The organism is Micromonospora sp. ABR4_055 (assembly GCF_056160425.1).
In genome coordinates this window covers 1-56,745 of record NZ_JBSWXD010000019.1, presented here as the reverse complement: position 1 = coordinate 56,745, position 56,745 = coordinate 1, and the positions used below count along the sequence as shown (strand labels likewise).

Below are 56,745 nucleotides of genomic sequence, written 5' to 3'. Positions count from 1 at the left end.
GCTTGACCACCACCGGGCAGCCGGCGGCCAGCGCCGGGGCGATCTTGAAACAGCCGGTCATGATCGGAAAGTTCCACGGCAGGATCAGCGCCGCCACACCGACCGGCTCCAGCACCGTGTAGACGTGGTGGCCGCCGCCGTCGATCGGCACGACGGTGCCGGTCAGCCTGCTGGTCGCCCCGGCGAAGTGCCGGAACGCCCGGGCCGCCGCGCCGGTGTCGGCCCGGGAACGTTCGATCGGCTTGCCGTTGTCCCGGGTCTCCAGCACCGCCAACTCCTCGAGGTGCGCCTCGATCAGGTCGGCGAGCCGGTGCAGCACCCGGGTGCGCTCCAGCGGAGCCAGACCGCTCCACCGCCGGTCGGCGTACGCCCGGGTGGCGGCGGCCACCGCCGCGTCCACGTCCTCGGCGGTGGCCTGGGCGACCCGGCTGATCACCGCGCCGGTGGACGGGTCACGCACCTCGATCAGCGCGCGCCCACCGGGGGCGATCCACCCGCCGTCGACGTGGAACGGCTCCAGGTCGGCCAGCGGGGCGACAGACGACGTCATCGGGCTACTCCCTCAGATCAGATCGAAGTACTCGCGCTGCTCCCAGTCGGAGACGTGCGCGAGGTAGCGGGCGAACTCGCGGCGCTTGAGCGTCGCGTACCAGGAGATCACCGGGGCGCCGAGCGCGGCGGTGAACGCCGGATCGGCCTCCAGCGCGGTCAGCGCCTCGGCCAGCGAGGCCGGCAGCCGGGGCGCGTCGGCGGCGTACGGATCCTGCACCGCCGGCGGCGGGGCGAGCCGCCGGTCGATCCCGTCCAGGCCACTGACCAGCTGCGACGCGATATACAGGTACGGATTGGCGGCCGGCTCGCCGCACCGGTTCTCCAGCCGTACGCCGGTGTCGGAGCCGGCACCGACGGCCCGGACCATAGCCCCCTTGTTGTCGACCCCCCAGGCCACCCGGTCCGGCGCGAGGGAAAACGGCAGGTAGCGCTTGTAGCCGTTGACCGTCGGGGTGGCGAAGGCGGCTGCCGCACCGGCGTGCTCCAGCAGACCGGCGAGGTAGTGCCCGGCGACCGGGGAGAGCGCCTCCCCCGGCGTGACCGGGTCGAACGCCGCCGTGCCGGTGGCCAGCTCGCGCAGCGACTGGTGCAGGTGCCACCCGGTGGAGGCGGTCTGGGCACCGGCCGGGCGGGACATGAACGTGGCGTGGTAGCCGTGCCGGCGGCAGAGCTGGCGGATCGCCGAGCGGGCCAGCAGCACCTGGTCGGCGGCGACCGCCGCGTCCCCGGCGGTCATGGTGATCTCGAACTGGCTCGGCCCGAACTCCAGCTCCAGGGAGCGCAGCGGCAGGTCGAGCCGGGTCAGCCCGTGGTGCAGCAGTTGGACGACCTCGTCGGCGCGGTCCAGCCCGTCCTCGTGCAGCAGTTGCGCGCCCCGGCTCAGCGGCCGGGCGCCGCTGGCCCGGCCGGGCGCACCCGGCCGGCCGACCTGGTCGTCGTCGAGCCCGCCGTCGGTGGGACCGTCGGTGGCGAAGACGTGGAACTCCAGCTCGGCGCCGACGGTCATCGCGTACCCGGCGGCGGCCAACCGGTCGAGCTGCGTGCGCAGCAGGCCACGGGTGCAGAACGGCACCGCGGCACCGTCGGGGAACCGCAGGTCGCACAGCAACCAGCCGGTCCGTGGCGCCCACGGCAGCACCCGGAACGTGGTCGGGTCGGGCACCAGCACGATGTCCCCGGCACCGGCGAACCCGCTCACCCCGACGCCGGTGTCGGCGGCGAAGACCGGGAAGACCGACGCGCCGGACGGGTCCTTGAGCAGCAGCGACGACGGCGCGGTCACGCCGGACCGCAGTGCCGTGGCGGCGGCTTCCCGGGTCAGCGTCTTGCCACGCAGCACGCCGTGCTGGTCGGCGAAAGAGAACCGGATCAGCTCGATACCGAGCTCGTCGACGACCCGGCGCAGCTGGCCGGCGGCGGCGTACTGGGTGTCGGTCCACAGCTGGTGACGGTCGATGAAGCCGCCCCGGTCGGCGGCGAGCATCGGCACCACGCGGCGGCCGTCCCCGCCGTCGGCGACGGGCCGTTCGTCGAGGCTACGCATCGCCGGCCGCCGACCGCGTCGGAGCGCCGACCGCCGACCGCGACGGGGTGCCGGCCCACGGGGAGCCGGCCCGCCGCTGCGCCTCACGTTCGCGCCAGGTCTGCTCCCAGCCGTCGGTCGGGGCCACGGTGTCGACGGCGAGCGGGCCGGTCAGCTCGGCGGCCGCAGCCTCGTCGGCCGGGCGGGCCGGGACCGGGTTGCCGGCCTCGAAGGCGTCAATGGCGCGCAGCAGCAGCCGGCGGTTCGCGGTCACCGCCCGGTCGGAGACACCGAGTCGCTCCACGGTGCGGTCCTGGATCGGGCCCATGCTCTCCACCGCCCACTGGTCGTGGACGTTGATGTCCAGCCCCATTCCGGTGTAGGTCAGGTCCCGCTGCTCGGCCGGGTCGAAGCCCCAGTTGTTGGCCCGGTTGCGCAGCGGCCGGTAGTCCGGCAGGGAGACCTCGTCGAGCCGCTGGGCGAGCAGGGTCTGCTTGTCGGTCGGCTCGGCGAAGTCGTAAAAGATCATGTACCAGTAGTGGTGGTAGTCGTCGATCGGCACGTGCCACTGGCAGAAAACCTTGTCGTTGCCGAACGGGACCACGAACGCGTTGGGGAAGACCAGGTTCGTGATGCGTACGTGGCGGATCTCGTCGGTGAGCTGGCGCAGCGCGTACACCCGCAGGCCGTGCTCGGCCTGCTCGACCTCGATGTCCGGCCGGTAGGCGTCGCCGACCAGCTTGGACAGCTTCTGCCCGGTGCCGGCGACCTCCTCGCTGAACTGCTGGCCGTAGACGTCGCGCGGATCCTCGTCGATGAACCGGTGCAGGAACGAGACGTGGCTGGGGTCGATGCCGCCCTCGACGCCCTGCAGCCAGTTGCACTCCCACAGCCCTTTGAAGGCGAAGGTGTACTCGTCGGGTGCCTGGAAGCAGTCGTAGTGCGGCATCGGCGGCGGGTCGCCCTCGCCGAGGTAGGCGAAGACGATGCCGTTGCGCTCGACGCACGGGTAGCTGGGGATGCGCACCTTGCTGGCGAAGGTGCTGTGCGGCGGCTCGGCCGGCTGCTCCAGGCAGCGCCCGTCCGGCCCGTACAGCCAACCGTGGTAGAGGCAGCGCAGCCCGCCGTCCTCGTGCCGGCCGTACGCCAGGTCGACGCCCCGGTGCGCGCAGAACCGCCCGACCAGCGACCAGCCGCCGTCGGCCTGCTTGAACAGCACCAGGTCCTCGCCGAGCAGCCGGACCGGTTTGACCGGCCGCTGCGGGTCCATCTCCGACACCAGCGCCGCCGGCTGCCAGTACGCGCGCATCAGCCGGCCGAGCGGTGTGCCCGGCCCGGAGCGGGTGATCCGCTCGTTCTCCTCGCGCCGCAGCATGGCACCCCTCTCAGCTAGGCATCCGATCCAGCATGCATTGGATCCAATCCTGGCATAGATGTGGGCGGCGCGATAGTTGCAGCATCCCGCTATCTGCGGAATCGCGGACGGTCACTCCAGCGTCACCGCCGGTCCGCTCGATCTGCTGGCGCTCGCCCGCACCACGAACCGGTCAGCGCCGACCCACGCCCGGACCAGCGCCGACACCAGCACGTCGGCCAGCCGCAACCGGCGGGCCAGGCGGAACAACCCGGACGACCGACCGGCGAACAGCGGCCACGTCAAAGCCCTGGAGTCGAGGCACATCCGGGTGGTGGCCCGGATCCCGTGACGGGCCGCCAGGACATGCTGGTCCGAGAACGGAAAAGGGAAGACGGTACGGCGACCGACCCCGGGCAACTCGACCCGCGTCCGACGCGGCCAGCACCGGCCGTGCGCACCGACGCGGTCGCGGCCTGCTCGACGATCCACCGCACCGAGTCACGACCGTGCGGGTCGCCGGTGCCGAGCATCAGCGCCAACACCACCCTCGTACCGGCGGCGATCAGCCGGTTCCGCGCCCGGCACCCGGACGTCTTCGGCCGATCCTGCTGGTGTCGCACCCGCTGCTGTCGCGCCCGCCGTCGGCGACGGGGTCGACCTGACGGACGAGGAGCTGCTGGTCGCCCTCCCCGCCGGGCACAGGCTGGCCGGCGTCGACCGGGTACGGCTGACCGACCTGGCCGGCGAGACGTGGATCGACTGCGCGTACCCGGGCTGTCTGGGGCCGCTGACCGCACTGGCCGACGCCCTCGGCGGCCCGCCCCGGATCGCCTTCCACTGCGTTGACTTCCTCCCCGCCCTGAAGGGACGGGGATTCCCTGGGTCGCCCCAGGGGGTTCCTGCTTCACCGACGACCGCCCCGTCCGAGAGGAGGACTCCCGGTGAGGTCTCACACCGCCTCCACAGGCAGTCACGGAGAGCCCCTCCGCGAGAATGTTCCGGGCCGCGTTCACGTCCCGGTCATGGGCCTGCCCGCACCGGCAGGTCCACGACCGGACCGCCAACGGCAGGTGTTCAGCCAGTACGCCACAGCCCGAGCACAGTCGGGTCGACGGGAACCAGCGGTCCACGACCACCAGATCCCGGCCGTACCAGTCCGCTCTGTACCCCAGCATGCTGCGGAACTGCCGCCAGCCCGCGTCCGAGACGGCGCGGGCCAGACTGTGACTGGCCATCATGTTGCGGACGGCCAGGTCCTCGATCACGATCGTCTGGGTTTCACGAACGAGCCGGGTGGTCAACTTGTGCAGGTGGTCGCGGCGGCGGTCGGCGATCCGGGCATGAACCCGGGCCACCGCCAGCCGGGCCTTGGCCCGGTTCGCCGAGCCTCTGGCCTTGCGTGCGAGGTTCCGCTGGGCCCGGGCCAGCCGCCGCCGGTCACGGCGTTCATGTCTCGGGTTGGGGATCTTCTCCCCGGTGGACAGGGTGAACAGGCTGTCGAGGCCGGCGTCGACCCCCACCACGGCGTGTGATGACTGGCACGGCAAGCAGGCTCTGGTTGCTGCCGGCACCGGCATCATGCTGGTGCCCGCGCTCGCCTGGGGCACGGCCCATCCAGGCCGTCACCGTCATGCTCGCCATGCTCCGCGAGCTGATCGCTGCGGCGCGGTGACGTCACCGCCCAGATCGCCGCCGAGCTGTCGCTCACCCGCATCGCCGAGGCGCTGCGGCTGGCCGAGTCCGGCACCGTCGCCGGCAAGGTCGTCCTGACCCCCTGACCGATTCCGGCGAACGCCTGTACCGCCGCTAGCCGCCGGGCCGAGGCACCCACCAGTCGCCGAGCACAATGTGCAGCACCATGGTCAGCAGACTGATCCCGAGGGCCGCGAGCAACCCGAACGCGAAGCCGAGCAGGCCGGTGTACCGACGCTGGTTGACGCCGACCACACCAGGCAACGCCGCCGCCCTGCCCGACCACGGAAGCTCCAGACCCAGCCACCACAGCAGACCGAGCCCGAACGGGGCCAGGAAGACCAGCCAGAACCAGTACCACCGGGTGCCCAGCGCCGGAGCCGGCCCACCGACCAGCACCACCAGGAAGGTCACCAGCAGCACGAAACCGATCTGGGTACCGACCCGCACGGCGGACTGCACGCCGCCGACCCGCTGTTCCAGGCCGGCGGCGCGCAGGTCCCGGGCCAGGGCGGCCGCGCCCGGTCCTGCGTAGCTGCCGCCGCCGTCGGCAGCAGCAGCGGTCACCGCGCCGAAGGTCGCGGTGTTGGTCCAGCGCACTCGGCCGTCGGCGGTACGCCACCCGAACAGCGGGCCGAGTTGACCCGACGACCGCAGCTCGGCGACGTCGAACCATCCGCGTCGACTCCGGTCCCAACTGTCACCCCACTGGTACGCCACCACCCGACCCGCTGCCACGTCCGCCCTTGCCTGGTCGTAGTCGTGCTGCCGGGGGGCCGTCCACCAGGCGGTCGCCGCCGCGACCAGCCACAGCAGGACGATCACCAGCCGCAGCACCGTCCACCATGCAACGGCAGGTACGACCGCCAGCCCGCGTGAACCGTCACTCATGGACGCATTGTCGCAACACCTGACCAGCCGCGGCCGACCTCGTCAACCACCGCGCGGGCGTACCGTCAGGTTGCCAAGACGGCGGAGACCAGTGCCGCTGCGCTGGGCGGCAACCCGATGCGCCTTCGATGACCCTGATGTCAGTTGGTCGGCACCGGTGACAGGTGGGCGCGTTCGCCCTGGGCGCCGAAGAGGGTGAGTGTCTCCGCCGGTTGGGCGTCGGCACTGCCGATCCAGTGCGGCGTACGGGTGTCGAACTCGGCGGCCTCACCCGGGTCGAGCTGGAACTCCTGGTCGCCGAGGACGAACCGGACCCGCCCGTTGAGCACGTAGAACCATTCGTACCCGTCGTGGGTCTGCTGTTTCATGGTGGGTGACCGGCCGGCCGGCGGGTAGACCACCTTGTATGCCTGGACGCCGCCGGCCCGCCGGGTCAGCGGCACGATGGTCAGCCCGGAGCGTCGGATCGGCCGCAGGTGGATCCGCGGGTCGCCGGTGGGTGGGGCGGCGACCAGGTCGTCGAGCGGTACGCCGTGGGCCCGCGCCAGCGGCAGCAGCTGCTCCAACGTCGGGCGGAGTTTGCCGTTCTCCAAGCGGGACAGCGTGCTCGTGGTCAGACCGGTCTCTTCGGCCAGGCCGGCCAGGGTGACGCCGCGTGCCCGGCGCAGGGCACGCAGCCGAGGGCCGACCCCGGCGAGGACGTCCGCTGCGGTGACGTTCATGGCACCCATGATGCGGATCGGCAACTCTTCTTGCAATTGCCGTGCAGTGGTCCGGATGCTGTCCCCGAAGGAGGCAACCGATGAATGGATGGCAGGGCCCGCAGCTGGGTGCCGATCCCGAGTCGTTCTGGGAGGGGCTGCACCGCAGCCTGACCGCCTCGGACCGACCGACCAACTCACAGCTCGTCGAGACCGCCGGGGCGCTGACGCCGGGCGCCGCCCTGGATCTGGGCTGTGGTGGCGGCGGCGACAGCATCTGGCTGGCCCGACAAGGCTGGCAGGTCACGGCCGTGGACATCTCCGCTACGGCCGTTGCCCGCGTCGTGGCAAAGGCCGACGAGCTCGGCCTCGGCGACCGGGTCACCGGTGAACGGCACGATCTGGCGGACAGCTTCCCGGCCGGGACGTTCGACCTGATCAACGCGCAGTACTTCCACACGCCGTTCGCGCTGGACCGGGGCCGGGTGCTGCGTACCGCCGCGTTGGCCCTGCGGCCCGGCGGCCGGCTGCTGGTCGTCGACCACGGATCCACCGCCCCCTGGTCGTGGAATCAGGACCCGGACGCCCACTTCCCCACCCCGGACGAGGTGGCCACCGGCCTCGATCTCGATCCGCGGCAGTGGCAGGTGCTGCGGGCGGACATGCCGCAGCGGCGGGCCACCGGGCCGGCCGGTCAGACCGCGATGGTCACCGACAACGTGCTGCTCATCCGGCGCGACGGAGAGATCGGCTGATGCCACCCGCACCGCGACCATCAGCAGGGCCACCGGCCGCCGGGGCGCGGCCATGCACGGGATCGATCGGGTTTGCCCGCTGTCGCGTCGGGCTGCTTACCGCCGCGAAACACGCCAGAAGCACGACGTCCCTACGTCCCGTCCATGGATCCGGCGTTGGATAAAGGACTGGACGCACCTCCGCGAGCACAGGCCGGTGAGCACGCCTACACCGAGCTGAAGCGGCGGCTGCTGGTCGGCGACTTCCCGCTCAGGATCCGGCTCGGCGAGGAGCGGCCGGCCACCTTGCTGTCGGTGTCGCGTACCCCGGTTCGTTAGGCCCTGACCCGGTTGCACTCCGAGCGGCTCGTCGAACGCCTGCCGGACGGCGGCTACGTGCCGACGGCGTCCAATCTGGTCGAGGTCCGGCAGTTGTACGAGGTCCGCCGAGCGTTGGAGCTGGCGACGCTGCACCGGCCGGTCGAGACCGGTGAACCACACGATCCGGCCGTCGTCGAGCCCCTGCGTGACGACTGGCTGGTGCTGCGCCGCGACACTCCGGAGCCGGATCCCGGCTTCGTGCTGCCCGACTCCGCTCCGCCGAGCGGATCGACCGGACGACCACGCAGCACCTCGGCATCCTGGAGGCCGTCCTCGGTGGCGACCTCGACACCGCCCACCGGGAATTCACGATGCATCTGGGGGAATCCGTCGCCGTCGTCGAGCAACGGGCCGCGCAGGCCCTGACCCGGATGATGGCCGTCGAGACAAGGCCGCTGCCCTGACCGCCGTGGCGACGCCGGCGGACAGCACCACCGCACTGCTGTCGGGCCGCCCTCGCCGGCCTGCCGAACCCGCCGGCGGTCAGGTTAACCGGCGCAGGATCTCCTTGACCAGCGGGCCGAGCCGGGCGGCGGCCCCGTGGCCCGGATCCCAGGTGCAGGCGACGCCGACGGCGGCCACCCGCCCGGTGTCAAGCACGGCGGTCACCGCCCGGCGCGTCGTCGGCGACGCCGACCCGCAGGCGGGCGCCGCGGCCATCGACCGACGAGCCGTCCACCGGACGGTCACCCCGGCGGCCACGACTGTCACGAGACTGCGACGACTCATGATCACGCAGTCTCACCAACCGCCGGCGGCCGGAACAACCACCCCCGGGCCGGCTTGTCCCGCCGACCGGCCAGCTCGGCGGGACTATCGTCACCGCGCGACGCTCATCCGGGTCGCCCGGTCAGCCCTTGGTGGCACCGGCGGTGAGCCCGCCGATCAGCTGACGTTCGGCGATCGAGTAGAAGGCCAGCGCCGGGACCATCGCCAGCACGACGTACGCCAGCACCTTGGCGCTGTCGTCGGCGTACTGGCCCTGGAACTCCTGCACGCCCACCGGGATGGTCCACCAGTTCGGGTCGTTGAACACCACCAGCGGAAGCATGAAGTTGTTCCAGCTGGCCACGATGGCGAGCACCGACACGGTGGCGATCGCCGGCCGGGCCATCGGCAGCAGGATCCGCCAGAAGAAGCCGAACGGCGTACAGCCGTCGAGGATCGCCGACTCCTCCAGCTCCCCCGGTATGGCCCGGAAGAACGACCGCAGGATGATGATCGTCACCGGCAGGCCGAACGCGGCCTGCGGCAGGATCACCCCGAGCGGGTTGTCCAGCAGACCCATGGTGCGCAGCAGGATGAACAGCGGCAGGATGGCGACCGCGAACGGGAACATCAGCCCGATCGTGAAGAACAGGAACAGCAGTTCCCGCCCCCGGAACGCGTACCGGGCGAAGACGAACGACGCCAGTGCCGCCACCCCGACCACGATCACCGCGGTGGCCAGCGCGATCAGCGTGCTGTTGAACAGCTGCCGCCAGAACGATCCGGAGCCGAGAATCTCGAGGTAGTTCTCCGGTATCCACGGCGACGGCAGACCGAACGGGCTGTTGGACAGCTGGCGGTTGTCCTTGAACCCGCCGAGCAGCGCGAAGGCGATCGGTACCACGATGATCAGCCCGACGATGATCGAGACGGTGTGCAACGACAGGGACCGGGCCGGGCCGGGCAGCCGCGACACCCGGTCGCCACCCCGGTCGGCCCGCTGCGGCCGGGGCCGTGCGGTACGAGTCGGGGCGCTCATCGCTGGTCCCCCATGGTGGTCATCGCTCCTTCGAGGTCGCGGCGCAGGATGAAGCGTTGATACAGCACGGCGAAGGCCAGGCTGATCAGGAACATCGCGATGCTGATCGCGCTGGCGTAACCCACCTCGAAGCGCCGGAACCCGTACTGGAACATGGTCACCGCCATGGTCTCCGACGCGTTCAGCGGACCACCGCCGGTGAGCACCCAGACCAGGTCGAACAGCTGGATGCTGCCGATCACGGCCAGGAACATCGAGATCCGGATAGTCGGGGCCAGCAGCGGCAGCGTGACGTGCCGGAAGATCTGCCAGCCGCCGGCTCCGTCGGTCGCCGCCGCCTCGTGCAGTTCCCGGGGGATGTTCTGTCTGCCGGCGAGCAGCAGGACCATGTGGAAGCCGAAGTACTTCCAGGTCATCACCAGGAACACCGAGTACAGCACGGTCGACGGGTCGGACAGCCAGGTCGAGCTCAGGCTCTCCAGGCCGACCAGGCCCAGCACGTGGTTGGCCAGGCCCCGGTTCGGGCTGAAGACCATGGTGAACAGGACCGCGGTGATGACCTCGGACAGCACGTACGGGGCGAAGAACAGCACCCGGTAGACCGCCCGGCCGCGCAGCTTCTGGTTCAGCAGCAGGGCCAGCCCCAATGCGAGCGGCAGCTGGACGGTGACCGACAGCACCACCAGCAGGGCCCCGCGTCGCAGGTCGCCGATGAAGACCGGGTCGTCGAGCAGCCGGACGAAGTTGTCCAGGCCGATGAAGTCGGTCGGTAGGCCGCCGAACCCGTTCCAGCGGAACAGACTGGTGTACGCCGCGACCAGGATCGGGACGACGACCAGCACGCCGAACAGCACCAGCGCCGGCAGCAGGAACAGGCCGATGGTGATCCGGTCGCTGATCCGGCGACGTCTCAGGTTGCGGTCCATCGTCGCCGGTCAGCGCTGAGCGACGACGGTGACGGCCTCGGCGACCTGCTCCGGGGTCATCTGCCCAGCGATCAGTTCGGCGACCCGGTCGTTGACCTCCTGGCCGACCGCCGGTGCGTACGCCTGGTCCAGGTAGAGCTGGAAGTTGCTGGCGTCGGCCAGGGTCTCGGCGACGGCGGCGAGGTTGGGGTCCTCGATCGCGGCCTCGGCGCCGATGGTGACCGGCAGGAACGCGCCGGTTGCGGCGGCCCGGCGCTGCTTGTCCACCTGGCTGATGAACTCCAGGAACCGGATCGCGTCCGGCGAGGCGTCGCGGCCGATGGCGAACCCGCCGCCGCCGCCGAACGCGTCGGAGGCCGATCCCTGACCGCCGTCGACCACCGGGAACGGGAAGAAGCCGAGGTCGGTGCCGATCCCGCCCTCGACGCCGGACGCCTCCTCCTGGACGGCCGGGGCCCACTGGCCCATCAGCTCCATCGCCGCGTCGCCGTTGCCCATCGCCGCGGCCTGGCCGTCGGGTTCACCGTACGACGCGCCGAGGAAGCCCTCCTGGAATGGTTCGAGGGCGACCAGCTCGGCGAGCCGTTCGCCGGCGCCGATGAACGCCGAGGTGGTGAAGTTGTTGTCCTCGCCGGCCTGGCTCAGCGCCTCGACGCCGCCGATGCGCATCGCGAGGTAGGCCCAGTAGTAGTGGCCGGGCCACTTCTCGCCGCCGGCCAGCGCGATCGGTGTGATCCCGGCTGACCTGAGTCGGCCGACGACCTCGAGGTACTCGGCCCAGGTCTGCGGCGGTGCGGTGATGCCGGCGTCGGCGAACAGCGCCTTGTTGTACCAGAAGCCGACCATACCGATGTCGAACGGGACGCCGTAAAGTCGTCCGTCGATCTCGTACGGCAACGTCGAGGCCGGCTGCAGGATGTCCCGCCAGGGGGCGACCGCGTCGGTGATGTCCTGGCACAGCCCGGCCTCGACCTGCTGCCGGAGAACGCCACCGCCCCAGGTGTGGTAGATGTCCGGCGGGTCGCCGGCCTGGGTGACCGTTGTCAGCCTGGCCTTGAACGCCTCGTTCTCCAGCGGGGTGATGGTGATGCCGACGCCTTCGTTCTGCGCTTGGAACTCCTCGGCGAACGCCGCCCAGACAGGCAGCATCGGGTCGGTGTTCTGGATGTGCCACCACTCGATGCCCGCACTGTCGCTTCCGGAGTCGCCGCACGCGCCGAGCGCGACCGCGCCGGCTCCGAGGCCGGCAAGGCTCAGCAGCGTACGGCGGGAGAAGTGGATCGGTGTCGCCATGTGCCGTCCCCTCAGGTAAGCGGCGAGCGTGGTCCCACCCACCGCTGAATGCCGAGCAATCGACCGGTGTCACCGAAAATTTCACCTGCGGAACGCCATGAATTGGTGACGTTGCGCACGCTACGACGGCGTTGCCGCTCGGTCAAGACCCGGTTTCCACACAACGACCGTCGTCAACGGGCCGCAGAAGCCTCCTCGAGTGGCATACTTTCCGGAAAACTGCCGAAGATCTCGCCAGCCGAGCCCGGAGGACCACCGATGCCGACCGACACGACCGACGTGGCCACCTCGGCCCGGGTCATCACCAACCCCGTGCTGCGCGGGTTCTACCCCGACCCGTCGGTGCTGCGCGTCGGCGACGACTACTACCTGGCCACGTCGACCTTCGAGTGGTACCCGGGCGTGACCCTGCACCACTCACGCGACCTGGTGCACTGGCGCCCGCTCGACGGGATACTCACCGAACGACGACTGCTGGACCTGACCGGTGCCGGGGACTCGTGCGGGGTGTGGGCACCCGATCTGACGTACGCCCACGGCTTGTTCCACCTGGTCTACAGCGACGTCGCCAGCTTCGCCAGCGGCTACTGGGATCCGCAGAACTACCTCATCACCGCCCCGTCGATCGACGGACCGTGGTCCGACCCGGTGCCGCTGCACGCCCACGGCTTCGACGCGTCGCTGTTCCACGACGACGACGGCAGCACCTGGCTGCTGGCGATGACGGCCGACTGGCGGCCGGGCCACGACCGGTTCGGTGGCATCGAGATCCAGCGCTACGACCGCGACGCCCGGCGCCTGGTCGGCGACCCGGTCACCATTTTCACCGGCACGCCGACCGGGCTCACCGAAGGACCGCACATCTACCGGCACGACGGGTGGTACTACCTGGTCACCGCCGAGGGCGGCACCAGCTGGGAGCACCAGGTGACCGTCGCCCGGTCCCGCGCCCTGCTCGGGCCGTACGAGGCCGACCCGGCCGGGCCGATGCTCACCTCCGCCGGCCGCCCCGAACTGACCCTGCAGAAGGCCGGGCACGGCAGCCTGGTGCGGACCCAGCGCGGCGAGTGGTACCTCGCCCACCTGGTCGGTCGCCCCTACACCCCGCTGGGGCGGTGCGTCCTCGGCCGGGAAACCGCGATCCAGCGGGTCGACTGGTCCGCCGACGGCTGGCCGCGGGTCGCCGGTCAGGTCCCGGCCGAACAGGTGCCCGCCCCCGACCTGCCGGCGCACCCCTGGCCCGCCGAGCCGTCCACCGACCACTTCGACGCCGCGACCCTCGGCCCGCGCTGGTCGACCCTGCGCCGACCGGCCGGGCCGGACTGGACCGACCTGACCAGCCGCCCGTCACACCTGCGGATCGTCGGCGGCCAGTCCCCGGTCGGACGGCAACGCCCCAGCCTGGTCGCCCGCCGGGTGACCGCACCGAACTGCGTCTTCGAGACGCTCGTCGAGTTCCGCGCGGCCACCCCCCGCCAGCTTGCCGGGGTGACCGGCTACTACAACACCGAGAACTGGCACTACGCCTATCTGACCCGCACCGACGACGGTCGCCAGGAGCTGCAGCTGCTCAGCTGCGACAGCGGCCGCCGACAGTCCCACCCGCAGGCCAGCGTCGACGTCACCGACGTCGCACGGCTCGGGCTGCAGGTGGTGTTCGACGGCCCGGTGCTGAGGTTCGGCTACCACCGGGGCGACCACTGGCGCGAGCTGCCGGTCGAGCTGGACGCCACCATCCTGTCCGACGAGTACGCCGCCCGGATGACCGACGGCGAGCCGGAGGCCTGGGGCTTCACCGGCGCGTTCGTCGGGCTCTGGGTGCAGGACATCGGCAACGACGGCGGGTACGCCGACTTCGACCACGCCACCTACCGGGAGCTGTGAGCGACGGGCCGGGTTACCGGGCACCACCGTTGACGTACAGCGTCTGCCCGCTGACGTAGGACGCGTCCTCGCTGGCCAGGAAGGCGATCACCGAGGCGATCTCAGCCGGCTGGCCGACCCGGCGCAGCGGCGTCTGCTCCGCGACCTGCCGGCGGTGCTCGTCCGGGTCGACCCCGATCCGGGCGGCCACCGCCGCGGTCATCGACGTCGCCACATAGCCGGGTGCGACCGCGTTCACGTTGATGCCGTACGGCCCCAGCTCGATCGCCAGGGTGGCGGTGAGCCCCTGCACGCCGGCTTTGGCTGCGGCGTAGTTGACCTGGCCACGGTTGCCCAGCGCCGACCGGCTGCTCAGGTTGACGATCCTGCCGTAGCGGGCCGGCACCATGTGCCGCTGCGCCGCCCGGCAGCAGTGGAACATGCTGGACAGGTTGGTGCGCAGCACCGCGTCCCAGTCGTCGGCCGGCATTCGGAACAGCAGGTTGTCCCGGGTGATCCCGGCGTTGTTGACCAGGATGTCGAGCCGCCCGTGCGCGGCGACCGTCTGGTCGACCATCGCGTCGACGGCGACCGGGTCGGTCACGTCACAGCCGACCGCGACCGCGCTGCCGCCGGCCGCGACGATCTCGTCGACCACCGGACCGGCCCGCTCGGCGGTCAGGTCGACCACCGCCACCGTGGCGCCCTCGGCGGCCAACCGCCGGGCGGTGGCTGCCCCGATACCCTGCGCGGCTCCGGTGACCAGGGCGACCCGGTCGGCGAATCTGTCCATCGAAGCGGCTCCTTCGGCGCTGGGGTGAACCGGCGGGGGTGTTCGCCGGTGCGGACCCTCGGGTCGGCGCAGACCATTGTGCCCGGTGCCGGACGGTCGTTCACGGAGTGGGATCGCGGGCGTCGTAGTGGGCGAACGTCGGCTGGTGGCGGGCCAGCGCCGCCAGCACCACCAGGCAGGCCAGGCCACCGGCGACCGCCGCGACCGCCTCACCGGTCAGCTGCGCGGTGACGCCGAGCACCAACTGGCCCAGCTGCGGGCCACCGGCGACCACCACGATGAACACCCCCTGCAGCCGACCGCGCAGCGCGTCCGGCGTCGCCGCCTGCAGGATCGTCATCCGGAACACCGAGCTGACCGCGTCTGCCGCGCCGGCCAGCAGCAGCACCGCCACCGCCGCCCACAGCAGCGGATGCGCACCACCGCCCGGTGCCGGCCCCGGCGCCGCCACGACGATCAGCCCGAACACGGTGATCGCCACCGCCCAGCCGGCCACCGACACCAGCACCGCCAGGCCCTGCCGGCGCACCGCACCCAGCGGCCCGGAGAGCAGGCTCGCCGCCAGGGTGCCGCCGGCGATGCCGGCAGTGAGCAGCCCCACCGTGGTGGCCCCGCCGCCGAGCGCGGTCGCGCCGATCGCCGGGAACAGCACCCGGGGCATGGCCAGCACCATCGCCGCCAGGTCGACCAGGAACGTCATCCGCACGTTCGGCCGGGTGCCGAGGAACCGCAGGCCTTCCCAGACCGAGGCGAGCCCGGCCCGGCGGACCTCGCCTTCCGGTGGGATCGACGGCAACGCCACCAGGGTGGCCAGGGCCACCGCCACCAACGCCACCTCGATCAGGTAGGTCCCGGGGTAGCCCCACCAGCCGACCAGCACCCCGGCCAGCAACGACCCGGCCGTGTAGGCCACACCCATGGACAGGTTGGACAGGGCGTTCGCCGCCGGCAGCAGGCCGATCGGCAGCAGCCTCGGCACGATCGCGGTACGGGCCGGATTGTTGATCGCGAACAGCCCGTTCTGCGCCGCGACCAGGCCGTACAGCAGCCCGACGCTGCCGACGTCGAACAGCGCCTGCCCGGTGAAACCCATCCCGACCAGCAACAGGCCGGTGGAGGTGGCAACCACCACCCGCCGCCGGTCGTACGCGTCGACCAACGCACCGCCGTACAGGCCCAGCGCCACCAGCGGCACCAGCGCGAAGAACCCGACCAGGCCGACGTTGAATGTGGAACCGGTGAGGTCGTAGACCTGCAGACCAACCGCCACCGTGGTCAGGCTGGTGCCGATGCCGGACAGCGAGGCGCCGAGCCACATCCGGCGGTACGGCGCGCTGGCCCGCAACGGGCCGAGGTCGATCAGGAGACTGGGCACCAGTGGATCATGCCTCGCGCCGCCGCCCGCAATGACGTGTGCCGAGTCACCCGCCAGCGACCGACGGGACCACCTGCACCTGGGCACCGGCCGGGACCGGGGTGTCCAGACCGCCGCTGTGCCGGTGGTCGGCACCGTCGACGTAGACGTTCACGTACCGCCGGATCTGGCCCTGCTCGTCGCGGATCCGGCGGGCGAGTCGCGGCCAGCGGCGGGTCACCTCGTCGAGGACCGCCCGCAGCGTGCCGTCGGCGTCGACGGTGAGCCGGGCCTGCCCACCGCTGTCCGCCCGCAGCGCGCCCGGCACCAGCAGCGTCACCACCTCACACCACCGCGGCCCGGACACAGAGCACGTCCGGCAGGCCGGTGGCGACCGGTTGCCAGGAATCGCCCTCGTCACGGCTGGCGAACACGTCCCCGCTGCGGGTGCCGAAGTAGACCCCGGCGGTCGACGCGTCGTCGGTGGTCAGCGCGTCACGCAGCACCGCCGGATAGTACGGGTGCTGCGGCAGCCCGGCGGTCAGCGGCTGCCAGGTGGCACCGGCGTCGGCGGACCGGAACACCCGGCACCGGTCGTCGACCGGGAACCGCCGCGAGTCGGCGACCAGCGGGAACGTGTAGATCACCCCGGACCGGTGCGGGTGGGTGGCGATCGGGAAGCCGAAGTCGCTGGGCAGGCCGTCGGCGATCGACGACCAGGTGGCGCCGGCGTCGTCGGAGCGGTAGACGCCGTGGTGGTTCTGCGCGTACAGCCGGTCCGGGTCGACGGCGTCCCGGGCCACCTTGTGCACACACTGGCCGAACTCGGGCCACTCGTCGGGCAGGAAGTACGCGCGGATGCCGGTGTTGCCGGGTGCCCAGCTCGCCCCGGCGTCGGCGGACCGGTAGACGCCGCCGGTGGACATGGCGACCAGCAGCGCGGCCGGGTCGCGCGGGTCGGGCAGGACGGTGTGGATCGCCTGGCCGCCGAAGCCGGCCTCCCACTGCGGCCGGTGCGGGTGCTCCCACAACGGCCGGACCAGCTCGAAGCTGGCCCCGCCGTCGGTCGACCGGAACAACGCCGAGGGTTGGCTGCCGGCGTACACCACGTCGGGCTCGGCGGCCGACGCCGGCGTGAGCTGCCAGACCCGCTCCAGGGCGGCCCCGGTGTCGCCCGGGAAGGCGACCGGCGGCTGCTCCGGCTCGGACCAGGTGCGCCCGAGGTCGTCGCTGGTCGCGACGCTTGGCCCGTAGTGCGAACTGGCCACCGAGGCGAGCAGCCGGGGCACCGCCCGGCGTTTGTCGATCGCCACCGCGTACACCGCGGTCATCGCAAAGTGCGGGCCGCTGACCTGCCAGCCGCGCCGGTCGTCGGTGCTGGTCGCGAGGAACAGACCTTTCTCCGTGCCGATCGCGAGCAGCGCCCCGGCATTCGGTGTCCCCATCGATTCCCCTCCTGGTCACCTCTGGTCACCGGCCGGCGACGTCGCCGGCCCGAACCGGAGTATGCCGAGACGGACCGACAGTTCAGGTCAGGTCAGCGGGGGTGGCGAGCTGGGCGTCAGTCGGGATCGGCCGTGCGGGCGAAGCCGTACCGCTCGGCGTGGTCGGGGTCGGCCGGGTCGATCTGGCGCAGCCCTTCGTCGGCCAACCGCTTGTTGATCTCGTCAAGGTGGTCGCGGACCAGCCGGGCCTCGTCGTCGGTGGTCTTGCCGCGGTGCGGTTTGCCGGCGTGCTCCAGGGTCGCGTAGTCGACCCGCTCGGCGGCCTTGCGGCTGGCCTTGGCCGGTTTGACCCGCTCGGCGGTACGCAGCAGCTGGGCCATCGGCACGTCGGTGGCGAGCGAGTCGAACTCGCTGGCGGTCAGTACCACCCGACGCGGCTCGCCGTCGCCCTGTCCGTCGTGGATCTCCACGACGGCGACGTCGAGCGCCGCGTCGTCGATGCTCTCCACCTCGTCCGGCCGGGCCTCCAGCCGCACCGGACCGGCGACCAGGTCGGGGTGTTCGAGGACGACGATCCGCACCAGCTCGTCCGCCGAGTCCAGCACGGCACCACTGAAATCGGAGACGTACACCGTCTTCCTGCCCATGTCGAAACATCTCCCGTCGGTCCGGATCGCTGCCGGCGTCCGCTGGCGGCGGAGCCGGTCACCGAAGCTACCCGACAGGTGTGCGAAGACCGCAACAGCCGGGTCACTGGTGTGTCCGACCGGGCCGGCTAGAATCAGCCGGGTGCCCGGACCGGGCCACGGGTAGGATCACCACGAGGTCGAGAGGCGCTGCGACGGGCCGCGAGAAGCCCGCCACGCTCGGCCACGATCACGGCCCCTGATCGGGCGTGATCACCAGACAAGGGCGCCTCCGAGCTACCAGCGGAGGTGTCAGATGAGTCATGTGTCACGTGCCGGCGACAGCGAGCGGGCGCTGCGGGAGCTGCTGAGTCAGCGGATCGCGGTGCTCGACGGCGCCTGGGGCACCATGCTGCAGGGCGCCGGTCTCACCCCGGCCGACTATCGCGGCGACCGGTTCGTCGACCACCCCCGGGACGTCACCGGCGACCCGGACCTGCTCAACCTGACCCGCCCGGACGTCATCCTCGACGTACATCGGCAGTATCTCGCCGCTGGCGCGGACATCACCACCACCAACACGTTCACCGCGACCAGCATCGCCCAGGCCGACTACGGGCTGGAGGCGTACGTGCCGGAAATGAACCTGCGCGGCGCGCAGCTGGCCCGGCAGGCGGCCGACGAGTTCGGCGGCCGGTTCGTGGCCGGCTCGGTCGGCCCGCTCAACGTCACGCTGTCGCTGTCGCCCCGGGTGGAGGATCCGGCCTACCGCGCGGTCACCTTCGACCGGGTCAAGGCGACGTACGCCGAACAGCTGACGGCGCTCGCCGAGGGCGGCGTCGACCTGCTGCTCATCGAGACGATCTTCGACACGTTGAACGCGAAGGCGGCAATCGCGGCGGCCCGCGAAGTCGTGCCGCAGCTGCCGCTGTGGATCTCGGTGACCATCGTCGACCTGTCCGGACGAACCCTGTCCGGGCAGACCGTCGAGGCGTTCTGGCGCTCCGTCGAGCACGCCCGGCCGCTGGTCGTCGGAGTGAACTGCTCGCTCGGCGCGACCGAGATGCGCCCGCACGTGGCCGAGTTGGCCCGCATCTCGGACAGCTATGTCGCCTCCCACCCGAACGCCGGCCTGCCGAACGCGTTCGGCGGCTACGACCAGACCCCCGACGAGACGGGCGCGCTGGTCGGCGAGTTTGTCGACAGTGGGATGGTCAACCTGGTCGGCGGGTGCTGCGGCACCACACCGGCGCATATCACCCGGATCGCCGAGGCGGTCGCCGGGAAGGCACCGCGGCAGCTGCCGCAGCCGGTGCGGACCAGCCGGTTCAGCGGCCTGGAGCCGTTCGAGATCGGCCCGGACACCGGGTTCGTGATGATCGGCGAGCGGACCAACGTGACCGGTTCGGCGAAGTTCCGGCGGCTGATCGAGGCAGGCGACTTCCAGGCCGCCGTCGACGTGGCGCTGGACCAGGTCCGAGGCGGGGCGAACCTGCTCGACGTCAACATGGACGCCGACCTGCTCGACAGCGAGCAGGCGATGGTGACCTTCCTCAACCTGATCGCCACCGAGCCCGAGGTGGCCCGGATTCCGATCATGATCGACAGCTCGCGGTGGAGCGTGCTGGAGGCCGGCCTCAAGTGCGTACAGGGCAAGGCCGTGGTCAACTCGATCAGCCTCAAGGAGGGCGAGGAGGTCTTCCTCGACCAGGCCCGCAAGATCCGGGCGTACGGGGCCGGCGTGGTGGTGATGGCCTTCGACGAGCAGGGCCAGGCCGACACCACCGAACGCAAGGTCGACATCTGCGCCCGCGCGTACGACCTGCTCACCGGGAAGGCCGGCTTCGACCCGACCGACATCATCTTCGACCCGAACGTGCTGGCCGTCGCCACCGGCATCAGCGAACACAACGGGTACGCCAAGGCGTTCATCGACGCGCTGCCGCTGATCAAGCAGCGCTGCCCGGGTGCCCGCACCAGCGGTGGCATCTCCAACCTGTCGTTCTCGTTCCGCGGCAACGACGTGGTCCGCGAGGCGATGCACTCGGCGTTCCTACTGCACGCCGTACGGGCCGGGCTGGACATGGGCATCGTCAACGCCGGGCAGCTCGCCGTCTACCAGGACATCCCGGCCGACCTGCTGGAGCTGGTCGAGGACGTACTGTTCGACCGCCGTCCGGACGCCACCGACCGGCTGGTGACGTTCGCCGGCACCGTCTCCGGCTCCGGCACGAAGCGCGCCGTCGACCTGTCCTGGCGGGACGCCCCGGTCGCCGACCGGCTGTCGCACGCGCTGGTGCACGGCATCGTCGATTTCATCGAGGCCGACACCGAGGAGGCCCGCCAACTGGCGGCCCGGCCGCTCGAGGTGATCGAGGGGCCGTTGATGGACGGCATGAAGGTCGTCGGTGACCTGTTCGGATCGGGCAAGATGTTCCTGCCTCAGGTGGTCAAGAGCGCCCGGGTGATGAAACGGTCGGTGGCCTACCTGGAGCCGTTCCTGGAGGCGGAGAAGGAACAGGCCCGGCAGGACGCCGCGAACGTACCGGACGGGCAGCAGGAGGCCGCGGCGACCGCCGGCGAGGGCGGGCCGGGCACCGTGGTGCTGGCCACGGTCAAAGGCGACGTGCACGACATCGGCAAGAACATCGTCGGGGTGGTGCTGGGCTGCAACAACTACCGGGTGATCGACCTCGGAGTGATGGTGCCGGCCGCGAAGATCCTGGACACCGCGGTCGCCGAGAACGCCGACGCGGTCGGGCTGTCCGGCCTGATCACCCCGTCGCTGGACGAGATGGTCACGGTCGCCGGGGAGATGCAGCGGCGCGGGCTGAAACTGCCGCTGCTGATCGGCGGGGCCACCACCTCCCGGCAGCACACCGCAGTACGGATCGCACCGGCGTACGACGGCAGCACCGTGCACGTGCTCGACGCGTCCCGGGTGGTCGGGGTGGTCTCCGACCTGCTCAGCGCCGACCGGGTGGAGCGGTTCGACAGCGACAACCGGGCCGAGCAGGACCGGCTGCGCGAGCAGCACACCAACCGGCGGCAGCCGCTGCTCACCCTGGCCCAGGCCCGGGCCAACGCGGAGCCGGTGTCCTTCGACGATCTGCCGGTGCCGGCGTTCACCGGCGTACGGTACGTCGAGCCCCGCCTCGACGAGCTGCGGCCGATGATCGACTGGCAGTTCCTCTTCCTCGCCTGGGAGCTCAAGGGCAAGTACCCGGCGATCCTGGACCAGCCGGTCGCCCGCGAACTGTTCGACGACGCCAACACGATGCTCGACCAGATCATCGCCGACGGTTCGCTGCGGGCCCACGGCGTGTACGGCTTCTGGCCGGCCCATTCCGAGGGCGACGACCTGGTTGTCGCCGCCGGACAGGCCGACCCGCCGGGCGGCGGCACCGACAACGACCGGCCGGTACGGATCCCGATGCTGCGCCAGCAGACCACCAAACCCGCCGGGCGGCCGAACCGCTGCCTCGCCGACTACGTGGCACCGGCCGGGGACCATCTCGGTGGCTTCGCGGTGGCCGTGCACGGCGCGGAGGAGCTGGCCGCCGGATACGAGGCTGCCCAGGACGACTATCGGGCGATCATGGTGAAGGCGCTGGCGGACCGGCTGGCCGAGGCGTTCGCCGAACACCTGCATCTGCGGGCCCGACGGGACTGGTACGAACCGGACGCCGACCCGGATGTGGCCGACCTGCACGCCGAGCGGTTCCGCGGCATCCGGCCGGCGCTGGGCTACCCGGCCAGCCCGGACCACAGCGAAAAGTGGCAGCTGTTCGACCTGCTGGGCGCCGGGCGGGCCGGGATCGAGCTGACCGAGTCCGGGGCGATGACCCCGGCGGCCAGCGTCAGCGGCCTGCTCTTCGCCCACCCGGCGTCGCGGTACTTCACCGTCGGACGGATCGGCCGGGACCAGGCCGAGGACTACGCGGCCCGGCGTGGGATGCCGCTCGCCGAGGTGGAGCGCTGGCTGCGCCCCAACCTCGGCTACGAGACCGACTGAAACCGCGCCGCGCGGGCTGGGGAGGAATCAGCCCGCGGCGGTGAGGTCCGAACAGTCGGTCTCGTCCGGCAGCAGCGGGCGCAGGGTCACCGTCCACCGCTTACCCGCCGACGTCCACGGGGTGGCGGTGGTCGCGTCCGCCGCTGCGGACCGCAGCTCCTCCAGCGCCTCCCCGGTGACCGTCACGCAGCCGAGGTCGAGCGTCTCGGACAGCGATTCGCCGGGCAGTTCCGGGCCGGGCCAGGCCACCTCGGGCTGGCTGGCGTCGACCGGCTCGTCGACCGCCACCCACGGCTCGGCGACCGCGGCGATCGCGTGCGCGACGTACGGCTCGGAGTCCTCCGGTGCCGCGCCGACACCGCCGGACAGCTCGGTGAGCGAGTCGGCGAAGTCCCGCAGCTTGTCCCGGGCGGCGACCTGCTCGTCGGTCAGCCCGGCGTCGCCGGAGGTGTCGTCGGACAACGCGTACACCTCGAGTTGTTCGACGCCGTCCTCGGTCAGCACGGTGAACCGGGTCGATGTCGCGTCGGCCACCGGCGGCCGGCCCAGGTCCTGCTCGGTGCCGACCCCGGCGGCCAGCGCCTGCTTGACCAGCTCGTCGACCTGCTCCGCGCTGATCGTCTGGACCTGCAGGTTCGGCATGGCCGGACCGGGGTAGACCAGGATGGTGGGGCCCTGGGTGATCACTCGGCCGTCGGCGTACACACTGACTACCGGCAGCCGGGTCAGCAACGCCGCCGGCATGGTGAAACCGCCGGTGTGGTCCACCCGTAGGACCAGCGTGTCGGCCGGCAACGACGACCCGCCGGCAGTGCCGTCGGTGGACGAGTCGGTGCCCGGGTTCTGTCCGCACGCGGCGGTGAGCAGCAACAGGGAGGCAGCGGTGGCCGCCGCCCGTACGCCTCGAAGAATCGTCATGTCTGCTGAGACGTCGCTCGATCCCGATCGGTTCCACCCCAACCGGTTTTGTTCCCACCCGCCGGATCCGGGCCGGCGGACGCCGGGGCCGGGGCCGGTACGGCGTAGCCGGCCGTCCCCAGCATCAGGGCCATGGTGACCGCTGCCGTTCCGGCGATCCCCGCCGCGCTGCCCGCGTACGCCACGAACAGCCGCCGACGGCTCAGCGCCTCCAGCGGCAGCCCGGCCACCTGGTCGGTCACCGCCATCGCGGCCCCGGCCGCCGCCAGCAGTCCGACCCCGGCGAGCAGCAGCAGCGCCAGCGACATCGGGTGGTGTTCGCTCGGGCGCAGCCCGTCGTCCGGCGACCGGGCCAGCGTGAGCGCGAGCATCCCGGCCGCCGCCCACCCCCCGACGACCAGCAGCGCCGCCACCGCGTCGCTGGGCCGGTGCCAGCCGGCGGACAGGGTGGCGACCCCGGCGGCCGCCGCGTAGCCGGCACCGGCGAGGGCGCCGATGCCGCGCAGTGCCGCCGGCAGCACCAGGACCAGCGCCACCGCGACCGAGGCGGCAACCGTGGTGTGCCCGCTGGGCAGGCTGTTGGCCGAGTTCGCGTCGACCGGGTCGACCCCGAACGACGGCCGGGCGACGGCGTACTTCACCCACTGGGTGGTCAGGTTGGAGCCGGCGATCACCCCGGTGGCGACCACCGCCAGCAGGACCCGGCCCCGGATCAGCGCGATGAACCCGATCACTCCGGTGGCCAGGGCGAGCGAGGCCACCGAGACCACACCGAGCACCGTGCTCGCCGGCCCGTACGCCTCGTCCTGGCCGATCGAGTTGCCGGTCAGCGCGATGGTGTCCAGCCACTGGCCGCGCCAGGTCCGCACGAAGACCCACCAGACCACGCCGAAGGCCGCAGTCTGGCCGGCGGCCAGCAGAAGGCACCAGACGCCCAGGAGAACCGCGCCGCGACTGCGCATGCCGTCACGGTAGCCGCCCGGCCCGGCTCCCGCGCTCGGTCAGAACGTCCCGCGCCCGGTCACAACGTAGGAGTCCAGGATCTCAGGACGTCAGAACCAGCCAGCGAACCAGTTCCAGACGCTGACCACCCATTCGGTCTGCCGCAGATAGGCGAACCCGACGGCGATCAGGTACGCCCCGGTCACCATGTGCGAGGCACGGGCACCGTGCCGGACCCGACCCAGCTGGCGTTCCAGCACCACCCGGCCGATCACCCGGCACAGCGCGAACAGACCCGCCCCGACCAGCATCGTCAGCACGAAGGTCAGCACCGGGCTGGTCAGGTTCCCCCGGGCGGAGATGGCCCAGACCCCCCAACAGACGAAGGCGAACAGGCCACCCAGCACGCTCCACTCGCCACCGCGACGCAGCTGGGCGAGCTGCTGACTCAGCGGTGGCCGGGGCGGCCGGATCCGGCCGTCCGACCAGCCCGGCCCGACCTCCGACGGCCAGCCCGTACCGGTCGGCTCGTGCGGCGCGGTGAACTCGGCGGTCGGGGGCGGCCCGCCCCGGCCGACCTGCGCCACCCCGCGCCGGAAAAGGCCGGCGACACCCGGTGCCGTCGGCTGGTCCGCGTCGGGTGCCGTCGGCTGGTCCGCGCCCGCTGCACCGGCAGCCGTACGCTGCGGCGGCACCTCCACGGTCCGCTCGGCCCAGGGTGTATGCCGATCTGCCATGTTTCCTCCCCACGGGTGCGGGCGGACCCCCGTACCATTTAGACGCTCACATCCGAGAGTAGCGAGCCGGCAAATGGGTCGCCGACCCCGCCACCGATCGGCTAGACAGAGCAGATGGATGCACCGCTTCCGATCCGGGCCGGCGTGCCGCAGGATTTCAACCCCGTGATGGAGCTGCTGCTGGCGGCCTTCCACCAGAACCCGGACCCGGAGCTGCACGACGTCGAGCAGGGCGTCTTTGAGCCGGACCGGTCACTGGTGGTCACCGACGGTGACCGGGTGGTCGGGCACGCCGGGGCGTACACCAGGGATCTGACCGTGCCCGGCGCGGTGCTGGCCGCCGCCCACGTCACCATGGTCGCGGTCGCCCCGACCCACCGGCGGCGTGGGCTGCTGACCCGGCTGATGCACCGCCAGCTGCGCGAACTACGCGACGGCGGTGAACCGGTCGCGGTGCTGTGGGCCAGCGAGGGCCGCATCTACCCACGGTACGGCTACGGAATGGCCGCGCAGCGGCTGGAACTGGATGTCGACCTGCGGGAGACCCGGGTGCTCGATCCGGCTGACCCGTCCGCTGGCCCTGGCGTCGGGTCGCTGCGCGTCGGCGACCCTGGGCAGCTACGGCCCGACCTGGCAGCGGTGTACGAGCGGCTGCGTCCCGGCCGTCCCGGCTGGTCCGGCCGGGACGGCCGGTGGTGGCGGTACGTGCTGGCCGACAGCCCGGCCCGCCAGTCCGGGCAGACCGCGCTGCGGGTCGTGCTGCACGACGGTCCGACCGGCCCGGACGGCTACGCCCTGTGGCGTACGGTGAGCGACTGGGACGCCCATGGGCCGAAGGGCCGGGTACGGGTGATCGAGGCGGTGGCCGGCAGCGTCGACGGATACCGGGCCCTGTGGCGGTTCCTCACCGGCATCGACCTCAGCCGGGCGCTCTCCTTCCGGTTCGCGGCGCTGGACGAGCCGCTGTTCCAGCTGGTCGACGAGCCCCGGCAACTCGGTGCCGCGCTCGCCGACAGCCTCTGGGTGCGGCTGGTCGACGTCGCGGCGGCGCTGTCCGCCCGCCGGTACGCCACCGGGGTCGACGTGGTCGTCGACGTCACCGATCCGCTGCTGCCGGAGAACTCCGGCCGCTGGCGGCTGACCGGCGACCGGGAACAGGCCCGCTGCGTACCCACCGACGAGCCGGCGGACCTCGCCTGCGGGGTGGCCGACCTGGCGGCGGTGTACCTGGGCGGACCGTCGCTGCGGTCGCTGGCCGACGCCGGTCGGGTACGCGAGCTGCGCCACGGTGCGGTGGCCGAGGCCAACACCGCGTTCGGCTGGGACCGTGCCCCCGCCGGCATCGAGATCTTCTGAGCCGGTCGCGGTACGGTCGGCGGATGGCGGACTTCGAACGGCGCAGGCGACGGCACCGGCACGGCGCCCCCACGGAACGTCCCGACAGCGGACCAGCCAACGCCAGCACCGCCGAGGTACACGACCCGGAGCAGGACGGTACGCCGGAGCCGGACGGCAGGCCCGTACCGGGGCCGCGCCCGCAGTCACCGGGGCCACGTACTCCGGAGCCGTCGCAGCGCGTCCCGGAGCCACCGCCGACGCACCGTCAACGCCGGCAGACGTCGGGCCGTTCAGCCGGTGGCGGGTCCGGCGGCGACGACCGGGACGCCGACCGTGGCCTGCGTGGACTGGTCGGTTCCGGCACCTCACAGGTCAGCATCTCGGCGGCGCTGCGGGCGCGGGACGCGTCCCGCCCCAGCGAGGACGACCTCACCAGGGCCGACGAGACGCTGACCATCGTCCGCCGGCACTGGGTGCCCCGGGAGGAACTGCCCCGCCGGGAGCGGTGAACCGGCCGGTCCCGACGTGACCCACCGGGCACCGAGAGGTGCCGCTGCGGACCAACGGGGTCAGGGCAGCGTTGGCAGCTTGCGGTCGATCTCGTACGCGCCGACCTGGGCGATGCGGCGGGCGTGCCGGTCGTTGCCGGAGAACCCGGTGGCCAGGAACGCCTCCACCAGCGTGGTCGCCTCGTCGAGGGTGTGCTGGCGGGCGCCGATCGCGACGACGTTGGCGTCGTTGTGGGTGCGGGCCAGCTGCGCGGTCTCCAGGTTCCAGGCCAGCGCAGCCCGCACCCCGGGAACCTTGTTGGCGGCGATCTGCTCGCCGTTGCCGGAGCCGCCGATCACCACCCCGAGGCTGCCCGGGTCGGCGACCACCCGGGTTCCCGCGTGCAGGCAGAACGCCGGGTAGTCGTCGTCCGGGTCGAACTCGTGCGGCCCGACGTCGGTCACCTCGTACCCCTGCTTGGCGAGGTGGTTGACCAGATGCACCTTGAGCTCGTAGCCGGCGTGGTCGGCTGCCAGGTAGACGCGCATACCGGCAGTCTCTCAGCGCCGGTCGGTCGGCCGCACAGCCGGGTCAGCCGATCTCACCGGCCGGATCTGCCGGCCCTCGACGGCTCAGCTGATCTCGGCCAGCACCAGACCGCCGCGCGCCTTCGGGGTGAACCAGGTGCTCTTGCGGGGCAGCTTCTGCCGGGCCAGGTTCACCGCGACGAAGTCGTCGACGGTGACCGGGGCGATCAGCACAGCCAGCTCGGCCCGGCCGGCGTCGACCTCGCCGGTCAGCCAACTGGCCGGATAGTCGCCGCCGACGTACGTGATCCGCTTGTCGCCCGGGTCGAGGCCGAGCACACCGCGCAGCAGCACCCGCTCCACCAGGGCGTGGTCGAGGTTGTCCACCCGGTCACCGTCGGTGGTCGGCAGGGTGACCTGGTAGCCGCGTCCGGCCAGGTAGAGCCGCACCGCGCCGCCGGAAGCCGGCACCGTCGGCGCACCGTCGAGCGCGGTCACCGTCGCACCGGCGTCAGTCAGCCCGGCCAGCGTCTCGTCCGGGCTCAGGGTCAGCTCGCTGACCAGCCGGTTGTACGGCTGGATGGCCACCGACGCGGGGGTGGTGACCACGGCCAGGAAGCGGGACAGGCCGCCGGTCTGCGCGGCCAGACTGCGATGGTTGCCGTCCGCGACGACCAGCTCACCGCCGCCGGCCAGCGCGCAGAGCCGCTGCTGCAGCTCTCCCGGACCGACCGGCCAGATCGCGTGGGTTCGGCCGGCCTGGTCCAGATCGGTCGCGGCCGGCGCGCCGGCGGCCTCGGTCGCTGCGGCGAGCGCGGCGTGCAGTTCGTCGCCGCGCCCGGTCTGCAGCAGCAGCACCGGCGACAGCAGATGTCCGACCGCTTCGGCGAGCGCGACCCGCTCCCGGACCTTGGCGATGAACACGTCCTCGTTGCGGATCACCAGACCCGGTTCGTCGGCGCTGGTGGAGATCTGATCGGTGTCGACCATCACGAACAGGCCGTACGCCGCCGCGTCGCTGGCCGGCTCGGTGATCCGGTAGAGCACGGCGACCTGCTCGGCCGGCGTGTAGCTGCCGTCGGCCCGGGCCTCACCGAGCCGCCCGGCGGCCGCCGGCAGGCAGTCGAGGAACGACCGGCCGAGGCTGTCCGGCGCCCGGTGCGGCATCTCCACCGCCAGCGCGCTACGGGGATTCGCCTCGATGATCGCGGTGATCTCGGCGTCGTCGGCGAACTCGTCGTAGTTCTGCGCGCCGGTCTCGCCGGTGGTGATCCAGGCGCGGGAAATCGGGTGAACGACCGTCATGGCGCGGACGCTACCGGCGGGGTCCGCTGTGACGACCGATACATCGGCCGTTTCCACCGGATGGACAACAGCCCGGTCGCCGGACCAGCGTGACGGACAGCGGCCCGGTTGCCCGGGCCGCTGTCGACGGCGGTGGCCGCAGTGACCGGCCGGACCGGATCATCCGACCGGAGTCGGGCGCCGGTGCCGGCCGCCGCCGGTCCGGGCCGCCGGGACCGCGCCGACCGTCGACGCCGGCAGCCCCGACGGTACGGCGACCGGCACCCGCTCCGTGTCGTGGACCGACGGTTCCCGCCGGTGCCGGCTGCCGTCACTCGCCACGCCCCAGACCCGGGCCGCGATCGCCTCGCGCAGCACGGGCAGATCCCAGTAGTCGGAGTCGATGTCGACCAGCATGTTGACCTCCGATGCGTCGGTGTGACCCGGTTTCCTGCCGGGCCGGCGGGGTGAACATCCTGGGCAACGACGTGGCCTGGGACGCGTCACGTGCGCCGCGCAGCGACACGCCGGGCGACATGGAACTCGTCACCGACACCGACGAACTGGTCAGTCGAACGTGGGATCCACCTCGCGGGACCGCTTCAGCTCGTAGAATCCCGGCGTCCCGGCGACCAGCAGCACACCGTCCCAGAGCCGGCCGGCGGCATCCCCGCGCGGTACCGGGGTGATCACCGGGCCGAAGAACGCGACCGGGCCGGCACCCTCCGGGCCCGGGGCGTGGATCACCGGCGTACCGACGTCCATCCCGACCGGGGCCATCCCGGCGGCGTGGCTGGCCCGCAGCGGGCCGTCCCAGGCCGGATCGTCGGCGGCGGCGGCCAGCGCCGGGTCCAGCCCGGCCTCGGTCAACGCGGCGGTGTAGAGCTCGGGTCCGGTCGGCTGCTTCTCCAGGTGGATCCGGTTGCCCAGCGCGGTGTAGAGGGCCCGTACCGCAGCGTCGTCGAGGTCCTGCTGGACCGCGACGGCGACCCGGACCGCCCCCCAGGCGCGGTCGAGGAAGTCGCGGTAGTTCTCCGGCAGGTCACGGCCCTCGTTGAGGACGGCCAGGCTCATCACCCGGAACCGGACGTCGACCGGCCTGACCTGTTCGACCTCCAACAACCAACGCGAGGTGATCCAGGCCCACGGGCACATCGGATCGAAGTACATGTCCACGGTCTGACGGTCGGACATCAGACTCCCCTTCTTCTTTGTCCGGCGGCTGTCCGCCGCCATTGTCCGGGTCACCTCGCCAGACGGCGCCCCAACCCAGCAAGTCCAGGATCTGGGCCGGCCTCGCCAGGCCCCCACGACGTGAAAGACTTGGCCGAACGGGGTCATTCCCAGCTGTCCCCGACGCCGCCGACGTCGACGTCGGCGGTTGAACGATTGGACGGAGGCACACGGTGGCTGGAGTGCGCAATCTGACCCAGGTCGAGGCGGCCGAACGCGCCCGCCTGCTCGACGTGACCGGGTATGACATCCACCTCGACCTGTCCGGCGCCGGCAGCGCCGCGGACAGCCGGGTGTTCCGTTCGACAACAACGGTCACCTTCCGCTGCACCGAGCCTGGAGCAGGCACGTTCATCGAGGTCGCGGCGGACCAACTGCACTCGGCGACGCTGAACGGCCAGCGGCTCGACCCGTCCGGCTGGTCGGCCGAGTCCGGGCTGGCCCTACCGGGCCTGGCCGCGGAGAACACGCTGGTCGTCGAGGCCGAGTTCATCTACTCGGCCAGCGGGCAGGGGCTGCACCGCAGCGTCGACCCGGTCGATGGCGAGACGTACCTGTACAGCCAGTTCGAGACCGCGGACGCGCAGCGGGTGTTCGCCTGCTTCGACCAGCCCGACCTGAAGAGCGTCTACACCTGGCACGCTGTCGTGCCGGCCCACTGGCGGGTCATCTCGAACATGCCGGTGGCCACCGAGGAGCCGGCCGGGCCGGACACCAAGACCGTCCACTTCGCCGAGTCGGCGCGGATGAGCACCTACATCACCGCGCTGTGCGCCGGCCCGTACCACGAGGTGCGACGCAGCCACGACGGCGTCGACCTGGGCTACTTCTGCCGGGCCAGCATGGCCGAGCACCTCGACGTCGACGACCTGCACCTGATCACCGCGCAGGGTTTCGACTTCTTCCAGGCCCAGTTCGGGGTCCGCTACCCGCTGCCCAAGTACGACCAGATCTGGGTGCCGGACTTCAACGCCGGCGCGATGGAGAACTTCGGCGCGGTCACCCACGCCGAGGCGCACTACATCTTCCGTTCCCAGGTGACCGATTTCGAGTACGAGCAGCGGGCCAACACCGTGCTGCACGAGCTTGCCCACATGTGGTTCGGCAACCTGGTGACCATGCGCTGGTGGAACGACCTGTGGTTGAACGAGTCGTTCGCCGAATGGGCCAGCCACTGGTGCAACTCGGAGGCGACCCGGTTCACCGACGCCTGGACCACCTTCCTGTCGGTCCGCAAGAACTGGGGCTACCGGCAGGACCAGCTCTCCTCCACCCATCCGGTCTACTGCGAGATGCCGGACCTGGAGGCGGTCGAGGTCAACTTCGACGGCATCACGTACGCCAAGGGCGCCAGCGTGCTCAAGCAGCTCGTCGCGTACGTCGGTCTGGAGCCCTTCCTCGCCGGTCTGCGCACCTATTTCCAGCGGCACGCCTGGGGCAACGCCACCTTCGACGACCTGCTCTCCGAGCTGGAGGCCGCCTCCGGCCGGGAGCTGCGCAAATTCGCCGCCCAGTGGTTGGAGACCGCCCAGGTCAACACGCTGCGGCCGGAGCTGTCGGTCGGCCCGGACGGCACCTACCAGCAGGTCACGGTGCTTCAGGAGGCACCGGCCGGGCACCCGACGCTGCGTACCCACCGGATCGGGGTCGGCCTCTACGACCTGACCGCCGGCCGGCTGGTCCGCCGGCACCGGGTCGAGGTCGACATCAGCGGTGAGCGCACCGAGCTGACCGGGCTGACCGGGCTGCCCGCCGCCGACGTGCTGCTGCTCAACGACGACGACCTGAGCTACACCAAGCTACGGCTCGACCCGGCGTCGATGGCCAACGTGGTGCAGCACATCAGCGCGTTCGAGTCGTCGCTGGCGCGGGCGCTGTGCTGGGCGGCGGCCTGGGACATGGTCCGGGACGGGGAGCTCGCCGCACGCGACTACGTCGCCCTGGTGCTCACCGGGCTGCCCAACGAGACCGACATCAACCTGGTGACCGCGACCCTGCGGCAGGCCACCAACACCCTGACGTTCTACGCCGAGCCGGGCTGGGCGGCGCAGGGCTGGGCCGACCTGGCCCGTACCGCCCGGACCGCGCTGCAGGCGGCGGAGCCCGGCAGCGGCTTCCAGCTGGCCTGGGCGCGCAGCTACGCCACGGCGGCCCGCTCCGACGGCGACCTGGCGGTGCTGCGTGGCTGGCTCGACGGGGCAGACGTGGTGCCGGGGCTGACCATCGACACCGAGCTGCGCTGGACGGTGCTGCAGTCGCTGGCCGCCAACGGTGCCGCCACCGGCGAGCAGATCGACGCGGAGCTGGCCCGGGACCGGACCGCCAGCGGTGAGCGGGAGGCGGCGCTGGCCCGCGCCCTGCTGCCGGACCCGGCCAACAAGGCCGCCGTCTGGGCCAAGCTGACCGGGCCGGACAGCCTGCCGAACTGGCAGCACCGGGCGTTGCTGCAAGGCTTCCAGCACTCGACGCAGGTGGAGCTGACCGAGCCGTACCGGACGGCGTACTTCGACGTGGTGGGCCGGATCTGGGCCACCCGGGACAGCGAGCCGGCGCAGGAGTTCGTCACGCTCGCATACCCGGCGTACCTGGTCTCCGAGGAGACCGTCGCGGCAACGGACGAATGGCTGGCCGGCGACGGTCACCCGGCTCCGCTGCGCCGGCTGGTCGCTGAGGGCCGCGACGGGGTGGTCCGGGCGTTGACCGCACGGGCCACCGACACGGCCGCCGCCCGCTGAGTGACTCCCGCGCCAGCCGCCATCGAGGTGAGGCTGAGACACCCTAAGACGCAGATTCAAGGTGTCTCAGCCTAACCTCGACGCGGCTCTCCGGTCCCCCGGCTCAGCCGACGCGCAGGGCGGCGGCCATGGGTGGCTGGTCTGGTGGTGCGCCGCCCCGGCGCATCGCCCACAGCGGCGGGCCGCCGGCCGGCAGGTGCGCGACCCGTACGATCCGGTAGCCGTGGCGCAGGTAGAAGGCCTGGGAGCGTGGGCTGCTCGCCTCTACCACCGCCGGCATGCCAGATGGTGGTGCCGGCCAGTCGCTTCCAGGCGGCCGGAGGTGAGCGTGTAGTGCGCGTACGGGCCGTGCCGGTCACCGCAGGCCCGCAATCTGCGCCGCTGATGCTCCGCACCGAGCAGCCGGTCGAACGGGTGCGGATACCAGATCGCCACCGGCGTCGCAGTGGCCGACGACGTCGACGATGCCATGCCGGACGCCGAACTCCACCTCGGCGGAGAAGAACCGGTGCATCGTCAGATACCGCAGCGCGTGATCATTGATCAGCCAGGACACCACCGGATCCAGCACACACGACTGCGCCAACAACTCGGCCAGGGGTTCGACGTCGGCGGCCGTGGCGGCCCGTACGGTCAGCATGGCCGCCACGTCCACACCAGGAACCGGTCGAACAACTCCGTCGCCGTGACGTCGGGCAGGTCGAACGCCGCCCCGGTCATCCGCTCGACCACTTGACAACCGCACCCGCCCAGCTCCCGCAGTTGTTCCATCACCGCGACCACCGGCCCCGGTTGACCCGGGTAGCATCCACCGCCGCCCGACCCACAGCGGCAGCCGAACCGGCACCGACCGCACCAGTCAGACTGGACGGCCCGGTCGGGCTGAACCGCATCGAATGCCGAGGTGCGCACTCCGGACACCGCAAGATCTGCCCGCACCTCGGACACCACCGCTGCTTCAACCGGAACGTGAAGAAGCCGACACACCACCCACCCAGCGCCGCCAACACGACTCCCACCAAGGTCAACACTCCTGGAGGACTTCCCGAAAGGGGTCCGCCGATCCGGAACCGAGCCCTGTCGATGTAACGTGGCGTGCCCGGCCGGACGTGGGCCGGGCTGCATGCAGCGGCGACCAACCAGAAGCGAGGAAGCTTGGACGCAGTGTCACCCCGCCGGGCCGGGAGTACCGGTCGAGCTTGATGCCAGAGATGCATCAAGATGCACCTGCGGCATCACGTCCCCGGAAGGCCATCGGGTCCCCCGAAGCAAGCCCGAGCGCGTCGCTGGCTGCCGGCCGTACCTCCGCGTGCGGCGGCTCAGCCGCAGTGGGTGATCCGGGGCGGTTCGGCGGACGCGAAGCGCGAACCTGGCCGACGCTGAGGGCATGCGTGCCATCCAACTCACCGCGCCCGGCACCCTCGAACTCGTCGACGTGCCGACACCGGAGCCCGGCCCCGGCGAGATCCTGCTGGCCACGGCGGCGGTCGGCGCCTGTCACTCGGACCTGCACATCCTCGACGCGCCCGCCGGGGTCTTCCCGACCCCGATGACAATCGGCCACGAGATCGCCGGCCGGGTCGCCCAGCTCGGTCCGGGGGTCACCGGATGGGCCGAAGGGGACACCGCGGCGGTGTACGGGATCATCGGCTGCGGGCGCTGCCGGGCCTGCCTGCGCGGGCTGGAGAACCAGTGCCGCACCGTAACGGTCGGCGGGGTCGGCATCAGCCGCGACGGCGGGCTCGCCGACCACGTGGTGGTGCCGGCGGACCGGCTGCTGCCGCTGCACGGGCTGGATCCGGTGCAGGCGGCACCACTGACCGACGCTGGGCTCACCCCGTACCACGCGATCTCCCTCAGCCGGGACGCGCTGCGGCCCGGCACCCACGCGGTGGTGATCGGTGTCGGCGGCCTCGGCCACATGGCGGTGCAGATCCTGGCGGTGACCACCGCCGTCACGATCATCGCGGTGGACACCAGCGACGCCGCGCTGCGGCTGGCCAAACGGATGGGCGCACACCACACCGTGCAGGCCGGTCCGGCGGCGGTCGACCAGATCCGTGAGCTCACCGGCCCGGCCCCGGACGGCGCCGACGTGGTGCTCGACTTCGTCTGCGTGGACGCCACCCTGGACACCGCCCGGCAGGTGGTGTCCACCGGCGGTCACCTGACGATGGTCGGCCTGGGCGGCGGCACGCTGCGGATCGCGGCGACCGTCGAAGGCCCGCCGCCGGTGCCGATGGAGACCAGCGCGGTCATCCCGTTCTGGGGCACCCTCGCCGAGCTGTCCGAGGTGATCGCCCTCGGTCGCCAGGGTCTGCTCCGCGCCGAGGTGCAGACCTTCCCGCTGGCCGAGGCGGTGCAGGCGTACCAGCAGTTGCGGGACGGGAAGATCCACGGCCGCGCCGTGCTGGTCCCCTGACCAGGCGACGGTGACTGGGAGATCCGGTAAGGCCGGGTCCGTCAGGCGCGGCCGGCCCGGGACGCCAGCTGGTCGATCCCGCTGACCAGGCCGCCGGCGAGGTCACCGCCGCCGAAAGACGCCACCATGGACAGCGCGGCGAGCTTCGCGTCCCGGTCCGGGATCCGCTTACGGGCCTCGGCGCCGGTAACGACCTCCAGCACCCGCTGATTCGGCGACACGGCGATGAGCACCGCGTCGTCCGGGTCGGTGAGCTGCCGGTGCAGCGTCACCGCGTACTCCCGGGTCGGCTCCTCCAGCTCGCCGACGTAGATGCTGAACGCCAGTCCGGTGGCCGAGTCGGCCAGCCGCAACGCCTCGTCGAGCCGGAGCAGCTGCCGGGTGCCGAACGGCCCCGGCAGGGTAGCGCTCGTCCGGGTGGACTCGCTGGACTGCTCGTGGGCCTGCTCACCAACGGTCACTTGCGCCTCCCGTCGCGCCCGGACGCGGCTGCCCGCCGCCGAGGTTGGTCGACTCGATCGCCGTCGGCTCGGTGCCGGCCGGCAGCGCCGCCGCCGGGGTCCCGGTCGACCGGTCGCCTGACGAGACGTACCAGACCGGGCTGAAGTCGAACTGCCGGCCGGGCCGGTAGCGGCGGTCCGCGCCGCCACGCCCGCCGATCATCGCCAGACCGGCCACCACGAGCACGATGACCGCCGGGATCACGACGAAGAAGAGCACCGTGTTGGTAACAGACAATCTCAACGCCCCCCGGCATCGGTTCAAGGGACTCAGCGGATGTCTGGAGTGGTGGACCTGGCCACACCGCCAGCCCGTTCCGGCTCAGACGCCTTCACGGTAGCGGAGGGCCCGGCCCGCCAGATCTCCGGGTGCCGACCGGGCCAGCCGGTCCGCTCCTCCAGCTGAGCGGCCGCGGCCAGCACGGTGGCGTCCGCGCCACCGCGGCCGGTCAGCAGAACCCCCACCGGCTGCCCGGCCGTACTCTGCGCCACCGGGACGGACACCGACGGTTGCCCAGTGACGTTGAACACCGCACAGTACGGCGAGAAGCGCCGCTGCCGGTCGAAGTCCTCGGCCGGGTCACCCGTTTCGGTGAACCAGCCGACCGGGGCCTGCGGAGCGCTCAACGTCGGGCACAGCAGCAGGTCCAGCCCGACCACCGCGTGCATCGCCCGGCGTACCTGGACCTGCAGCTCGGCCAGGGTGGCGACCAGCGTCGCGGCGCTGATCGCGTTGCCCCGGCGGCGTAGCAGCCGGGTCAACGGCAGCAGCCGCGCCTCTCGTTCCGGTGGCACCGGGGCCAGCGCGAGCACGTACCAGACGGTCTCGAACAGCGGCCACAGGTCCGGGCCGAGCGGCGCCGGGACGTCGACCACCTCGTGGCCGGCGTCGGCGAGCAGCGCGGCCGCCGTGTCCACCGCTGCCAGGCAGTCCGGATGCACCGGTTCGTCGGCGAGCATCGGGGTGGTGAACCGGCCGATCCGCAGCCGGCCGGGGTCCGCGCGACGGGCCGCCGCCAGATAGCCGCCGGGCGGCGGTGGCGGTGCCAGGTACGGCTCACCGGGCACCGGCACCGCGATCGCGTCGAGCATCGCGGCAGCGTCGGCGACGGTCCGGGCGATCGGTCCGTGGCTGGGCAGACCGAACCCGCCGGCACCGAGCGGGCCGCCGGAGACGACCCCCCGGGTGGGCTTGTAGCCGACCAAACCGCAGAGGGCGGCCGGGATTCGGCACGAACCGCCGCCGTCCGAGCCCTGCGCGAACGGCACCAGCCCGGCGGCCACCGCCGCCGCCGCTCCCCCGCTGGAGCCGCCGGCGGTGCATGCCAGGTCCCACGGGTTACGCGCCGGCGGCGCCACCTCCCCTTCGGTGTAGAGCGAACAGCCCAGCTCGGCGGCGGTGGTCTTGCCGAGGCTGACGGTGCCGGCGGCACGCAGCAGGCGGACCACGTCCGCGTCGACGCTCGGCACGTAGTCGGCGAACGCCGCCGAGCCGAAGGTGGTCCGGACCCCGGCCGTGAGGGTGAGGTCCTTGATCGCCACCGGTACGCCGTACAGCGGGCCGGGGTGCTGCCGGGACCGGATGCCGGGCGCGACCCGGCCGAGGGCGAGGGCCTGTTCCCGGGCGTGCTCCGCGGTGACCGTGACGAACGCCCCCACCGTGTCCGAGTGGGCGTCGATCCGGGCCAGGTAGTGCTCGACGATCTCAATGCCACTCAACTCGCCCCGGCGGATCGCGACGGCCTGCTCCAACGCGGTCAGATCATGGATCTGCGACATTGACCGATCCTGGCAGGTCACCCGTTGACGCGTCATCCCGGTGCGGGATCACCCGGAGGTGGGAGGCATAGCCGGCACCGGGACGGGAAGTCGGGCCAGCAGGCTCCGAACGTCGGTGCGGCACACCGGTCGCGCCGACGGTGCCGGCACGGCCGGGCCGGCCGCAGCGGCGACGGGGCAGACACGGCCGGCCGGGGCACAGTCGGGGGGAGATCATGCGCAGAGTGAGCAATCCGGTCCGGACGCTGGCCGGGCTCGCCGCCGCCGTGCTGATCGGCACGGTGGCGGCCGGGGTCGACGCGTCGCCGGCGCATGCGGGCAGCACCTACGTGGAGGCCGATCCGAGCACCGTGCAGGCCGGTGGCCGGGTGACCGTCCGGGCCAGCTGCGGCGACGACAACACCAGCCAGGCGACGGTCGAGTCGGACGCGTTCGGCCGGGTGATCGTGATGCCGGACCAGGACGTGCTGACCGGTCAGGTGACCGTGCCCAGCAGCAAGCGGCCTGGGCGCTACCCGGTCGACCTGCAGTGTCAGAACGGGAACACGGCGACGACCACCCTGACCGTGACCGGCACCGCCCACCCGACCCGGGGGCCGGACGCCGGTGGCGGCGGCACCGCGTCGGCCAGCACCGGTTCCGGCGGCTCGGCCTTGCTGGTCGGCGGCATCGCCGCGATCGGGCTGGGTGCCGGGATCGGGCTGCTCGCGATGCGCCGCCGACGCGCCGACTCCGGCGCGTGACCAGCGGGCAGGCAGGTGGTCCGTCCCACACCGGCCGGCGGCCGTCCGGGGGGCTGGCTGCTCCCGTTCCTGACCCAGGTCACGGCGGCCGGTACCACGGCGCACACGGTGGCACCCCGGGTGTCGACCTACGGTCAGCCGAGGCCGACAGCACCGGATGAGCGGACGGACGGTGCGGCGGATCAGCCGGGCGCGCATCCGGCGATCCCCGGCACCGTCCGAGGGGTGGCCCGTGCCCCGCTGCGCGGGGTGGCGGCGGTGCCGGGTGCCGCCGGACGCGGCGGCGGCTACGGATCCGCCGCCGGCCGTCGTCCACCGCACGGCTCACCCCGGCGGCGGGGCTGGCCCGGATTCGGGTCGCTGCGTCCGGGTCGACGCCGGGTGCCCTCGGCTGCCGACCGGCGGGCCGCGCTGGGCGGCTACCGGGGACGACCGGACGTGCCGTCGCGGTGGAGCCCGGTCGCGCTGGTGCTGATCGTGGCAGGCGTCTTTGTCGCCGGGTTCGGCTTCGAACGGGTGACCGGCACCCCGCTCGGGCAGTGGCTGCCCGGAGCACACCGCGCGACGCCCGAGACGCACCCGCCGCTGGGCGCCAGCGACCCGGTCAGCCTCGCCATCCCGGCACTGAACCTGCAGGCCGCCGTGCACGATGTCGGGCTGGCTGAGGACGGCACGATCGCGGTGCCCGAGCTGAACCGGCACAACGAGGCCGGCTGGTACGTGGCGAGCCCGACGCCGGGCGAGAACGGCTCGGCGGTCATCGTCGGCCACGTCGACACCAGTACCGGGCCGTCGGTGTTCCACCGGGCCGCCACGCTGCACCCGGGCGCGCAGATCCAGGTCCGCCGGATGGACCGGTCAGTGGCGCTGTTCGAGGTCACCTCGGTCGAGCAGTTCGACAAGTCGTCGCTGCCGGCGGACCGGGTGTACGACGACTTCAGCCACCCGGGGCTGCGTCTGATCACCTGCGGTGGTCAGTGGGTCGGCGGCGCCACCGGGTACGCGGACAACGTCGTCGTCTTCGCGTCACTGGTCGGCACCCAGAACGGCTGACCTGCGCAGCCGCCCGTACCGGCCCGCAGCCGCCAACAGCGGCCTGAGCCGGCCCGCACCGGCTCAGGCGACGGCTTCGGACGACAGGTCGAGCCAGTCGGCCCAGCGCGGATCCGGCGCACGGTGCCCGAGCACCCGCCAGGCGGTGCCCTTCGGGGCGGCCGGCGGGGATGGCAGCCGCCACCCCAGCTCGGCCGGGGTCCGGTCGCCCTTGCTGTGGTTGCAGCGGGCGCAGGCGGCGACGACGTTCTCCCAGATGTGCCGGCCACCACGGCTGCGGGGAAAGACATGGTCGATGGTCTCCGCCGGACCCCGGCAGTACGCGCACCGCCAGCCGTCGCGGGCGAAGATGGCCCGGCGGGAAAGTCCGACGTGGGTCCGGTAGGGCACCCGTACGTAGCGGGTGAGCCGTACCACCGACGGCACCGGCAGGCAGTGCCGGGCGCTGTGCAGCATGCCCTCGCCGTCGGCGACGCAGACCGCCTTGGCGGACAGGACCAGGATCGCGGCCCGGCGTACGGATACGACACACAGCGGCTCATACGTCGCGTTGAGCACCAACGAACCGGAGCCCACCGTGGGTCGTATGTCAGGCATCCCGCTCACCCTCTCGGTTGTGTTCCCACCCGCTCCTAGTGCCGACTGCGACTCGACGCGGACCGAAGGTCGGACCGCGACCGGCGCTGGCGAATCGCCAGCGCCCGTGCGCCAATAGTCCCCGATTGATGACCCGAATGCACGTACTATTCGGGCCTGACCCCTCGGGCGTTCGGCCGATGGCCGGTCGCTGTGGTGTTCCACCTGGTCAGGCCGACAGTGCGGGTCGGCCGCCGACCGGGCAGGGCGGTACGGTACGAATTGACGGTGACCGCACGATCGCCCGCCCCCGCTGACCCCGAGCCTCCCGACCCGGCGACCGACCCGCCGTACCAGTGGGCTCAACCGGAGCCGCAGCCCTCGGTGAGCCCGGTGTGCCCCGACGACGACCCGGTCTGCAGTCAGGTGCTCGACTGGACCGGGCTGCCGTGGCTGGCGGAGGGGAGCTTCTGGCTGCTGGTCAAACCCCTGCGGATCGTGCTGATCATCGCGGTCGCGGTGGTACTGCGGTACCTGCTGCACCGGGCCATCCGCCGGCTGGTGACCAGTACCTCGACGGTCGCCGGGCCGACCATCCTGCGGCCGTTGCGGGAACGGACCCCGCCGGCCGGGCCGGTGGTGATGCCGGAACGGCGGCGGCAACGCGCCGAGGCGATCGGCTCGGTGCTGCGCAGCACGGTGAGCGCGACCGTGTTCGGGATCGCCGTACTGCTGGTGCTGGGTGAGCTGAGCTTCAACCTGGCCCCGCTGCTGGCCAGCGCCGGCATCGCCGGCATCGCGCTGGGTTTCGGGGCGCAGACGCTGGTGAAGGACCTGCTCGCCGGGCTGTTCATGCTGCTGGAGGATCAGTACGGCGTCGGCGACATTGTCGACCTTGGCGAGGCGACCGGCGTGGTCGAGGCGGTGGGTCTGCGGATCACCACGGTCCGGGACGCCCGGGGCGTGCTCTGGTACATCCGCAACGGGGAGATCATCCGGGTCGGCAACAAGAGCCAGGGCTGGGCCATGGTGGTGGTCGACATGCCGGTCGGCTTCGCCGACACCGAGCAGGCCGCTGCGGTGCTGCGTACCGCCGCCCTTGGGGTGGCCGCCGATGGGAAGATGGCCGGCCACTTCGTGGAGCCGCCGGACGTGCTCGGCGTCGAGCAGGTCACGGTCGACGGCGCGGTGATCCGTACGGTCGCCAAGACCACCGCCGAGGGGCAGTTCGTGGTGGGCCGCGAGTTGCGCCGTCAACTGGCCGCGGCACTGCACACCTCCGGGATCTCGGCACAGATCGTGGCCGGGCGGATGTTCGTCGCCCGTGGGTCGGGAGGTGGGCAGGAGGAGCCCGGCCAGGGCGGAACGACTTGACCGGTCACCGGGACGACGCGTCCGAGTGCCGGGACGACGCGCCCGCCTCGGCCGACTAGCAGGGGCTATGCACCGTATGGCGAACTGGTTGTCATCCGAATGTTTAGTCGGAGTGACGACAAACTAGCCGTTCACACTAGCCAGATGTCACCCGATCGGGCATGATCCGGGACGAGTGTCATCGGAGTGTCACCACCACTTCGCTCAGCCGTACGTCCGGGACGTTCCCCGGTAGTACCCGCCACGAGCGGGTGCCGCCGAGAACGATGGAGGCGCCGTCCGTGTCCGACGAGGCACAAACCGCCGGGAGTCCGGCGACCTTCCGCGAGGTGTTCGCGGCGGATGAGTTCCGCTTTCTCTTCGTCTCGGTGGCGCTGTCCTGGATCGGCGACTACATCGCGAAGGCAGCGGTCACCGTCCTGGTCTACCGGGAGACGGAGTCGGTGGCCCTGTCGGCCGCCGCCTTCGCGGTCAGCTTCCTGCCCTGGTTGATCGGTGGTCCGCTGCTCACCACGGTCGCCGAGCGGCACCCGTACCACCGGGTGATGATGACCACCGATCTGATCCGGATGGCCCTGATCGCCGTGGTCGCCACCCCCGGCCTGCCGGTCTGGGCGATGATCAGCCTGCTGTTCTGCACCACACTGGCGAATCCGCCGAACCAGGCCGCCCGGTCCGCGCTGATGCCGACCGTGCTGACCGGTGACCGGCTGATCGTGGGGCTGTCGCTGATCGCCAGTACCGGCCAGCTCGCCCAGGTCGGCGGCTACGTCGCCGGCGCGGCGATCGCCTCCGTCAACCCACGGGCTGCGTTGCTGTTGAATGCCACCACCTTCGCCGTCTCGGCCCTGGTGATCCGGCTCGGGGTCCGGGCCCGTCCGGCGGCCACCGCCCCGGACCGCCGCCAGCATCTGCTCCGCGAAACCGCCGAGGGCTTCCAGTTGGTGTGGCGTACCGACGTGCTGCGGGCCATTGCGATCCTGGTCTGGACGGTCCCGCTGTTCGCCATCGTGCCGGAGGGGTTGGCCGCCGCCTGGGCGGCCGAGCCGGGGGTTTCCGACTCCGAGCGGGGTCTCGCCCAGGCGATGATCATGGCGGCGAGCCCGACCGGCTACATCGTCGGCGGCCTGCTGATCGGCCGGCTGGTCCGTCCGGGGCGTCGGCGCAGACTGATCCGACCGTTCGCGGTGATCGCTCCGCTGGCGCTGGTCCCCACCCTGCTCGACCCCTCGCCGCCGGTGGTGGCGATCCTCGCCGGGGTCTGCGGCTTCGCGGTGGCCGGCCTACTGCCGGTGACCAACGGGCTGTTCGTCCAGGCGTTACCGCATGGTTACCGGGCCCGCGCGTTCGGCGTGATCGCTACCGGCATCCAGGTCGGCCAGGGAGCTGCGGTGCTGGTCACCGGTCTGCTCGCCGACCGGTTCGACATCCCGACCGTGGTCGGGTTGTGGAGCCTCACCGGCGCGGTGGTGATCTCCCTGGCGCTGCTGCGGTGGCCGGCCGAGGAGCGCTTCGACGCGGCGATCGCCGCCGTCGCAGCCGCCCCCGGTGCCTCGACCGGCGGTAGACCCGGCACAGCGACCGCTGGCACGCCGGATACTTCCGCCACCGGCCCCGCCGCCAACCCGGCGGCCAGCAACGGCAGCCCCGTACCGCAGGCCCGTGACGCGCAGCAGTCCGACGAGGTCGGCAGCGCCTGAGCGACGCTGGTACACCGCACCGGGCACCGGGCACCGGCCGGTTGCGCACCGGCTGGCAGGATGGAGTGGTGACAGCGTCAGATCCTGCCAACGGCCCGGCCGGCGCGACGCCCGCAGCCGGCGGTCCCACCCCGACCTTCTTCGCCGCCATCGGCGGCGAGCCTGCCTTCCGCCGGCTCGTTGACGAGTTCTACGCCGGTGTCGCCACCGATCCGCTGCTCCGCCCGATGTACCCGGAGCAGGATCTGGGGCCGGCTGCGGAACGACTGACCCTGTTCCTGATGCAGTACTGGGGTGGCCCCGGCACGTACTCCGAGCAGCGTGGGCACCCCCGGCTGCGGATGCGGCACGCACCGTTCCGGATCGGTCCGGCGGAGCGGGACGCCTGGTTGACCCACATGCGGCGGGCGGTCGACCGGCTGGACCTGCATCCGGAGCTCGCCGGGATGCTCTGGGACTACCTGGAGCGGGCCGCCTACTTCATGGTCAACGAGATGGACCCGACCGAACCGCCCCGGCGCGACCTGGCCAGCGGCTGACCGGCCGTCAGAGCAGGGCACCCTCGTCGTGCAGCCAGTCGACGAAACTGGTCGCTACGGCCGCTCCACAGTCCAGCAGCTCGACCAGCAGCGCGTCGTTGGCTCCGGCTGCGAGTGGGACCTGCAGCTCGGCGTAGATGGGCAGCTGACTCCGGTCGGTAGGGTCGCCGACGTACGCCTTGCAGAACCGTCTGGTGTGGTTCCACTCGTTGACCACCCGGTAGGCACGGTCTGCCCAGTCGGGCGGCACGGTGGAGTGCGGTCGGGCGCGGACCACCAGGATCTCGTCCTCCGGCCCTTCGAGGGTGAACAGGACGGCGTGCCGCTCCCACATCGCCAGCAGGCTGCCATCACCGTCCGCGAGATACCGAATGTCCAACATGTCCAATGCGGTGCCGATCCGACGGAGGGTCACCGGCACCACCTGCGGCGAGAGCTCCTTGCCCGCTGCCGGCGACGGCATCGGGCAGGACGGCCCCGCAGGTCTGGTCGGCCCGAGTTCGGTCGACGACCGGGGCGCCTGCTCCGGCGTTCGTGGCGCGGGCGGTCCAAGTCGGACACCGCCGTCCACTCCGGTCCTGCTTCGGGTATCCGGCTCACCGCCATCTGCGTGACCGGAGCGCCACGACCACCATGGCATTATCCGCACCTCACTCCCCAGCGGATCCGGGTGCCTACGTTGCGTCGGATCCGAGGCCCGACGGTACCCGGATAGCCGTTCCTAGACACCCCCCCAACGAACCCCCCGAACCAGAGGGATGAGGTAGCATCATACTTTCGGCTGAGTGATCGTCGGCATGAGCGCAAGATTATTAGCTCTTTGTGTCCAGGCAACCCCGAACGGCGCATCAAGTGCTACCCAATTACCTACTGTCCTGACCCGTACCACCGATTGCGGTTGATCCACGGGGCGGCCCGACAGGTCGGTCCGGTCCTGACAGTCGACCGGCTCCGGCCGACCGACCGGCCCCTCGGTCGTGCCGAGAAAGCCCATCCGGGCCACCGCCTGCACCAGCCCTTGGCGGATCTCGATCCGCTCGCCGGTCGGACCGTCGTCGGTCACCACCACGGCCACGTGGTCGAGCAGGGCGTCCCGTACCGCCCGCTGGCCCACCGCCCGTCCACCGACGCCCTGCGTCTCGGCGGCTCGCAAGGTGCCGGCCGCCGCCACCGCGACCCGGCGCAGATCGGCCGCTGGCACCACCTCGACGGCCCGCGCCGGGCCGGGCGGCAACGGCCACCGCCACGCGCTGTCCCGGCGCGGCGGCAACCCGGTGGAGACCGCCGTCAGCCGGGCCAGCAACTCCGCAGCGGACACCGTGGCGTCCCCCGGGCCGGGCCCCGAGACGGTCCGCTGCACCAGGACCGCCCACGGCAGGCGGGCCCAGAGCTCGGTGCGGTCCCGGCCGGCCGACCGCAGCCGGACCGGCGCGTCGGGGTCCAGCCGGACCAGCCGGGCCAGGAACGCGCCGGCGTCGGTCAGCCCGGTCAGCCGGTGACCGGCCGACGCCGGGTCAGCCCGGGGTGTACGGCCGGCCATCATGCCTCGGCGGCATCGGCCGGTCGGACGTACGGCAGCAGGAAGGCCCGCTCCGCCTCGGTCAGCCGACGTGGCCGCCCCCGCTCCAGGTCGAACGGCACCAGCACCGAACGGGCCCGGCTGACCAGCAGATCGCCGTCGAACATCTCGTAGGCGACCGTGAACCGCGACGGACGGACCTGTTCGATCCAGAGCTCGATTCGGACGGTCGGTGCCTGGTCGGCAGTCGACCGGCCCATCCGGTAGTCGACCGGGCGCAGGTAGTCGACCTCGTGCCGGTGAATCAGCACCCCGTCGGCGAACGAACCGATGCCCCAGGCCCGCCCGCCGGAGAACATCAACGCGACCCGGGCCTCCTCGTACAGCGTCAGGAACCGGGCGTTGTTGACATGCCCGTACGCGTCGAGATCGGACCAGCGCAGCGCAGCGTGAAACGTGTAGCGCCGGCCACCGCCGGCGGCCGGAACCTCGCCGGTCGTCGACGAGGCCCCGGCCAGTGCCGCATCAGTCACGGGTCAGCTTGCGGTAGGTCACCCGGTGCGGTCGGGCCGCTTCCGCGCCGAGCCGGTCGATCTTGTTCTTCTCGTACGCCTCGAAGTTGCCCTCGAACCAGAACCACTTCGCGGGGTTGGTGTCGTCGCCCTCCCAGGCCAGGATGTGCGTGGCGACCCGGTCCAGGAACATCCGGTCGTGGGAGATGACCACGGCGCACCCCGGGAACTCCAGCAACGCGTTCTCCAGGCTGGACAGCGTCTCCACGTCGAGGTCGTTGGTCGGCTCGTCGAGCAGGATGACGTTCCCACCGATCTTCAGGGTGAGCGCCAGGTTGAGCCGGTTACGTTCACCACCGGACAGCACCTTGGTCGGCTTCTGCTGATCCGGTCCCTTGAAGCCGAACGCGGCCACGTACGCCCGGGACGGCATCTCCACCTTGCCGACCATCAGGTGGTCCAGCCCGTCGGAGACCACCTCCCAGACCGTCTTGCTGCTGTCCAGGCCGGAACGGTTCTGGTCGACGTACGACAGCTCCACGGTCTCGCCGACCCGGACCTGGCCGCTGTCCGGCTGCTCCAGCCCGACGATCGTCTTGAACAGCGTGGTCTTACCGACGCCGTTCGGGCCGATGATGCCGACGATTCCGTTGCGCGGCAGCGAGAAGCTCAGGTCGTCGATGAGGACCCGGTCGCCGAAGCCCTTCTTCAGGTTCACCGCCTCGATGACGGTGTTGCCCAGCCGCGGCCCCGGCGGAATCTGAATTTCCTCGAAGTCCAGCTTGCGGGTCTTCTCCGCTTCGCTGGCCATCTCCTCGTAGCGGTCCAGCCGGGCCCGGGACTTGGTCTGGCGTGCCTTCGCGTTGGACCGGACCCATTCCAGCTCCTCGCCGAGGCGCTTCTTCAGCTTGGCGTCGCGACGCCCCTCGACCGCCAACCGGGCGGCCTTCTTCTCCAGGTACGTCGAGTAGTTGCCCTCGTACGGATAGGTCCGGCCACGGTCCAGCTCGAGGATCCAGTTGGCGACGTTGTCCAGGAAGTAGCGGTCGTGGGTGATCGCCATCACGGTGCCGGCGTACTTGGCCAAGTGCTGCTCCAGCCAGTGCACGCTCTCCGCGTCCAAGTGGTTGGTGGGCTCGTCGAGCAGCAGCAGGTCCGGCGCCTCCAGCAACAGTTTGCACAGCGCGACGCGGCGGCGTTCACCGCCGGAGAGCTGGGTCACCTCGGCGTCCGGCGGCGGACAGCGCAGCGCGTCCATCGCGAGTTCGAGCTTGGAGTCGATGTCCCAGGCGTCGGCGTGGTCCAGATCCTCCTGCAGCTGACCCATCTCGGTCATCAGCTCGTCGGAGTAGTCGGTCGCCATCTGCTCGGCGATCTTGTTGAACCGCTCCAGCTTCGCCTTGGTCTCGGCGACCGCCTCCTCGATGTTGCCGAGCACCGTCTTCGCGTCGTTGAGCGGCGGTTCCTGGGCGAGCATGCCGACGGTGTAGCCGGGCATCAGCCGGGCATCGCCGTTGCTCGGCCGGTCCATGCCCGCCATGATCTTCAGCAGGCTGGACTTGCCGGCGCCGTTCGGGCCGACCACACCGATCTTGGCACCCGGCAGGAAGTTGAGCGTCACGTTGTCCAGCACGACCTTGTCGCCGTGCGCCTTGCGCGCCTTTTCCAGGACGTAGATGAACTGGGCCACGGTGCGGCCTACCTCCAGAACTCTCGTGGGACCCGTCGGTACGGGCAGGTCACGACCCCGCGTACCGGCCGCCGGCACCGACCGGAGCGGCTACGGGTGGTACGCGGTACGCGGTCGTGCGCGGTACGACGGTCCGATCGGTGCGTACGCCGTTGTCAATCCTGACAGGTCCGACGCCCCAGCCGCACCTCACCCCACCGGACGACTGGGAGGTTCCCGCCGGTGGTACCTGCCGCATTGCGTCCGGCCGGGTTTCGAAGTCCTGATCAGCTGGGCACCAAGAGGGGGACGGGGGTCCGCCCGTCTGGCCCGCACAGTACGCTCATGGCGGTCCCGTAATCACCGGAGGTGTACGGAACGTGACGGTTCGGAGCTCGTTCGTAGTGGTCGCCAACCGCCTGCCGGTGGACGAGGTGACCACGCCGGAAGGCCGCCAGTGGCGGCGCAGCCCCGGTGGTCTGGTGACCGCCCTGCACCCGGTGCTCGCCGCGCACCAGGGCACCTGGGTCGGCTGGGCCGGTGGCGCAGGTGCGGCGCCGGAGCCCTTCGACCTCGAAGGCATCCGGCTGCACCCCGTCCCGCTGAGCGCGGAAGAGCTGGAACGGTACTACGAAGGTCAGTCCAACGCCACCATCTGGCCGCTGTATCACGACGCCGTCGAAACGCCGGCGTTCAAGCGCCGCTGGCGGGAGGCGTACCGGGTGGTCAACGCCCGGTTCGCCGAGGCGGCTGCGGAGGTCGCCGACGAGGGTGCCACGGTGTGGGTGCAGGACTACCAGCTGCAGTTGGTGCCGGCCATGCTCCGGGAGATCCGCCCGGACCTGCGGATCGGTTTCTTCCTGCACATCCCGTTTCCACCGATCGAGCTGTTCATGCAGATGCCGCAGCGCGCCGAGATCCTGCGTGGGCTGCTCGGCGCCGACCTGGTCGGCTTCCAGCAGCGGCTGGCCGCGCAGAATTTCGTCCGGCTGGCCCGCCACCTGCTCGGGCTGCGGTACGAGGGCCAGATGATCCAGGTCGACGGCCGTAAGGTCAAGGCCGGCGCCTTCCCGATCTCGATCGACGTTCCGGAGATGGAACGGATGACCCACGACCCGACGGTGGAGGCACGGGCCAAGCAGATCCGCGCCGAGCTGGGGGATCCGAAGACGGTGATCCTCGGAGTGGACCGGCTCGACTACACCAAGGGGATCGAACTCAGGCTGAAAGCGTTCCGGGAACTTCTTGCTGACGGAAAGCTGACAGTTCCGGACGCGGTTATGGTGCAGGTCGCCACCCCCAGCCGCGAGCGGGTCGAGCACTACCAGGCACTTCGGGTCAAGGTTGAGCGCGAAGTTGGCCGGATTAATGGTGAATTCGGCCGGGTGGGTGTGCCCGCCGTGCACTACCTGCACCAGTCGTACAGTCGCAGTGAACTCGCCGCGCTCTACCGCGCGGCCGATGTGATGATGGTGACACCACTGCGAGACGGAATGAACCTGGTGGCCAAGGAGTACGTCGCGGCCCGCGCCGACACCGGCGGCGCCCTCGTGCTCAGTGAGTTCGCCGGCGCCGCAACGGAGCTGCGTCAAGCGTTCCTGTGCAACCCGCACGACCCGGACGGCGTCAAGGACGCGTTGTTGCGGGCGGTGCATGTCGACAGTTCCGAGGCCCGGCGGCGGATGCGGATCATGCAGCGCCATCTGCGGACCCATGACGTCGGCCACTGGGCCCGCTCCTTCCTCACAGAACTCGGTGTGCCCGAGACGGAGGAATGAATGAGAACGTCCGTCCTTGACGGGGACGTACGCGCGGCCGCGGATCAGATCGATCCCGAGCTGCGCGCGGCGATCGGGCGGATCGCCCGGATGCCGATACTGCTGGTGGCCTGCGACTACGACGGCACCCTCGCACCGATCGTCGAGGACCCGACCCGAGCCGTACCGCTACCGGAGTCGGTCGCGGCGGTGCGGGCGCTGGCCGCGCTGCCGCAGACCACCGTCGCGGTGGTCTCCAGCCGAGCGCTGCGCGACCTCGCCGCGCTGTCCCGGCTGCCCAGCGAGGTCCATCTGGTCGGCAGCCACGGGTCCGAGTTCGACATCGGCTTCGTCGAACGGCTGGCCCCCGAGCAACTGCAGGTGCACTCCCAGCTCAAGCGGGAGCTACGGCAGCTGATCAAGGACCAGCCCGGGGTACGGCTGGAGGTCAAGCCGGCCAGCGTCGCGGTGCACACCCGGGGCGCCGATCCGGCGGTCACCGAAGCGGTCGTCGCGGCGGTCAACACCGGGCCCGCCGCATGGCCGGACGTCACCGTCACCCAGGGCAAGGAGGTCGTCGAACTGTCGGTGGTCGCCACCGACAAGGGCACCGCCCTGGACCAGATCCGCACCCAGACGTCGGCCAGCGGCGTGCTCTTCATCGGCGACTCGATCACCGACGAGAGCGCCTTCGCCAACCTGCACGGTCCGGACGTCGGCATCAAGATCGGCGACGGTGACACCCGGGCGCCGTTCCGGGTGGCCGAGCCGATCGACGCCGCACGGGTGCTCGGCGTCCTGCTGGAGACCCGGCGCAACTGGCTCTACGGCGAGCACGCGGTGCCGATCGAGCGCCACTCGATGCTGGCCAACGGCCGGACCATCGCGCTGCTCACCCCGGACGCCAAGGTGACCTGGCTCTGCCACCCCAAACCGGACTCGTCGGCGATCTTCGCCGATCTACTCGGCGGCGCACCGGCCGGGCACTTCACCGTCGCACCGGCCCGCGGCGGGTTCCCGCTGGGCCAGCGCTACCGGCCCGGCACGATGACCGTGGAGACCCGTTGGTCGGGGCTGACCGTCACCGACTGGCTGGACCACCCGCCAGCCGAGTCCTCAGCCGGCGACACGGTGCTGCCGGGCGCCGACTCCACCCTGGTCCGGGTGCTCACCGGCACCGGGCAGGCACAGCTGGAGTTCGCGCCACGCCCCGAGTTCGGTCAGGTGGCTGTGCAGTTGCAGCCGCTCGGCGACGGGCTGCTGGTGCTCGGTTCCAACGAGCCGGTCGCCCTCTACTCCCCCGGGGTGGAGTGGAAGGTCATCGACGACGGTGGCCGGGAAACCGCCCGAGCCCTGGTCGACCTGGCTGCTGTCGACGGCATGCTCACCATGGAACTGCGGTTCGGCTCGCACAGCCTGGAGCACCACACCGTCACCGTGCAGGACCGCCAGTCCACCGCAGAGCAGCCGTGGCGGGAGTGGGTCCGGCAACTGCGGCTGCCGAACACCGGCCGGGAGCTGGTCGCCCGCAGCGCGCTCACCCTGCGAGGGCTGTGCCACGAGGCGACCGGCTCGATCCTCGCCGCCGCGACCACCTCACTGCCCGAGGAGCTCGGCGGGGTACGCAACTGGGACTACCGGTACTGCTGGCTGCGGGACGCGGCGATGAGCGCCCGGGCGTTGGTCGACCTCGGCTCGCTGGCCGAGGCCGAGGCGTTCCTACGCTGGGTGGACGGCTGCGTCGAGCGCACCGGCGGCCACCCGGAGCGGTTGCACCCGCTCTACACGGTGGAGGGACTGGAGCTGGGCGCGGAGGCGGTCATCGACACCCTCCCCGGCTACGCTGGTTCCCGCCCGGTGCGGGTCGGCAACCTGGCCAACCACCAGCTGCAGCTCGACGTGTTCGGGCCGATCGCCGACCTGCTCGCGGTGGTCGCCGATGCCCGTGGTTCCGTGCACGATGACGAGTGGCGGGTGCTGGAGGCGATGGTGCAGGCGGTCGAGCGCCGCTGGCACGAGCCGGACCACGGACTGTGGGAGGCCCGGCTCGCTCCCCGGCACCATGTCTTCTCCAAGGTCATGTGCTGGATGACGGTGGACCGGGCGCTTCGGATGGCGGGCCGGCACGGCGGCGGCGAACGGCCAGACTGGGTCGAGCTACGCGACCGGATCGGCCGCAACGTGCTGGAACACGGCTGGCATGCCAAGGCCGGCGCGTACACAGTCGCCTACGGCGACGAGGAGATGGATGCCTCCTCGCTGTGGATCGGGTTGTCCGGGCTGCTGCCCGACGACGACCCGCGGTTCCTCGCCACCGTGCTCAAGGTGGAGGCGGACCTGCGCAGCGGCCCGGTGGTCTACCGCTACCGGTGGGATGACGGGTTGCCCGGCCGGGAGGGCGGGTTCCACATCTGCACCGCCTGGCTGATCGAGGCGTACCTGCGCACCGGGCGGCGCGGTGACGCCGAGGAGCTGTTCGAGCAGATGATCGACACCGCCGGCCCGACCGGTCTGCTGCCCGAGCAGTACGATCCGCTCGCCGAACGCGGGCTGGGCAACCATCCTCAGGCGTACAGCCATCTGGGGCTGATCCGGTGCGCGCTGCTGCTGGACGACATGCTCAAGCTCTGAAACCGCAGCTGGTCCGGCGCGCCGCTCCCCCGGCACGCCGGACCGCTCAGTCCTCGGTCCGGTCGGCTCGGCCGGTCGGCCGGTCGGCTCGATCGGTCGGCACGTCCAGCGTGCCGACCACGTCGCCGACGACCACCACGGCCGGCGGCCGCAGTCCGGCTGCGGCGGCCTCGCCGGCCACCGCGCCCAGGGTCGACGTCAGCGCCCGCTGGGCACCGGTGGTCGCCTCCTGCACCACCGCCGCCGGGGTGTCCGCGCCACGGCCGTTGGCGAGCAGCGTCCCGGCGATCGCCGGCAGGTTCTTCAGCCCCATCAGCACCACCAGGGTGCCGCGCAGCCGGGCGAGCGCCGGCCAGTCCACGAGCGACAGCCGGTGCCCCGGCGGCAGGTGGCCGGAGACCACGGTGAACTCGTGGGCCACCCCCCGGTGGGTGACCGGGATACCGGCGGCGGCGGGTGCCGCGACCGAACTGCTCACGCCGGGCACCACCGACACCGGTACGCCCGCCTCGACGCAGGCCAGCAACTCCTCGCCGCCCCGGCCGAAGACGTACGGGTCACCGCCCTTGAGGCGGACCACTGTGGATCCGGACCGGGCCCGGTCCACCAGGATCCGGTTGATCTCCTCCTGAGCGGCAGCCGGGCCGTACGGGATCTTCGCGGCGTCGACCAGCTCGACCCGGGCGGGCAGCTCGTCCAACAGCAGCCCGGGCACCAGCCGGTCGGCGACCACCACGTCGGCTTCGGCGAGCGCGCGGCGGCCCTTCACGGTGATCAGTTCCGGGTCGCCGGGGCCGGCGCCGACCAGGACCACCCGGCCGGTCGGGCCGGGGCCGGCGGTGGCCGGTGCCTCCCCGGCGGGGTCAGCGACCGGGATGGTGCCGTCGGACAGCCGCTGGTCAATCGCGTCCCGGACCCGGACCGCCCGCTGCGGGTCCCCGCCGCCGAGCACCGCCACGGTCACCGGGCCGTGCCGGGTCACCGCCGGCGTCCAGGCGGTCGCCTCGGTCCGGTCGTCGGCCCGAACGCAGAACACCCGCCGGGGCTCGGCGGCAGCGCTGACTTCGGCCGCCGCCGCCGGGTCGTCGACGGCGACCTGGACCAGCCAGGCCCCGTCCAGGTCACCGGGCTGGAACCGCCGCTGCCGCCAGCTCAGCCGCCCGGCGGTGACGAGCCCGTGCAAAGCCGGGGTCAGCTCGGGTGACACGACGAGCACGTCGGCTCCGGCGTCCAGCAACGCCGGCACCCGCCGGGTGGCGACCGCGCCGCCGCCGACCACCAGCACCCGCCGGCCGTCCAGCCGCAGCCCCAGTGGGTAAAGATTCACTTCTCGGAAACTCCCGCCGCGTCAAAGGTGGCCACCTCGTGCAGGACCCGGACCGCACTGACCATCATCGGCCAGGCGAGCAGGGCGCCGGTGCCCTCTCCCAGGCGCAGCTCCAGGTCGACCAATGGGTGCAGGCCGAGCTGGCGCAGCCCAACGGTAGCCCCCGGCTCCACCGAACGGTGCCCGGCGACCATCGCGGCGGTGGCGTGCGGGGCCAGGGCCGCTGCGGCCAGCGCGGCGGCCACCGCGCTGACCCCGTCCAGGATCACCGGGATCCGCCGGGCGGCGGCACCGAGCAGGAAGCCGCAGAGCGCTGCGTGTTCCAGCCCGCCGAGCGCGGCCAGCACGCCGACCGGGTCGGCCGGGTCCGGCCGGTGCCGGCGCAGCGCGGCGTCCACCACGGACATTTTCCGCTGGTACGTCGGCTCGTCGACCCCGGTACCCCGGCCGGTGACATCAGCTGCCGCCGCACCGGTGAAGCCGGCGATCAGGGCCGCCGCCGCGGTGGTGTTGGCGATCCCCATGTCCCCGGTGAGCAGGCTGGCGGCGCCACCGTCATGCAGGTCGCCGGCGACCCGGATGCCCACCTCGACGGCGGTACAGGCCTCGTCGACGGTCATCGCCGGCCCGCTGGACAGGTCGGCGGTGCCGGGGCGTACCCGGGCCGACACCAGCCCGGCGGCGGGCTCCAGCGGCGCGGCCACGCCCACGTCGACCACGGTGACGCTGGCCCCCATCTGCCGGGCGAAGGCGTTCACCACCGCGCCGCCGGCCAGAAAGTTGGCCACCATCTGCGCGGTGACCTCCTGCGGCCAGGGGGTGACCCGTTGCCGGTGCACCCCGTGGTCGGCGGCGAAAACGGCCACCGCGCCGGGCTCGGGCAGCGGTGGCGGGCAGGCCGCGGCGAGGCCGGCGAGCCGCACCGACAGCTCCTCCAGCGCGCCGAGCGAGCCGGCCGGCTTGGTCAGCCGGGCGTGCAGTGCGCGGGCCTGAGTCATCGCGTCACCGTCAGGTGGCCGGATCCGCGCCAGGGTCGCCTCGACCAGTGAGCCGGTCGGGCCGTCGGGCGCAGGACCTCCAGAGCCGTCGGGCATCAGTCCTCCAGGGTGGTCGACAACACGGAGACGAAGGCGTCGGTGGTGGCAGTGTCCCGTACCGCGATCCGCAGCCAGTCGACACCCAGCCCGGGGAACGTGTCGCCGCGGCGTACCGCGTAGCCACGCTCGCGCAGCCGGTGCCGAACCCGCTGCGCACCGGCGACGTGGATCAGGACGAACGCGCTGGCCGGGGTGCCGGCCACGGTGACCGCGGGCAGTTCGGCGAGCCGTCGGACCAGGTGGGCGCGCTCGGTGGCGAGCGCGGCGGCGAACCGGCGTTCGGCGCCCACCGCCCGGCGGCTGGCGCACACCTCGGCGGCGACCAGCGCCGGAGTGGCGACCGGCCACAGCGGCGCCGCGGTGGCGAGCCGGCGCAGCAGCGGCTGCGGGCCGAGCAGGTAACCGATCCGCAACCCGGCCAGGCCCCAGGTCTTGGTCAGGCTGCGCACCACGACGAGTCCGGGCAGGTCGCGCCGGTCGGCCAGGGACTGAGGTTCACCCGGTCCGTCGGCGGCGCAGGTAGTGTCGGCGAACGCCTCGTCGACGACGACGACCCGGCCGGGTCGGGTGAGCGCGGCGACCGTCTCGGCGGGGTGCAGCACCGACGTCGGGTTGGTCGGGTTGCCGATGAGCACCAGGTCCGCGTCGGCCGGGACGAGGCCGGGGTCGAGGGTGAACCCGGTGTCGGCGGACAACAACACCCGGTCGACCCGGTGCCCGGCGTTGCGCAGCGCGGCTTCCGGCTCGGTGAACTGCGGGTGCACCACCACCGGGTGGCGGGCGTCGCGCAGCGCCTGGGCGATCAGTACGAAGCCCTGGGCGGCGCCGGCGGTGAGCAGCACCTCGCTGGCGGGCCGGCGGTGCCGGGCTGCGACGGCCGTGACAGCGGCCCGCTGGTCGGGGTAGCGGGCGAGGTCGCGCAGGCTGGCTCGGACCGGATCGGTCAGCCAGCGCGGCGGTTCGCCGACGCGGACGTTGACCGCCAGGTCGATCAGGCCGGGGGTGGCCTCGACGTCGCCGTGGTGCCCGAGATCGTACTCCTGCATGGTGGCGATCATGCCGGGCGGGCGGGATGAAATCGACGAAGGGTGACGCTTGTGACACGATTCGTCTTGTGGTTTTAATCCTTTTGGTCACTTTTTGTAGCTGTCCGGCTTAGCTTTGGGCCGTGAGGAAACACACCCGCCACCCCGCTCGCCGTGGCCGCCTCGTCCAACTGCTCCGGGCCGGTCTGATCGCCGGTGTCGTGGTCGCCGCCGCCGCGTACCCGATGGCCGCCGTCGCCGGACTCGGCATCATCGCCAGCACCAGGGCGATCGACCAGATTCCCAGCGAGCTGCGCGACGCCCAGCCGGCCCAGACGTCGTACGTCTACGCCGCCGACGGCAAGACCCTGGTGACGATGTTCTACGAGGAGCACCGCAAGTACGTACCGCTGACCGAGATGTCGCCGTTCATCCAGCAGGCCATCGTCGCCTCGGAGGACAACCGGTTCTACCAGCACTCCGGCGTCGACCCGAAGGGCGTCGCCCGGGCGTTCGTCGCCAACCAGCAGGCCGGCGGGGTGTCCCAGGGCGGCTCCACCCTGACCATGCAGTACGTCCGGCTCGCCCTGCAGCAGACCGCCCAGAACCCGCTGGAGCTGCAGGCAGCCACGGCACAGACCCCCGGCCGCAAGATCCGGGAGATCCGGATCGCGATGGAGCTCGAGAAGCAGATGTCCAAACCGGAGATCCTGGAGCGGTACCTCAACGCCGCCTACTTCGGTCACCGGGCGTACGGCATCTACGCCGCCGCGGAGATCTTCTTCTCCAAGCACCCGAAGGCGCTGACCGCCAGCGAGGCCGCGCTGATCGCCGGACTGGTCAAGGCACCGTCGGAGTACGATCCGGCGACATCGGACCAGGCCGCGGCCACCGAGCGGCGCAACTACGTCATCGACCGGATGGCCGACCTGGGCTACCTCTCCCCGGTCGCGGCCGAGCAGGCCAAGGCCGAACCGATCCGACTCAACCTGAGCACCCCGCCGAACGAGTGCGTGTCGGTGCCGCAGGAGCACAACGACTGGGGCTTCTTCTGCGACTACCTAAAGTCCTGGTGGATGAGCCAGAAGGCGTTCGGCGACAGCCCGTCCGAGCGGCTGGCCAACCTGCGTACCGGCGGGTACCGGATCGTCACCAGCCTCGACCCCGGCATCCAGAAGGTCGCCCAGGAACAGGTCACTTCCCGGGAGTCGATCGGCAGCCCGTTCGCGCACGGCCTGGTGGCGGTCGAACCCGGCACCGGACAGGTCAAGGCGATGGCGGTGAACCGGGTCTACTCGCTCGACCAGACCGGCAACGGCCAGCACTCCAACCCCAACCTGCGGGAGAAGGTCAAAGGCAACTACCCGAACACGGTGACACCGCTGCTCGGCGGCGGCGACCTGCCCGGGTACCAGGCCGGCTCGACCTTCAAGATGTTCACCATGCTGGCCGCGCTGGACGCCGGAATGCCGTTGCGTTCCGGATTCAACGCGCCGCACCGGATCAACTCCATCTACGACGGCGGCCAGGGCAGCAGCAGTTGCGGCGGACGGTGGTGCCCGAGCAACGCCGACGGGTCGATGGCCGGCTTCCACTACATGTGGTCCGGGTTCGGTAAGTCGGTCAACACCTACTTCGTCTGGCTGCTGCAGCAGGTCGGCGCGGAGAAGGCGGTGCAGATGGCCGAGCGGCTCGGGCTGCGTTGGCGCACCGACGTCGACCGGCGCAACGCCTCGCCGGAGTACGCCAGCAAGTGGGGCGCGTTCACCCTCGGTGTCTCCGACGTGACCCCGCTGGAGATGGCGAACGCGTACGCCACCATCGCCGCCGACGGCAGCCACTGCGAGGACTCGCCGGTGCTGGCGGTGGAGAACCCGGACGGCAGCCCGGTCACCTACCGGGCGTTGACCGGGGTCGACGTCGAGGTGGCCACCCCGCGCTGCCGGGCGGCCTTCTCGCCGGACGTGGCCCGAGCCGCCACCGACGCCGCCCGCTGCCCGGTCGGTGACCGCCCGGCCGCTGGCGGCTGTGGCGGCTGGGCCACCGCCGAAGGGGTCGCCAAGGCGGTCGGGCGGCCGGTTGCCGGCAAGACCGGTACCACCGACAGCACCCGGTCCGCCTGGTTCACCGGCTACACCCCGGAACTCGCCGTGGCCAGCTTCATCGCCGACCCGGACAACCCGTTCAACGCGGTCGGCGACTGGCAGTCGCAGAAGCCGGTGGACTCGGCCGCCGGAACGTTGAAGAACGCCCTCAAGGGCAAACCGCCACGCCAGTTCACCCCGCCGTCAGCCGAGATCGTCGGCTGAGGCCACCAGCACCGGCTCGGTGTCCTCGTCGTCGCCGACCGACGGCGGCCGCGGCCCGGCCGGGTGCGGTGCGGCCGCTGTCTCTTCTCCACACCTGCCGCTGCCGACGATCTTATCC

At 71.8% G+C, this 56,745-nt stretch carries 52 protein-coding genes and 2 pseudogenes (1 of these 54 only partly in view); 17 read left to right on the top strand and 37 right to left on the bottom strand.

Annotated features, from left to right (window positions below; all coding sequences use genetic code 11):
• The 7 genes and pseudogenes from ACXAHD_RS07755 to ACXAHD_RS07725 form a co-directional block, all read right to left on the bottom strand.
• Positions 1-550, bottom strand: the start of a protein-coding gene (locus ACXAHD_RS07755; protein ID WP_281551130.1) for an aldehyde dehydrogenase family protein. Its footprint begins 905 nt before the window's first position; only the first 550 of its 1,455 coding nucleotides appear in the window; its start codon is at positions 548-550; its stop codon lies off the left edge, out of view.
• Between the two features lie 12 nt (positions 551-562).
• Positions 563-2,095 (bottom strand): glutamine synthetase family protein, encoded by a 1,533-nt coding sequence (locus tag ACXAHD_RS07750; protein WP_281551131.1) that lies wholly within the window; start codon positions 2,093-2,095, stop codon positions 563-565.
• Positions 2,088-3,449 carry an aromatic ring-hydroxylating oxygenase subunit alpha gene (locus tag ACXAHD_RS07745; protein WP_281551132.1) on the bottom strand — a complete coding sequence of 454 codons (1,362 nt, stop codon included), beginning with the start codon at positions 3,447-3,449 and terminating at the stop codon, positions 2,088-2,090. The genes ACXAHD_RS07750 and ACXAHD_RS07745 overlap by 8 nt, the downstream gene beginning before the upstream one ends.
• Before the next feature lie 111 nt (positions 3,450-3,560).
• Positions 3,561-3,920 carry a hypothetical protein gene (locus ACXAHD_RS07740; RefSeq protein ID WP_281551133.1) on the bottom strand — a complete coding sequence of 120 codons (360 nt, stop codon included), beginning with the start codon at positions 3,918-3,920 and terminating at the stop codon, positions 3,561-3,563.
• Positions 3,921-4,429: 509 nt separating this feature from the next.
• Positions 4,430-5,008, bottom strand: a pseudogene (locus ACXAHD_RS07735) (RNA-guided endonuclease InsQ/TnpB family protein); the annotation flags it as partial.
• Positions 5,009-5,237: 229 nt separating this feature from the next.
• A complete protein-coding gene (locus ACXAHD_RS07730; RefSeq protein ID WP_281551134.1) occupies positions 5,238-6,014 on the bottom strand; it encodes a hypothetical protein in 777 nt (258 codons plus the stop codon).
• 140 nt (positions 6,015-6,154) lie between these two features.
• On the bottom strand, positions 6,155-6,736 hold the full coding sequence (locus ACXAHD_RS07725; protein WP_281551135.1) for a helix-turn-helix domain-containing protein: 582 nt from the start codon (positions 6,734-6,736) through the stop codon (positions 6,155-6,157).
• Positions 6,737-6,816: 80 nt separating this feature from the next.
• Between ACXAHD_RS07725 and ACXAHD_RS07720 the strand changes: the two genes are divergently transcribed.
• The 3 genes from ACXAHD_RS07720 (at position 6,817) to ACXAHD_RS07710 (ending at position 8,196) form a co-directional block, all read left to right on the top strand.
• Positions 6,817-7,470 (top strand): class I SAM-dependent methyltransferase, encoded by a 654-nt coding sequence (locus ACXAHD_RS07720; protein ID WP_281551136.1) that lies wholly within the window; start codon positions 6,817-6,819, stop codon positions 7,468-7,470.
• Between the two features lie 156 nt (positions 7,471-7,626).
• Positions 7,627-7,788 (top strand): GntR family transcriptional regulator, encoded by a 162-nt coding sequence (locus ACXAHD_RS07715; protein WP_281551137.1) that lies wholly within the window; start codon positions 7,627-7,629, stop codon positions 7,786-7,788.
• 12 nt (positions 7,789-7,800) lie between these two features.
• Complete coding sequence (locus tag ACXAHD_RS07710; RefSeq protein WP_281551138.1) at positions 7,801-8,196, top strand: GntR family transcriptional regulator; 396 nt, start codon at positions 7,801-7,803, stop codon at positions 8,194-8,196.
• A 117-nt stretch (positions 8,197-8,313) separates the two neighbouring features.
• On the opposite strand, the gene ACXAHD_RS07705 is transcribed toward ACXAHD_RS07710, so the two are convergent.
• The 4 genes from ACXAHD_RS07705 to ACXAHD_RS07690 form a co-directional block, all read right to left on the bottom strand.
• Entirely contained in the window at positions 8,314-8,559 is a 246-nt protein-coding gene (locus tag ACXAHD_RS07705; protein ID WP_289213450.1) for a hypothetical protein, read from the bottom strand.
• 121 nt (positions 8,560-8,680) lie between these two features.
• The gene (locus tag ACXAHD_RS07700) at positions 8,681-9,577 is read right to left on the bottom strand and encodes a carbohydrate ABC transporter permease (RefSeq protein ID WP_281551140.1); all 897 of its coding nucleotides are present in this window, start codon (positions 9,575-9,577) and stop codon (positions 8,681-8,683) included.
• Complete coding sequence (locus ACXAHD_RS07695) at positions 9,574-10,503, bottom strand: carbohydrate ABC transporter permease (RefSeq protein WP_281551141.1); 930 nt, start codon at positions 10,501-10,503, stop codon at positions 9,574-9,576. Before ACXAHD_RS07695 ends, ACXAHD_RS07700 begins: the two co-directional genes overlap by 4 nt.
• Positions 10,504-10,512: 9 nt before the next feature.
• Entirely contained in the window at positions 10,513-11,796 is a 1,284-nt protein-coding gene (locus ACXAHD_RS07690) for an extracellular solute-binding protein (protein ID WP_281551142.1), read from the bottom strand.
• Between the two features lie 258 nt (positions 11,797-12,054).
• Between ACXAHD_RS07690 and ACXAHD_RS07685 the strand changes: the two genes are divergently transcribed.
• Entirely contained in the window at positions 12,055-13,680 is a 1,626-nt protein-coding gene (locus ACXAHD_RS07685) for a glycoside hydrolase family 43 protein (RefSeq protein WP_281551143.1), read from the top strand.
• Between the two features lie 13 nt (positions 13,681-13,693).
• Here ACXAHD_RS07685 and ACXAHD_RS07680 read toward each other — a convergent pair whose 3' ends face one another.
• The 5 genes from ACXAHD_RS07680 to ACXAHD_RS07660 all read right to left on the bottom strand — a co-directional run bounded on the left by ACXAHD_RS07680 (position 13,694) and on the right by ACXAHD_RS07660 (position 17,898).
• A complete protein-coding gene (locus tag ACXAHD_RS07680; RefSeq protein WP_281551144.1) occupies positions 13,694-14,452 on the bottom strand; it encodes a beta-ketoacyl-ACP reductase in 759 nt (252 codons plus the stop codon).
• A gap of 100 nt (positions 14,453-14,552) precedes the next feature.
• Positions 14,553-15,827, bottom strand: coding sequence for an MFS transporter (locus tag ACXAHD_RS07675; RefSeq protein ID WP_281551145.1), 1,275 nt, complete (start codon positions 15,825-15,827; stop codon positions 14,553-14,555).
• A 46-nt stretch (positions 15,828-15,873) separates the two neighbouring features.
• Positions 15,874-16,146 (bottom strand): ubiquitin-like small modifier protein 1, encoded by a 273-nt coding sequence (locus ACXAHD_RS07670; protein ID WP_475049399.1) that lies wholly within the window; start codon positions 16,144-16,146, stop codon positions 15,874-15,876.
• A gap of 4 nt (positions 16,147-16,150) precedes the next feature.
• On the bottom strand, positions 16,151-17,251 hold the full coding sequence (locus ACXAHD_RS07665) for a WD40/YVTN/BNR-like repeat-containing protein (RefSeq protein ID WP_281551147.1): 1,101 nt from the start codon (positions 17,249-17,251) through the stop codon (positions 16,151-16,153).
• 116 nt (positions 17,252-17,367) lie between these two features.
• Positions 17,368-17,898 carry a hypothetical protein gene (locus tag ACXAHD_RS07660; protein WP_281551148.1) on the bottom strand — a complete coding sequence of 177 codons (531 nt, stop codon included), beginning with the start codon at positions 17,896-17,898 and terminating at the stop codon, positions 17,368-17,370.
• A 346-nt stretch (positions 17,899-18,244) separates the two neighbouring features.
• On the opposite strand from ACXAHD_RS07660, the gene metH reads away from it, so the two are divergent.
• Positions 18,245-21,892, top strand: a complete 3,648-nt coding sequence (gene metH / locus ACXAHD_RS07655; RefSeq protein ID WP_475049418.1) for a methionine synthase — start codon at positions 18,245-18,247, stop codon at positions 21,890-21,892.
• 27 nt (positions 21,893-21,919) lie between these two features.
• Here metH and ACXAHD_RS07650 read toward each other — a convergent pair whose 3' ends face one another.
• From ACXAHD_RS07650 to ACXAHD_RS07640, 3 genes are all read right to left on the bottom strand, one after another.
• Positions 21,920-22,810, bottom strand: coding sequence for a hypothetical protein (locus tag ACXAHD_RS07650; protein ID WP_281551150.1), 891 nt, complete (start codon positions 22,808-22,810; stop codon positions 21,920-21,922).
• Positions 22,807-23,772: a phosphatase PAP2 family protein gene (locus ACXAHD_RS07645; RefSeq protein WP_281551151.1), complete on the bottom strand. Its 966-nt coding sequence runs from the start codon at positions 23,770-23,772 to the stop codon at positions 22,807-22,809. Before ACXAHD_RS07645 ends, ACXAHD_RS07650 begins: the two co-directional genes overlap by 4 nt.
• A gap of 90 nt (positions 23,773-23,862) precedes the next feature.
• On the bottom strand, positions 23,863-24,489 hold the full coding sequence (locus ACXAHD_RS07640) for a hypothetical protein (RefSeq protein WP_281551152.1): 627 nt from the start codon (positions 24,487-24,489) through the stop codon (positions 23,863-23,865).
• 114 nt (positions 24,490-24,603) lie between these two features.
• Here ACXAHD_RS07640 and ACXAHD_RS07635 point away from each other — a divergent pair, with 114 nt between their 5' ends.
• A complete protein-coding gene (locus tag ACXAHD_RS07635; protein ID WP_281551153.1) occupies positions 24,604-25,845 on the top strand; it encodes a GNAT family N-acetyltransferase in 1,242 nt (413 codons plus the stop codon).
• 23 nt (positions 25,846-25,868) lie between these two features.
• The gene (locus ACXAHD_RS07630) at positions 25,869-26,336 is read left to right on the top strand and encodes a hypothetical protein (protein ID WP_281551154.1); all 468 of its coding nucleotides are present in this window, start codon (positions 25,869-25,871) and stop codon (positions 26,334-26,336) included.
• 60 nt (positions 26,337-26,396) lie between these two features.
• Here ACXAHD_RS07630 and ACXAHD_RS07625 read toward each other — a convergent pair whose 3' ends face one another.
• The 4 genes from ACXAHD_RS07625 to ACXAHD_RS07610 all read right to left on the bottom strand — a co-directional run bounded on the left by ACXAHD_RS07625 (position 26,397) and on the right by ACXAHD_RS07610 (position 29,321).
• Positions 26,397-26,864 carry a ribose-5-phosphate isomerase gene (locus ACXAHD_RS07625; RefSeq protein ID WP_281551155.1) on the bottom strand — a complete coding sequence of 156 codons (468 nt, stop codon included), beginning with the start codon at positions 26,862-26,864 and terminating at the stop codon, positions 26,397-26,399.
• Positions 26,865-26,948: 84 nt separating this feature from the next.
• Positions 26,949-28,148: a DUF1015 family protein gene (locus ACXAHD_RS07620; protein ID WP_281551156.1), complete on the bottom strand. Its 1,200-nt coding sequence runs from the start codon at positions 28,146-28,148 to the stop codon at positions 26,949-26,951.
• Between the two features lie 159 nt (positions 28,149-28,307).
• Positions 28,308-28,544, bottom strand: coding sequence for a hypothetical protein (locus ACXAHD_RS07615; protein ID WP_281551157.1), 237 nt, complete (start codon positions 28,542-28,544; stop codon positions 28,308-28,310).
• A gap of 150 nt (positions 28,545-28,694) precedes the next feature.
• Positions 28,695-29,321 carry a DsbA family protein gene (locus ACXAHD_RS07610; protein WP_281551158.1) on the bottom strand — a complete coding sequence of 209 codons (627 nt, stop codon included), beginning with the start codon at positions 29,319-29,321 and terminating at the stop codon, positions 28,695-28,697.
• 221 nt (positions 29,322-29,542) lie between these two features.
• Between ACXAHD_RS07610 and pepN the strand changes: the two genes are divergently transcribed.
• Positions 29,543-32,095 carry an aminopeptidase N gene (pepN, locus tag ACXAHD_RS07605; protein ID WP_281551159.1) on the top strand — a complete coding sequence of 851 codons (2,553 nt, stop codon included), beginning with the start codon at positions 29,543-29,545 and terminating at the stop codon, positions 32,093-32,095.
• A gap of 103 nt (positions 32,096-32,198) precedes the next feature.
• On the opposite strand, the gene ACXAHD_RS07600 is transcribed toward pepN, so the two are convergent.
• From ACXAHD_RS07600 to ACXAHD_RS07590, 3 genes are all read right to left on the bottom strand, one after another.
• Positions 32,199-32,375, bottom strand: coding sequence for a hypothetical protein (locus tag ACXAHD_RS07600; protein WP_281551160.1), 177 nt, complete (start codon positions 32,373-32,375; stop codon positions 32,199-32,201).
• A 75-nt stretch (positions 32,376-32,450) separates the two neighbouring features.
• Positions 32,451-32,744, bottom strand: a complete 294-nt coding sequence (locus ACXAHD_RS07595) for a hypothetical protein (protein WP_281567292.1) — start codon at positions 32,742-32,744, stop codon at positions 32,451-32,453.
• On the bottom strand, positions 32,729-32,869 hold the full coding sequence (locus tag ACXAHD_RS07590) for a hypothetical protein (protein WP_281551162.1): 141 nt from the start codon (positions 32,867-32,869) through the stop codon (positions 32,729-32,731). The genes ACXAHD_RS07595 and ACXAHD_RS07590 overlap by 16 nt, the downstream gene beginning before the upstream one ends.
• Before the next feature lie 613 nt (positions 32,870-33,482).
• Between ACXAHD_RS07590 and ACXAHD_RS07585 the strand changes: the two genes are divergently transcribed.
• Complete coding sequence (locus tag ACXAHD_RS07585; RefSeq protein WP_281551163.1) at positions 33,483-34,517, top strand: NAD(P)-dependent alcohol dehydrogenase; 1,035 nt, start codon at positions 33,483-33,485, stop codon at positions 34,515-34,517.
• Between the two features lie 41 nt (positions 34,518-34,558).
• Here ACXAHD_RS07585 and ACXAHD_RS07580 read toward each other — a convergent pair whose 3' ends face one another.
• The 3 genes from ACXAHD_RS07580 to ACXAHD_RS07570 are packed head-to-tail and all read right to left on the bottom strand — an operon-like array spanning position 34,559 to position 36,796.
• Positions 34,559-34,978 (bottom strand): DUF5130 family protein, encoded by a 420-nt coding sequence (locus ACXAHD_RS07580; RefSeq protein WP_278170924.1) that lies wholly within the window; start codon positions 34,976-34,978, stop codon positions 34,559-34,561.
• On the bottom strand, positions 34,965-35,255 hold the full coding sequence (ctaJ, locus tag ACXAHD_RS07575) for an aa3-type cytochrome oxidase subunit CtaJ (protein WP_475049386.1): 291 nt from the start codon (positions 35,253-35,255) through the stop codon (positions 34,965-34,967). Before ctaJ ends, ACXAHD_RS07580 begins: the two co-directional genes overlap by 14 nt.
• A gap of 32 nt (positions 35,256-35,287) precedes the next feature.
• A complete protein-coding gene (locus ACXAHD_RS07570; protein ID WP_281551164.1) occupies positions 35,288-36,796 on the bottom strand; it encodes an amidase in 1,509 nt (502 codons plus the stop codon).
• A gap of 215 nt (positions 36,797-37,011) precedes the next feature.
• Here ACXAHD_RS07570 and ACXAHD_RS07565 point away from each other — a divergent pair, with 215 nt between their 5' ends.
• Positions 37,012-37,539, top strand: coding sequence for a hypothetical protein (locus tag ACXAHD_RS07565; protein WP_281551165.1), 528 nt, complete (start codon positions 37,012-37,014; stop codon positions 37,537-37,539).
• A 120-nt stretch (positions 37,540-37,659) separates the two neighbouring features.
• Positions 37,660-38,592: a class F sortase gene (locus ACXAHD_RS07560; RefSeq protein ID WP_475049383.1), complete on the top strand. Its 933-nt coding sequence runs from the start codon at positions 37,660-37,662 to the stop codon at positions 38,590-38,592.
• Positions 38,593-38,655: 63 nt separating this feature from the next.
• Here the strand turns inward: ACXAHD_RS07560 and ACXAHD_RS07555 are convergent, their stop codons facing one another.
• The gene (locus ACXAHD_RS07555) at positions 38,656-39,189 is read right to left on the bottom strand and encodes an HNH endonuclease (RefSeq protein ID WP_281551167.1); all 534 of its coding nucleotides are present in this window, start codon (positions 39,187-39,189) and stop codon (positions 38,656-38,658) included.
• 219 nt (positions 39,190-39,408) lie between these two features.
• On the opposite strand from ACXAHD_RS07555, the gene ACXAHD_RS07550 reads away from it, so the two are divergent.
• From ACXAHD_RS07550 to ACXAHD_RS07540, 3 genes are all read left to right on the top strand, one after another.
• On the top strand, positions 39,409-40,542 hold the full coding sequence (locus ACXAHD_RS07550) for a mechanosensitive ion channel family protein (RefSeq protein ID WP_475049415.1): 1,134 nt from the start codon (positions 39,409-39,411) through the stop codon (positions 40,540-40,542).
• 266 nt (positions 40,543-40,808) lie between these two features.
• The gene (locus ACXAHD_RS07545; RefSeq protein WP_281551168.1) at positions 40,809-42,242 is read left to right on the top strand and encodes an MFS transporter; all 1,434 of its coding nucleotides are present in this window, start codon (positions 40,809-40,811) and stop codon (positions 42,240-42,242) included.
• Between the two features lie 68 nt (positions 42,243-42,310).
• The gene (locus ACXAHD_RS07540) at positions 42,311-42,781 is read left to right on the top strand and encodes a globin (protein WP_281551169.1); all 471 of its coding nucleotides are present in this window, start codon (positions 42,311-42,313) and stop codon (positions 42,779-42,781) included.
• Positions 42,782-42,788: 7 nt separating this feature from the next.
• On the opposite strand, the gene ACXAHD_RS07535 is transcribed toward ACXAHD_RS07540, so the two are convergent.
• The 4 genes from ACXAHD_RS07535 to ettA form a co-directional block, all read right to left on the bottom strand.
• Positions 42,789-43,421, bottom strand: a complete 633-nt coding sequence (locus ACXAHD_RS07535) for a type III secretion system chaperone family protein (RefSeq protein WP_281551170.1) — start codon at positions 43,419-43,421, stop codon at positions 42,789-42,791.
• Positions 43,422-43,550: 129 nt separating this feature from the next.
• Positions 43,551-44,324 (bottom strand): DUF8185 domain-containing protein, encoded by a 774-nt coding sequence (locus ACXAHD_RS07530; protein WP_475049378.1) that lies wholly within the window; start codon positions 44,322-44,324, stop codon positions 43,551-43,553.
• Positions 44,321-44,743: an acyl-CoA thioesterase gene (locus ACXAHD_RS07525; RefSeq protein ID WP_281555672.1), complete on the bottom strand. Its 423-nt coding sequence runs from the start codon at positions 44,741-44,743 to the stop codon at positions 44,321-44,323. Before ACXAHD_RS07525 ends, ACXAHD_RS07530 begins: the two co-directional genes overlap by 4 nt.
• A gap of 82 nt (positions 44,744-44,825) precedes the next feature.
• Entirely contained in the window at positions 44,826-46,502 is a 1,677-nt protein-coding gene (gene ettA / locus ACXAHD_RS07520; protein WP_281551172.1) for an energy-dependent translational throttle protein EttA, read from the bottom strand.
• Between the two features lie 359 nt (positions 46,503-46,861).
• On the opposite strand from ettA, the gene ACXAHD_RS07515 reads away from it, so the two are divergent.
• The gene (locus ACXAHD_RS07515; RefSeq protein ID WP_281551173.1) at positions 46,862-48,259 is read left to right on the top strand and encodes an alpha,alpha-trehalose-phosphate synthase (UDP-forming); all 1,398 of its coding nucleotides are present in this window, start codon (positions 46,862-46,864) and stop codon (positions 48,257-48,259) included.
• Positions 48,260-50,869 carry a trehalose-phosphatase gene (otsB, locus tag ACXAHD_RS07510; protein ID WP_281551174.1) on the top strand — a complete coding sequence of 870 codons (2,610 nt, stop codon included), beginning with the start codon at positions 48,260-48,262 and terminating at the stop codon, positions 50,867-50,869.
• 46 nt (positions 50,870-50,915) lie between these two features.
• Here the strand turns inward: otsB and cobA are convergent, their stop codons facing one another.
• The 3 genes and pseudogenes from cobA to cobC form a co-directional block, all read right to left on the bottom strand.
• Entirely contained in the window at positions 50,916-52,196 is a 1,281-nt protein-coding gene (cobA, locus tag ACXAHD_RS07505) for a uroporphyrinogen-III C-methyltransferase (RefSeq protein WP_281551175.1), read from the bottom strand.
• Entirely contained in the window at positions 52,193-53,242 is a 1,050-nt protein-coding gene (gene cobT / locus ACXAHD_RS07500) for a nicotinate-nucleotide--dimethylbenzimidazole phosphoribosyltransferase (RefSeq protein ID WP_289213622.1), read from the bottom strand. Before cobT ends, cobA begins: the two co-directional genes overlap by 4 nt.
• Positions 53,243-53,289: 47 nt before the next feature.
• Positions 53,290-54,381 (bottom strand): annotated as a pseudogene (gene cobC, locus ACXAHD_RS07495) (Rv2231c family pyridoxal phosphate-dependent protein CobC); the annotation flags it as partial.
• A 182-nt stretch (positions 54,382-54,563) separates the two neighbouring features.
• Here cobC and ACXAHD_RS07490 point away from each other — a divergent pair.
• Positions 54,564-56,627, top strand: a complete 2,064-nt coding sequence (locus tag ACXAHD_RS07490; RefSeq protein WP_475049411.1) for a transglycosylase domain-containing protein — start codon at positions 54,564-54,566, stop codon at positions 56,625-56,627.
• Positions 56,628-56,745: the final 118 nt, after the last annotated feature.

What these genes read in the sequence shown, in the direction of transcription:
- ACXAHD_RS07570 (WP_281551164.1), bottom strand. Translation starts at nt 36,796, where the DNA reads ATGTCGCAGATCCATGATCTGACCGCGTTGGAGCAGGCCGTCGCGATC.
- ACXAHD_RS07625 (WP_281551155.1), bottom strand. Translation starts at nt 26,864, where the DNA reads ATGCGCGTCTACCTGGCAGCCGACCACGCCGGCTACGAGCTCAAGGTG.
- ACXAHD_RS07745 (WP_281551132.1), bottom strand. Translation starts at nt 3,449, where the DNA reads ATGCTGCGGCGCGAGGAGAACGAGCGGATCACCCGCTCCGGGCCGGGC.
- ACXAHD_RS07535 (WP_281551170.1), bottom strand. Translation starts at nt 43,421, where the DNA reads ATGCCATGGTGGTCGTGGCGCTCCGGTCACGCAGATGGCGGTGAGCCG.
- ACXAHD_RS07705 (WP_289213450.1), bottom strand. Translation starts at nt 8,559, where the DNA reads ATGAGTCGTCGCAGTCTCGTGACAGTCGTGGCCGCCGGGGTGACCGTC.
- ACXAHD_RS07565 (WP_281551165.1), top strand. Translation starts at nt 37,012, where the DNA reads ATGCGCAGAGTGAGCAATCCGGTCCGGACGCTGGCCGGGCTCGCCGCC.
- ACXAHD_RS07610 (WP_281551158.1), bottom strand. Translation starts at nt 29,321, where the DNA reads ATGTCCGACCGTCAGACCGTGGACATGTACTTCGATCCGATGTGCCCG.
- ACXAHD_RS07680 (WP_281551144.1), bottom strand. Translation starts at nt 14,452, where the DNA reads ATGGACAGATTCGCCGACCGGGTCGCCCTGGTCACCGGAGCCGCGCAG.
- ACXAHD_RS07555 (WP_281551167.1), bottom strand. Translation starts at nt 39,189, where the DNA reads ATGCCTGACATACGACCCACGGTGGGCTCCGGTTCGTTGGTGCTCAAC.
- ACXAHD_RS07665 (WP_281551147.1), bottom strand. Translation starts at nt 17,251, where the DNA reads ATGGGGACACCGAATGCCGGGGCGCTGCTCGCGATCGGCACGGAGAAA.
- ACXAHD_RS07640 (WP_281551152.1), bottom strand. Translation starts at nt 24,489, where the DNA reads ATGGCAGATCGGCATACACCCTGGGCCGAGCGGACCGTGGAGGTGCCG.
- ACXAHD_RS07490 (WP_475049411.1), top strand. Translation starts at nt 54,564, where the DNA reads ATGGCCGCCGTCGCCGGACTCGGCATCATCGCCAGCACCAGGGCGATC.
- ACXAHD_RS07630 (WP_281551154.1), top strand. Translation starts at nt 25,869, where the DNA reads ATGGCGGACTTCGAACGGCGCAGGCGACGGCACCGGCACGGCGCCCCC.
- ACXAHD_RS07635 (WP_281551153.1), top strand. Translation starts at nt 24,604, where the DNA reads ATGGATGCACCGCTTCCGATCCGGGCCGGCGTGCCGCAGGATTTCAAC.
- ACXAHD_RS07685 (WP_281551143.1), top strand. Translation starts at nt 12,055, where the DNA reads ATGCCGACCGACACGACCGACGTGGCCACCTCGGCCCGGGTCATCACC.
- ACXAHD_RS07695 (WP_281551141.1), bottom strand. Translation starts at nt 10,503, where the DNA reads ATGGACCGCAACCTGAGACGTCGCCGGATCAGCGACCGGATCACCATC.
- ACXAHD_RS07600 (WP_281551160.1), bottom strand. Translation starts at nt 32,375, where the DNA reads ATGCCGGCGGTGGTAGAGGCGAGCAGCCCACGCTCCCAGGCCTTCTAC.
- ACXAHD_RS07585 (WP_281551163.1), top strand. Translation starts at nt 33,483, where the DNA reads ATGCGTGCCATCCAACTCACCGCGCCCGGCACCCTCGAACTCGTCGAC.
- ACXAHD_RS07725 (WP_281551135.1), bottom strand. Translation starts at nt 6,736, where the DNA reads ATGAACGTCACCGCAGCGGACGTCCTCGCCGGGGTCGGCCCTCGGCTG.
- ACXAHD_RS07645 (WP_281551151.1), bottom strand. Translation starts at nt 23,772, where the DNA reads ATGCGCAGTCGCGGCGCGGTTCTCCTGGGCGTCTGGTGCCTTCTGCTG.
- ACXAHD_RS07720 (WP_281551136.1), top strand. Translation starts at nt 6,817, where the DNA reads ATGAATGGATGGCAGGGCCCGCAGCTGGGTGCCGATCCCGAGTCGTTC.
- otsB (WP_281551174.1), top strand. Translation starts at nt 48,260, where the DNA reads ATGAGAACGTCCGTCCTTGACGGGGACGTACGCGCGGCCGCGGATCAG.
- ACXAHD_RS07545 (WP_281551168.1), top strand. Translation starts at nt 40,809, where the DNA reads ATGGAGGCGCCGTCCGTGTCCGACGAGGCACAAACCGCCGGGAGTCCG.
- ACXAHD_RS07730 (WP_281551134.1), bottom strand. Translation starts at nt 6,014, where the DNA reads ATGAGTGACGGTTCACGCGGGCTGGCGGTCGTACCTGCCGTTGCATGG.
- ACXAHD_RS07660 (WP_281551148.1), bottom strand. Translation starts at nt 17,898, where the DNA reads ATGGGCAGGAAGACGGTGTACGTCTCCGATTTCAGTGGTGCCGTGCTG.
- ACXAHD_RS07615 (WP_281551157.1), bottom strand. Translation starts at nt 28,544, where the DNA reads ATGCTGGTCGACATCGACTCCGACTACTGGGATCTGCCCGTGCTGCGC.
- ACXAHD_RS07700 (WP_281551140.1), bottom strand. Translation starts at nt 9,577, where the DNA reads ATGAGCGCCCCGACTCGTACCGCACGGCCCCGGCCGCAGCGGGCCGAC.
- ACXAHD_RS07750 (WP_281551131.1), bottom strand. Translation starts at nt 2,095, where the DNA reads ATGCGTAGCCTCGACGAACGGCCCGTCGCCGACGGCGGGGACGGCCGC.
- ACXAHD_RS07690 (WP_281551142.1), bottom strand. Translation starts at nt 11,796, where the DNA reads ATGGCGACACCGATCCACTTCTCCCGCCGTACGCTGCTGAGCCTTGCC.
- ACXAHD_RS07530 (WP_475049378.1), bottom strand. Translation starts at nt 44,324, where the DNA reads ATGATGGCCGGCCGTACACCCCGGGCTGACCCGGCGTCGGCCGGTCAC.
- ACXAHD_RS07620 (WP_281551156.1), bottom strand. Translation starts at nt 28,148, where the DNA reads ATGACGGTCGTTCACCCGATTTCCCGCGCCTGGATCACCACCGGCGAG.
- ACXAHD_RS07650 (WP_281551150.1), bottom strand. Translation starts at nt 22,810, where the DNA reads ATGACGATTCTTCGAGGCGTACGGGCGGCGGCCACCGCTGCCTCCCTG.